Here is a 57061-nt window from a genome sequence, read left to right as displayed (position 1 = left end):
GGGTCGCGGGCCCGCTCGACGCGCTGTCCGCCGCGGCCGGGCACGAGGCCGCGTCCCCGGAGCGGGCGACTCCCGTCCATCTGGCGGGTCCGGCCGAACTCCTCGGCACCCGGGTCCTGCCCGCGCTCGCCCCGCTGACCGCCTCGGGCGTACGGCTGCGGATCGGCCAGGGACTGACCGAGCCGCTCCTCGACGAGCTGCGCGCGGGCCGGCACGACCTGGTCATCGCCACCTTCCGGCCGCGCGGCCGGGCGCTGACCGCCGTACCGCTCGCGGACGAGGAGTTCGTGCTGGTCGCCGCGCCCGTGTGGGCGGAGCGGGTCGGGGACGGGCTCGGCCGCGAGGGGCCCGGGGCGCTCCGCTCCGTCCCCCTGGTCGCGTACGCCGAGGACCTGCCCATCACGCGACGCTACTGGCGGCACGTCTTCGGGGCGCGGCTCTCCCGCCCCGCCGCCCTGACCGTCCCCGACCTGCGCGGCGTCCTCGCCTCGGTCGTCGCGGGGGCGGGGTTCGCGGTCCTGCCGCGCTACCTCTGCGCCGCCGAACTGGCCTCGGGCCAACTCGTGCTCCTGCACGATCCGGAGGATCCGCCGATCAACACCGCCTACCTGGTCCAGCGTCCGGGCCGCCCGGACCACCCCGACGTGGTCCGTGTCCGGGATCTGCTGATCGAGGCGGGACGCTCCTGGTGAGCCCGGGGAGGCGTGAGGGGCTCCTGCTATAACCGGACCATGATCTACCACGTCGTGACGCCCGCCGATTGGTCCGCCCGGCCGGAGGAGCCGTACGTCCCCGCGTCCCTCGCGGAGGACGGTTTCGTCCACTGCTCACCCGACGAGGCGACCACGCTCGCCGTCGTCAACGCCTTCTTCCCCGAGGCCGCCGGGCCGCTCCTGGTGCTCCTCCTCGACGAGGGCCGGCTCACGGCGAGGACGGAGTGGGAGGCGGCCGATCCCACCCCGCCTCCCGGCGTCTCCGGGGAGACCCTCTTCCCGCACGTGTTCGGTCCGCTCGACCGCGCCGCCGTCGAGGCGGTCCTGACGGTCGTCCGGGACGGGGACGGCCGGGCCACCGGCCTGGTGACGGCGGGCTGACTCCCCGCACGGAGTACCTGGTACGGCTCCGGGCCGGAGGGCCGCAGCACCCGGAACCACGGCGCGAGGGGCGACTCCTGACGACGCGCCGGGGCCGCGGGGGCTCCGCCGCCGTGTGCGGTTCCCGCGACTCTCGGTTAGACCTGGATCACGGGGTGTCGGCCGGTCTGCCGGGAGCCCCTCGTCCGGCGTCACTGCCGACCACCTCCCGGGAGGAAGTCGATGATCAGCCGTCGCAGCGTGCTCGGCGGGGCACTCGCCGCCGCAGGCCTGCCGCTCCTCGCCCCCGGCTCTCCGGCCGGGGGCGAGGCACACGCGGTGGAGGGCCTGCCCCCGGCGGGCCCCCGCCGCGCGCCCGACCCGGTGCCGGCCGCGTTCACGACGGCCATGCCCGTCCCGCGCGTCCTGCGCCCCCTCGCCTCCACGGGCGACGTGGACTGCTACGAACTGACGATCCGCAAGACCACCGCCCAGATCCTCCCGGGCCTCTCCACCGACGTCCTGACCTACGACGGGCACTTCCCCGGACCGGTCATCCACGCCCGCTCCGGGCGCCGGGTCCTGGTCCGTCACCACAACGGGCTCCAGATGCCCGTCGCCGTCCACCTGCACGGCGGGATGGTCCCGCCCGCCTCCGACGGCAACCCGATGGACGTCTTCGCCCCCGGGACCTCGCGGACCTACACGTACACCAACCGGCAGCCGCACGCCTCGCTCTGGTTCCACGACCACGCCCACCACATGGAGTCCGAGCACGTCTACCGCGGTCTGTCGGGCACGTATCTGCTCACCGACGACCTCGAGCAGAGCCTTCCGCTGCCGAAGGGCCAGTACGACGTCCCCATCACGCTGCGCGACGCCCGCTTCGACGAGAAGGGGCGGCTGGCGTACACGATGGCCGACCGGAACCGCACCACCCTCCTCGCCAACGGCCGGCCCACCCCGTACTTCCAGGTAGCGGCCCGCAAGTACCGCTTCCGGCTGCTCAACGGCGCCAATCTGCGGATCCTCGCGCTCGCCCTGTCCGACGGCACTCCCCTCACCCAGATCGCGTCCGACGGCGGGCTGCTCGAACGCCCCGTCACCGTGCCCGTCCTCACGCTCTCGCCCGGCGAACGGGCCGACGTGGTAGTCGACTTCTCCCGCTACCCGGTGGGCACCCGGCTGGTCCTCACGAACAGCGGTCCCGGCGGCAAGCCCGAGCAGGTCGGCAAGGTCCTCCGCTTCGACGTGGTGCGGACCGCCGAGGACCCCAGCAGCGTGCCCCGGGTGCTGCGGCACCTGCCGCCCGCGTCCGCGCTGGCCGCCCCGGCGGTCACCCGCCGCATCGAGCTGAGCATGGACGAGGACGGGCGGCCGGACCCGCGGGGGTTCGTGAACGGGCGGCTGTACGACCCCGATCGCGTCGACACGACCGTGGCCTTCGGGTCCTCCGAGATCTGGAACGTCGTCAACACCAACAAGCGCGTCGCCCACAACTTCCACATGCACCTGGTCCAGTTCCGGGTCCTGGAGCGCGGCGGCGTGCCCGCGGGCCCGACCGAGGCGGGCCTGAAGGACACGGTCCGGGTGATGCCGGGCGAGACGGTGAAGCTGCACGTGACGTTCGACGGGTTCCGCGGCGACTACGTGTACCACTGCCACATGCTCGACCACTCCGCCATGGGCATGATGGCCACCTTCCGGGTCAGGTGAGGACTCCCCCACCGGGCCGAGCGCGGCGGATCAGCCGTCCTCGGCGATCCGCTTGATCGCGGCCAGGCGGCGGTCCCAGTCGGAGGCGAGCGCCGCCATCCAGCGGGCCGTCGCGTCCAGGGCGGCCGGGCGGACCGCGTACCGGACCTCCCGGCCGACCCGGGCCGCCGTGACCAGGCCGGCCGTGTCGAGCACGGCGAGGTGCTTGACGACGGCCTGGCGCGAGACGGGCAGCCGGGCCGCGAGGGAGGTCGCGGTGGCCTCGCCCTGCTCGGCGATCAGGTCGAGCAGGGCGCGCCGGGTCGGGTCGGCGAGGGCCCCGAAGACGCGGTCGGCGGGGTCGCTCACGGGTTCCTCCGTCACGCGGCGGTCTCTTCGGAGCGCTTCTTGAGGGCGTCGAACACCTGCGGCCAGCCCCCCGAGTTGTCGCGCACCGCCCCCGCCCGCAGCTCCTCAGAGCCGGCCAGCGAGGCGAAGCCGCTCTCGACGACCTTGAGGAGGGTGCCGGGCCCCTCCTGCGAGAGGGTGAACTCGACGAGCGTGCTGTTGCCGTCGGTCAGCTCCTCGCCGGGGAAGGCGCTGGCCCAGCGGTAGGCGAGATACGTGGGCGGCGCGACCTTCTCGACCCGTACGGGAAAGTCTCCGTACCGCGGGTTCCGCGCGACCATGGTCTCGCCCTCCCGTGCCACGGTCCCGGGCAGGCTCGCTTCCTCGGCCACCCAGAACCCGGGCTGGGCGACCAGGGTCCACACCCGCTCCAGGGGCGCGTCGATGTGGATCTCGCGTTCGATCCGGTCCTCACTCATGGGACGTCCTCTCCGCGTGGGATGCGCTTGGCGGCGAGCGGCCGGCGCATTTTTTCGTGCAACTCCAGAGTTGCACATCGCCCCTACGGGGTGCAACCGGAAGGTTGCACGTCATCGCTCGCGGGCGAGGTGCGGCGGGGAGAGACTGAAGGAGTAGCGCGGCCGGCCGACAGGGGTGCCCGGAGGAGTGGTCATGGGCGGCACGGCGGTGGAGAGCCTGCGCGAAGCGCTGCGCGGCGAGGTGATCGGCCCGGAGGACCTCGGGTACGACGAGGCCCGCGCGATCTACAACGCGATGATCGACCGCCGGCCGGCCGCCGTCGCGCGGTGCGCCGACACCACGGACGTCCGGACCGCGGTCCGCTGCGCCCGCGAGAGCGGCATGGACTTCACGGTGCGCGGCGGCGGGCACAGCGGCGGCGGCCTGTGCGTGACCGACGGCTCGCTGATGATCGACCTGTCCGGCGTCCGCTGGGTGCGGGTGGACCCCGAGGCGCGGACGGCCCTCGTCGGCGGCGGCAGCCTGCTCGGGGACCTGGACCACGAGGCGCACGGCTTCGGACTCGCGACACCCGCCGGGATCATGTCGACGACCGGCGTCGGCGGGCTGACGCTCGGCGGCGGGCACGGACATCTCACCCGCGCGTACGGACTCACCGTCGACAACCTCCTCGCGGCGGACGTGGTGCTCGCCGACGGCTCGGTCGTCACCGCCTCCGCGGAGGAACACCCCGATCTCTTCTGGGCGTTGCGGGGCGGCGGCGGCAACTTCGGCGTGGTGACCTCCTTCACGTACGCCCTGCACCCGGTGGACACCGTCGGCCTGGCCGTCACCCTGTGGGAGCCGGAGCACATCGGGGCGGTGCTGCGCTGGTACCGCGAGTTCCTGCCGGCGGCGCCGGAGGACCTCAACGGCTTCTTCGCCGTCCTGACCGTCCCGCCGGGGCCACCCTTCCCGGAGGAGATCCACGGCCGGAAGATGTGCGGCGTGGTGTGGTGCTCCACGGGCGCGACGGACGAGGAGTCCCTCGCGAGGACCTTCACCCCCGTCTCCGACCCGGCCCCGCCCGCCTTCCACTTCGCGACGCCGGTCCCGTACCCGGCCCTCCAGTCGCTCTTCGACGAGCTGATCCCGAAGGGCCTCCAGTGGTACTGGCGCGGGGACTTCTTCGACCGGATCACGGACGAGGCGATCGACGTGCACCGCACGTTCCTGGAGAACCTCCCGACGGACCTGTCGACGATGCACCTCTATCCCGTCGACGCGGCAGCCCACCGCCCGGACCCGGCGGACACGGCCTGGGCCTACCGGGACGCGGTCTGGTCCGGCGTGATCGGCGGCATCAGCCCCGAGGCGTCCGAGGCGGGCACGGTCCGGACCTGGGCGGTGGACTACTGGGAGGCGCTGCACCCGCAGTCGATGGGCGGCGCCTACGTCAACTTCCTCGGCGCGGACGAGTCCCGGGACCGGGTCCGGGCCACGTACCGCGGCCACTACGACCGGCTGGCCGACGTGAAGCGGACGTACGACCCGGACAACGTCTTCCACCACAACCAGAACATCGCCCCGGCGGGGAGCTAGGGGGCGGAGCCAGGGGTGCCTTCAGGTTCGGTCTCCGGGTCGGAGCCTCAACAGGTGTCCAGAGCGCGGCCGAGGAGGCGGAGCAGGTGGTCCCAGTGGAGCTTCGACGCGGCGGGGTCGAAAGCGTCGGTGTCGGCCATGGTGAAGCCGTGGACGGTGCCGGGGTAGATCTCGGAGGTGTAGTCGATACCCCCGGTGTCGAGGACCTGGTCGAGTTCGGCGAGGGCCGCGGGCGTCAGGTCGGTTTCGGCGTGGCCGAAGTGGACCCGAGCGGTGAGGCGCCGCAGGCTGTCGGGCCCGGCGGCGCCCACGGGGGCGTGGAATCCGGCGACGGCGGCCACCTGGTCGGGGTGGGCCACGGCGGTGCGCACCGCCAGGAGGCCGCCGATGCAGTAGCCGGTCACCGCGACGGGGCCCGAGCCGACCTCGCGCCGGGTGGTGAGGAACCTGAGGTAGGCGTCGGCGTCGCGGAGCGTTCGTTCGACGGTGTGCGCCTCGATCAGGGGCATCAGCCGGCCCATGACCGCGGTCCGGGCCTCTTCCCCGATGTGCGCGGGAAGTTCGACCACAGGTGCCGGGCCGTGGCGGTAGAAGACGTGGGGGACGAGCACGTGGTAACCGTGGCCGGCCAGTTCGCGGGCCATCTCCCGCAGCACGGGCCGGATGCCGAAGCCGTCCGCGTACATCAGCACCCCGGGGTGCCGCTCGCCGTCGTCGGGGAAGGCGGCGAAGGCGTCGGCATGGCCGTCGGCGGTGGGAATCCGCAGCGTCTCGGTGGGCATGAACTCTCCTGTCGTGGTTGATGTGTTCTGTGATCAACACGACAGAGGTGGAGCCCGCGCGGCGGCGTGGATTCCTCGATCGAACAGCGGGCTCGTACCGGCCCGCACGGCGCTCAGAAGGGCACCGGGTCACCGATCCGTGTGTGGCGCAAGGCCGTCCCGGTAGTGATCCCGGCAATCTGGTCCATCGAACAGAGCCGACGCCGGCACCCCGGTCCACAGCGCATTTCCGACACGCGCCCTAGTCCGACCCCATCACCTCGATGGCCCGCCTCTCCATCTCCTCGGGGGTCATGTCCTCGACGTGCGTGGAGAGGTTCCAGCGGTGGCCGAACGGGTCCTCGAACTGGCCGGTGCGGTCGCCGTAGAACTCGTTCTTCACCGGGGACAGTTCCTTGGCCCCCCGGGCCAGGGCGTCCGCGAAGACCGCGTCGACGTCCTCGACGTACACGTGCAGGGTGACGGGTGTGCCGCCCACGGCCTTCGGGGAACGGAAGTTCATGCCCGGGAACTCGTCCGCGAGCATGATCAGCGAGTTCCCGAGCTCCAGTTCGGCGTGGCCGATGGTGCCGTCGGGCGCCGGCATCCTCATGCGCTCGGTCGCGCCGAACACGGCGACGTAGAAGTCGATCGCGGCCGCGGCTCCGTCGACGCAGAGGTACGGCGTGACGCGCGGATATCCCTCGGGAATGGGTGCGACGGTCACCGGTCTTCCGCCTTTCCGGACTGGGGCGGTCGCCACCGACCGCCGTGTGCGACCACTGATATCCCGGACCCCGGGGTGACGGTCCGGCGCCGCGCGGCGGCCCGGGGCCGAATCAGCCTGACGGCCGGGTCCCGTTCCTCGGGCTCGGGATCGTCGTCGTACCGGAACAGACACATCGGATGCTCCTCGGCAGGGGAAGTCGGATCCCCCGAAGGCGGGGAGGCGATCGGGGGCGGCACCGAGTCCATCCCCGGTCCGGGGCCGGCGCCACCGCCCCTGACGCCCTCCTGACGAGGTGCGGCCCGCTCCGTACGCGCCCTTGACGCACAGCCCCACCCGGGCGCGGTCCGGGCGGCCGGAGGCCGCGTACAGTGGGGGCGGCGCGACGTGATCACCAGGAGTAGCAGTGACCGCGGTCAGCCTTGAGCACACCACCGTCCCCGCCGACACCGGCGAGGTGACGCTGCTGATAGCCCGCCGGGTGGAGCCCGGCCACGAAGCCGCCTTCGAGCGGTGGGCGCGGGGCATCCTCGACACCGCGGCCAGCTTCCCCGGCCACCTCGGATACGGCCTCTTCCGGTCCTCCGGCGGCGACGCCCCCTGGTTCCTGGTGCACCGCTTCCGGGACGCGGCGGCCTGCCGCGCCTGGCAGGACTCCCCCGAGCGGGCCTCCTGGTTCGCCGACTGCCGGGGACACCACCACACGGAGATCGCGCGGCGCACGCTCACCGGGATGGAGACCTGGTTCGCCAAGCCGGGCTCGACGCGTCCCGCGCCGCCCCGCTGGAAGATGGCGATCAGCGCGACGCTCGCGATCTACCCGATCTCGGTGCTCGGCGCCCTCTTCCTCACGCCCCGCCTCACCGACCTCCCCGTGCTGCTCAGCAGTGCCGTGGTGGCCTGTGTCTTCAACGTCCTGATGACGTACGTGGCCATGCCCTCCGTCAGCAGGCTCCTGCGCGGCTGGCTCACGCCGTAGGGCCCGGAGGTGCCCCCGCCGCCAGGGCCGCCGGGAGGCCGTTCAGCCGCAGGCGGGTGGCGCCGCGCAGATGCGGGAGGTCGTGGGCCGGTTCCGCGGAAGGGGTCAGGAAGACCGCCTGCTCGGTCCAGCGCAGGCGGGTGCCGTCGCCCTCCGGACGCAGCTCGACGGTGACGAGCGACGACCACCGCGGCACGTCGTTCACCGTGGAGGTGTACGCGAAGACGATCCTGGCGTCCGGTGTGATGGCGAGGTACGTGGAGGCGTAGGCGAGCCGCTCCGGCTCCGCGTCCGGCACGGGGAACTCGCTGGAGGCGACCTCGCCGCCGCCCACACGGAAGTCGTGCCGGTACTCAGCACGGCGGCCCGGCATCCGGAACCACCGGCGCCGGACCTCGTCGTCGGCGAACGCCCCGAACACCGCGCCCGGGGAGGCGGCCTGCCGGGACTGGACCGTGAACGTGTCGTGCCGCGCCTCCGGCGGGAGACCACCGGCGCGAACGACGGCCGACGGGGCCGACACGGGGGATTCGGGGACGGACATGCTCACCTCGTGCGATGGGGAGTATCGGGGCGGGCCCCGTGGTTGCCCTCCGTATGTAACGGGGGTGCGCCGGTGTCCATCAAGGCCCCTCCGATACGCACTTCGAAGTCAGCGACACAGAGGAAGGGCCTCCCTTGGACTCCCCGCCGCGCCCCGGTCCGCCGCCCGCCGGGCCCTCCCCGGAGTGCGCGGCGACCATCACGCTCGTGCGCGACGTGCTCTCCCGCGTCGGGGACCGGTGGACCGTCCTGGTCGTCACGGCGCTCGCCGACGGGCCGCGGCGCTTCAAGGCCCTCCACGACCGGATCGACGGGATCTCCCAGCGGATGCTGAGCCAGACGCTGCGCGCGCTCACGCGGGACGGGCTGGTCACCCGGACCGCGTACGCCGAGAAGCCGCCTCGCGTCGAGTACGCGCTCACCCCGCTGGGTCGCTCGCTCACCGGCGCCGTCGGCCACGTCGTGGGGTGGGTGCGGGATCACCAGGGGGAGATCGTCCGGAACCGCGAGGTGTTCGACGGGCCGGGCGAGGAGGCAACCCGCGGGGCGGCCGGCGCGTCCTTCTGCACAGGACTGCCGGCGGGAGCCTCGCCCGGCCCATCTGACGGGACACGCGATGAGTGACAAGGCCCGCATCCTCTTCGATGCGCTCGACCTCGACCAGGACGGCACGCTGACCCGTACCGAGGTCATCCGTGCCCTGCGGGAGAAGGGCCCCACCCTGGCGGCCCGGGGAATGATCCCCTTCTGGGGCGTCGGGGACGTCGACGACTCCGCCGCGCTCTTCGACGCGGCCGACCAGAACGGCGACCGCGTCCTGAGCCCGGAGGAGTTCGCCGCGGTGGTGGACCGGCGCTTCGGCTGGTGACCTCCGGCGCCCGGTCCCGTCCGCCCCGAGGGGCCCCGCGCCCCGGGGTCAGGACCAGGGCGCGGGGGCCGGGGGTGCGACGACCGGCGGCCGGTCGTCGCACGTGAGGGTGTTCGGCAGCAGCCAGGGGGCGAGCCAGCCGCCGTCGTTGCCGCCGAGGTCGGCGAGGGTGAACTCCGAGCCGGTGGCGGGGAAGTGGAACGATCCGCAGTTGTTGACGCCGACGGCGCCGACGTTGCGCGCGTCGACGTTCTCGAAGGTGGCGGAGCCCTGGGTGCGGGCGCTGAGCACGGAGTTGCCCGTGCCGTCGACGCGGATGTCCTTGAAGTGGACGGACGGGATGCCGTAGAGGTCCTTCACCCCGTACTCGCTGACCAGCATGATCGCGTTGTGGGTGGAGTCCAGGTAGTGGTCCCCGGTGACGCGGACGTCGGCGTCGATCGAGCCGTCCAGGGCGTAGAGCCAGAGGGCGCCGAGGCCGATCTTCCAGTTGAGGTCGAGCGTGCCGGCGCGGACCGTGGTGTTGTCGGTGAAGCGCAGGGCGCCGGTGAACGGCTCGGCGCCGAAGCGGGCGCCCGCGTGGAGCGCGCTTCCCTCGCGCACCGGATCGGCGACGAGGTTGCCCGCGACGGTGGTGTCCGCTCCCCCGTAGACGGCGATGCCGTTCGCGAGGACGGGTGACTGGACGGTGTTGCGGGAGACGGTGTTGCGGGCGTCCGCCGTCTTCTCCGACCAGAGGGCGATGCCGTCGTCGCCGGTGTTGCGGACGAAGTTGTTCCGGACGAGCGAGTCGGTGACCCCGGTGTGGAGGTTGAGGGCGTCGGCGATCTGGTCGGTGATCACGTTGTTCGTGACCCGCAGGTTCCGCAGGGGGCCGTCGAACCAGAGGCCGACCTTCGTGTGGTGCAGGTAGAGGCCGTCGACCGTGGAGTCGCCGAGGGCCCCGCCGATCGCGTTGACCTGGTCGGTGTCGATCCGCTCGCGGACGTCCCCCTCGATCGCGAAGCCGGACAGGTGCACGTTCCGGCTGCCGCCCTCGGAGGCGGGTCTGCCGTAGAGGCCGACGCCGGTGTGCCGGGAGCCGTCGGGGGCGGGCTCGGCCAGGGCGACCTCACGGCCCTTGAGGACGGTGTGCCAGTTGCCCGCGCCGACGATCGTGACGTCGTCGACGACGATGTGCCGGTCGACCCGGAAGGTGCCCGGGGGCAGGTAGACGGGGCGGTCGACCTTGCGGGCCAGGGCGATGGCGCGCTCGATGGCGGGGGCCGCGTCCCGGCGCCCGGTGGGGTCGGCGCCGAGGGCGCGGACGTCGATGCCGCCGCGCTCCACGTGCGGCGGGGCGACCAGTTCGGTGTCGAGGAGGTCGATCACGGTCCACGCGGCGGGGCTGCCGGCCGGGACGGTGAGCCGGATCCTGTCGCCGGCCCGGTGGGTGCCGCCCAGCAGGAGCCGCTGCTCGTCGTAGAAGCGGGTGGGCCGGAAGGGCGTGTCGAAGGTGGGCGCGGGCGTGGTGGCGGCGGGCACGCAGGAGCACTCGGTGAGCCACCAGTCCGGGTGCAGCGGACCGGCGCCGGGGTCGTTCGTGAAGGGGTACTGGTTGTAGAGCCAGGAGTACTGGGAGGTCAGCGTCATGGTGCGGCGGTGCCGTCCGTCGACGGCGACGTCCAGGGGGGCGGTGATGCCGCCGCCCCCGGCGGCGTCCGGGATGCTGTAGCGGACGGTCAGGGCGTTGGCGGCGCGAGGCAGGGTGAACTCCACGTACTGCCCCGGGACGAGCCGGACCGCCTTCCGGCCGGAGGCCTCCGAGGGAAGCGTGTACGGGGTGCGGTCCGGGCCGATGACGGTGCCGTTCGTGCGGGCGTTCTCCGCCTCCTGCTCGTCGAAGGCGACGGTGGCGCCGCGCCCGGCGACCAGGGCCGGGTCGAGTCCGGCGCGGGTGACGACGGGTCCGCTGGCGGGGGCTCCGGCGGCGGGCCGGGCGGGGGCCGCCGCCGCCCGCGCGGCGGGGGCGGTGGTGAGGGCGGTGCCGAGGGCGAGGAGGGCGGCGGCGAGCGCCGTCGCCCTCCCGTACGGGTGGGCCATGCGGGGCTCTCGTTTCTCTCGGGGTGGCGGGGGCGGCTCAGGCGCGCAGCCAGGCGGCGGTGTCGGGCGGGAGGGCGCCCGTGGTGCCGAGGGGCCCGCTGGCGAGGAGGAGCTCGTCGTGGGCGGGGAGGTCCACGGGGGCGTCGGAGAGGTTGACGACGCAGGTCAGGCCGCCCGCGCGGGTGAAGGCGAGGACGCCGTCCGGGGCGGGGAGCCAGGTGAGGGGTCCGTCGCCGAAGCCGGGCACGGTGCGGCGCAGTCCCAGCGCGGTGCGGTAGAGGGTGAGCATGGAGCCTGGTTCGGCGGTCTGCCGGTCGACGGCGTAGCGGGCCCAGTCGGCGGGCTGCGGCAGCCACGGCTCCGTACCGGTGCCGAAGCCGTACGAGGGGGACTCGGCCTCCCAGGGGAGCGGCACCCGGCAGCCGTCGCGACCGGGGTCGGTGCCGCCGGAGCGGAAGTGCATGGGGTCCTGGATGCGGTCGCGGGGGACGTCGGCCTCGGGGAGGCCGAGCTCCTCGCCCTGGTAGAGGTAGACGGAGCCGGGGAGGGCGAGGGTGAGGAGGGCGGCGGCGCGGGCGCGCCGGGTGCCGAGCTCCAGGTCGGTGGGGGTGCCGAAGCGCTTCGCCGCGAAGTCGAAGGCGGTGTCGGCGCGGCCGTACCGGGTGGCGGTGCGGGTGACGTCGTGGTTGCAGAGCACCCAGGTGGCGGGGGCGTGGACGGGGGCGTGTTCGGCGAGGGTGTCGTCGATGGTGGCGCGGAGCCGCCCGGGTTCCCAGGGGCAGGCGAGGAAGTTGAAGTTGAAGGCGGTGTGCAGTTCGTCGGGGCGCAGGTAGCGGGCGAAGCGCTCGGCGTCGGGGAGCCAGACCTCGCCGACGAAGACGCCGCCGTAGGTGTCGGCGATGGCCCGCCAGGAGCGGTAGACGTCGTGGATCTCGTCCTGGTCGATGTACGGGTGGGGGTCGACGCCCTCGACGAAGTCGCGGAGGCCGGGGTCCTTGGTGAGGAGGGCGGCGGAGTCGATGCGGACGCCGGCGACGCCCCGTTCGAACCAGAAGCGGAGGACGTCCTCGTGCTCGCGGCGGACGTCGGGGTGCGACCAGTTGAGGTCGGGCTGCTCGGGGGTGAAGAGGTGGAGGTACCACTCGCCGTCGGGGACGCGGGTCCAGGTGTCGCCGGAGAACTGGGAGGGCCAGTCGTTGGGCGGGAGTTCGCCGTGTGCGCCGCGGCCGGGGCGGAAGTGGAAGCGGGCCCGTTCGGGGCTGCCGGGGCCGGCGGCGAGGGCGGCCCTGAACCAGGCGTGCTGGTCGGAGACGTGGTTGGGGACGATGTCGACGATGACGCGGAGGCCGAGCTCGGCCGCCTCGGCGATGAGCTTCTCGGCCTCGTCGAGGGTGCCGAAGGCGGGGTCGATGGCGCGGTAGTCGGCGACGTCGTAGCCGCCGTCGACCATCGGGGAGGCGTACCAGGGGGTGAACCAGACCGCGTCGACGCCGAGTTCGGCGAGGTGGGGCAGTCTCGCCCGGACGCCCGCGAGGTCCCCGGTGCCGTCGCCGTCGCCGTCGGCGAAGCTGCGCGGGTAGACCTGGTAGATGACGGCGTCGCGCCACCAGTCGGCGGTGCGGGACGGGTTGGGGGCTGCCACGTGAGGGTCCTTTCGGGCAGGGGTGTGTGCGATGGAGGTGCGGGGGGGCGGGCGGGTCAGCCCTTGAGGCCGCCGGCGGTGAGGCCGCTCATGATGTTCCGCTGGAAGATCAGGAAGACGACGAGCGTCGGCAGCGCGGCGATGGTGAGGGCGGCGATGAGGATGTTGACGGGGACCCCGTTGGAGAGGGAGTAGATGCCCACGTTGAGGGTCTGCTTGCTCGGGTCGGGGAGCGTCAGCATCGGCCAGAGGAAGTCCTTCCAGACGCCGACGACGGCGAAGATCGACACGACGCCGAGGATCGGCCGGGAGATCGGCAGGACGATCGACCGGAGGACGCGGAGGGGTCCGGCGCCGTCGATGGAGGCGGCGTCGAGGAGTTCCTTGGGGATCGAGTCGAAGAACCGCTTCAGCAGGAAGATGTTGAAGGCGTTGGTGACGGACGGCAGCCAGATCGCCCAGGGGCTGTTCAGCAGGTTGCGTTCCACGATCGGCACGTCGAGCACGGTGAGGTACTGCGGCACGACGAGGACGGTCGCCGGGATCATCAGGGTCGCGAGCATCATGCCGAGGACGGCCTTGCCGAGGACGGGGCGCAGCTTGGACAGCGAGTAGGCGGCGGCGACGTCCAGGACGAGCTGGAAGGCGAGGGCGCCGAAGGCGTAGTAGAGGGTGTTGAACAGGAGGGTGGCGAGGTCCATGACCTCCCAGGCCCGGGTGTAGTTCTCCGGGGTGAAGGTGCCGGGGACCAGGGTGGGCGGGGTCTGGATGACTTCCTGGGCGTCCTTGAAGCCGCTGGAGACCAGCCAGTAGAGGGGGCCGAGGAAGACCAGGGTGAAGAGGAGCAGGACGAGGCCGAGGACGATCCGGTAGGCGGCCCTGCCGCCGGGCCGGGCGAGCGTGGCGGGTGCGATGAGCGTGCGTGTGGACATGTGTGTCTCCCCGGGTCCTACTCGTCCTCGGTGCGGCTGAGCTTGACGTACGCGGCCGAGAACCCGGCCAGGAGCACGAGCAGCATCAGGCCGAGCGCGGCCGCGGCGCCGTAGTTGTTGAAGCTGAAGGCGTACTGGTAGATGAGGTAGACGACGGTGGTGGTGGATCCCTCGGGTCCGGCGCCGCCGGTGAGCAGGAACGGCTCGACGAAGACCTGCATGGTGGCGATGACCTGCATGAGCAGCATCAGCGAGAGGACCAGCCGGGTCTGCGGGACGGTGACGTGCCAGATCTTGCGGAGGAGGCCGGCGCCGTCGAGTTCGGCGGCCTCGTACAGCTCGCCGGGGATCGACTGGAGCGCGGCGAGGTAGATGAGGGTCGCGCCGCCCATGTTCATCCAGGTGGAGGCGATGACGACGGCGAGCAGGGAGATGTCGGGGTCCTGGAGCCACTGCTGCGCGGGGAGGCCGAGGAGGTCGAAGAGCTCGTTGAGGAGGCCGTAGCCGGGGTCGTACAGGTACTTGAAGAGGAGCACCGAGGCGACCGGGGGCAGCATGACGGGCAGGTAGACGAGGAGCCGGAGGTAGCCCTGGGCGTGGCGGAACTCGTTGATGACGAGGGCCGTGACGAAGGGGACGGCGAAGCCGAGGACGAGCGCGAAGGCGGTGTAGAGGACGGTGTTGCCCCAGGCCTGCCAGAAGGCGGGGTCGTTCGCGACGGTCCGGAAGTTGTCGAAGCCGACCCAGGTGCTGCGGCCGCTCTCGGTCTTCTGGAAGGCGAGCAGGAACTCGCGGATCATCGGGTACCAGGAGAAGACCGCGAAGCAGAGGACGGCGCCGATGAGGAAGCCGTGGGCGGTCAGGTTCCGCCGGACGGCCTTGGCGAGGTGCCCGGTGGCCGGGCGGGGCTCCACCTCGCGGGGTGGGGAGGGGAGGGGGTCCGCTCCCGCCTTGCTCGGGATCGTACGGAGGGCCGGCATCGTCGCTCCTTGGTGCTGGGGGTGCCGCGGCTGAGGGTGCTGGCGGGCGGGGCGGACCGGGCCGGTCCGCCGCCGCCCGGGCGGGTCACTGCTGGGACAGGACCTGGTTGACCTGGGTCTCCGCGGTGGCGAGGAGCTTGTCGACGTCGGCGTCCTTGTTGGTGAGGAGTCCGGACATCACGTTGTCCAGGACCTTGTAGACCTCCTGGGCCTTCGGCGGCTCGGCCTTGCCGGCGACCGGGTTGTCCATGAAGGACTTGAAGTTGGCCACGGGCATGGTCGCGTTCTGGACGCGGCTCGCGTCGTCCGTGCTCTTGGAGGCGTTCAGCCAGAAGTTGGGCTGGGGGACGCCGACGGGGAGGCCGTCGGCCTTCGTGCGGGCCCAGTCGAACTGGCCCTTGCCGACGGTGAGGTTCTTGTAGGTGAGCCAGGCGACGGCGGCCTTGATCTTGTCGGGCGAGATGCCCTTCTTGACCATGTAGTTGTTGCCACCGGCGAGGGTGTTGCGGCCGCCGGGTATCGGGCCCATGCCGAAGTTCTCGTACTTCGCGCCGAGCTGCTGGACCATGTAGGCGATGTCGTCGGGGGCGGCGAGGAACATGCCGAGCTTGTCGGTGGCGATCTGCTTCTGGAGGTCGCCCCACTTCAGCAGCTGGGTCTTGCCCATGCTGTCGTCCTCCCAGCGCATGGCGTGGAGGTTCTTCGCGACCTGCTTGCCGGTCTCGTTGTTGAAGGCGGCCTTGGTGCCGCTGGGGTCGACGACGTCGCCGCCGAGGCTGTACATCTGGGCGGTGAAGTGCCAGCCGCCGGTGTTTCCGGCGCTGTACTCGCCGAAGCCGGCGATGCCCTTGCCGAGGGCCGCGATCTTCTTGGCGGCGGCCCGGACCTCCTCCCAGGTGCGCGGCGGGTTGTCGGGGTCGAGGCCGGCGTCCTTGAAGAGCTTGCGGTTGATCAGCAGGCCCATCGTGTAGTTGCTGGTGGGCAGGCCGTAGAGCTTGCCGTCCTGCTTGAGGGAGCCGAGGACGTTCGGGTCGATGTCCTTGAGGAGCGGGACGCTCTTGTCGGTGACGTAGGCGCTGATGTCGGCGGCGCCGTCCTCGGAGAGGACCTGCGGCAGGTCGGTGAAGTAGGTGTAGAAGACGTCCGGCTGCGACTTGGCCTTGAGCATCGCGGTGAAGCGCGGCGGCTCCAGGCACTGGCCGGGGGTGGAGCGGCCCTCGATGGTGACGTTGGGGTAGGTCTTGTTGAAGGCGGCGACGTCCTCCTTCCACTCCTTGAGCTCGGCCGCCTTGGCCGCGGGCGGCATGCAGTCGATGGTGAGCGTGACCTTGGTCTTGGGGTCGAGCGGCGCGGAGGGGTCGGAGGACCCGCTCGTCCCGTCGCCGCCGTTGCCGTTGTCGCCGCTGCTGCTCGTGCCGCAGGCGGCGAGGGCGGTGAGCGTGAGGGCGGAGACGAGGGCGACGGCGGCGGGTCGGCGGGTACGGCGGAGCCGGGCACTTCTCATGAGTGGTCCCCTTCGGGCCTGGACGTGGAGGTCACCCCGACTGGGGTGCGTGGTGGGTGGGGTGCGCCACACTCAACCACCGACGACAAGTGAACGCAAGATATCGCGCTGATTTCGTAAATGCTCGACAGTGAAGCGCAACCCCGCATGTGGGAGGCGTGCCGGAACGGCATGCGGGTGAGGCCGGCGCGGACCGCCCGAAGCGGTGCGCGCCGGCCTCACCGGGAGCCGTGGGGCTACGGATTGACGTTGATCCTGAAGGTGGACGTGGTGTTGCGGACGTCGACGGCGTTGCCGCTCATCCGCAGCCCGTTGAAGGTCACCTCGCCCACCGCCGGGCCCTGGCCCGACTCGGGCAGCTCGTTGGCCCACAGGCCGAAGCCGGACTTCGCGTCGAAGGCGTCACCGCTCTTGCGCGCCCCGGTGACGGAGACGTCACTGAAGACGGTGTCCTTGATCGGGAACTGCGGCTGGCCGCCCACGTAGTTCGTCTGGAACATCACCCCGCTGTAGGTGGGGTCGACGATGTCGACGTGGTTGACCCGGATCCCCTGGAAGACCTTCGAGGCGGAGAAGACCCAGATGCCCGGGAAGGTCTGCGCGCCCCAGAAGTGCCCGCCCGCGCGGACGATCGAGATGTTCTCGAAGGTCGTCGGACCGGTTCCGAATCCGTTCATCGGATAGCCGAAGTCCAGGGAGGAGATGGTGATCCCGGAGTAGACCAGGGTGTCGGCGATGTGGATGTTGCGGAAGGTGTTGTCGTAGCCGCCGTAGACGGCCACGCCCGCCGCGCGCCAGGTGAGTGTGCTGGTCAGGTTCTCGTAGACGTTGTTCTTCATGTCCGCGCCGCCCGCGTCGATCGCCGAGAACAGCGCGAAGCTGTCGTCGCCGGTCGCCCGTGCGTCGTTGTTGGTCACCAGGTTGTCCGTCGACCCGTTGGTCATGTTGACGCCGTCGGCGAACAGGTTCCGGATCCGCGAGTTCTTGATCGTGATCCGGTCGGTGTTGGCGCCCCAGTAGAGGCAGACGAAGTGCTCGTTCCAGATGTCGTCGATGACGATGTCCGACACGTTCGCGAAGTCGAAGACCTTGCCCGGACCGTCGATGCGCGAGGTGTAGTTGCCGAAGTACGCGAAGCCCTTGAAGAGCGAGCCCTTCGCCGAGGCCTCGGCCCGGAAGCCGACGTCCGTGTTGTCCTGCGTCGAGGGCGCGCGGAAGGTCGTGTACCAGGGCCCCGCGCCGACCACCTTGACGGCCTTGCCGTACACCTGGAACTTGCTGGACGTCTGGTAGTCGCCCGGCGGCAGGTAGACGCCCACCAGGGCGCCCGTGGTGTCCATACGGACCCGGTCGAGGGCGTTCTGCACGTCCTGGTGGGTGAAGCCCGCCGGGACCGCGTACGCGGCCGGGTCGGGGTTCGCCACCGGCGCGACCTGCTCCAGGTTCACGAAGTCGATCGCGTACGTGGAGGTGTTCGCGGCGTCCTTCTGCAACCGGATCCGGCTGCCGGCCGGCACGGTCTCGCCGAGCATCAGGCGCGCCTCGTCATAGATGTGCCGGGGCCCGCCCGCGCCCGGCGCGTTGCCGGGGGCTGTCTCGGAGCCGTACAGCCAGGCGTACTTCGAGGTCAGCGGGAGCGCCTTCTTGAACACCCCGTCGACGTAGACGTCGATCGTCGAGTCGATCCCGCCGCCGCCCGGGGCGTCCGGGATCGAGAAGCGCGTGACCAGGGTGTTCGTCGAGGCCCGGGTGGTGAACTCGACGTACTCCCCCGTCGCGTCCAGGTTCACCGCCTTGCGGCCGGACGCCTCGCCGGCGATGTCGCCGACCGTCCGGTTCGGGCCGACGACGGTCGCGCCGCCGCCGGGGGTGCCGTCCTCCGCCTCGTACATGTCGTACGGCATGTTCGCGCCGCGCCCGACGAAGAGCGGCTGGGAGGCGGTGTTGTTGCTCCGCTTGACCGGCAGCTCGTTGGCGTCGTCGGCGAGGACCGTGCGGACCGTGTACGAGCCGTTCGCCGCCGTCCACGGGCCGAGGTTCACCTCCGTCTGCGCCCCGGCGGCCAGCGCGCCGCTGTAGGAGCCGCTGAGGGTCTTCACGGTGCCGCCCTGCTGGTTCAGCAGGGTGAGCGTGACCGCGTGGCTGCCGCCCGCGGTGGCGACCGTGCCCTGGTTGCGGACCGCGACCTTGAAGGTCACGGCGTCACCCGCCGCCGGGCTGGAGGGCGAGGTGCCCACCGAGGCGACGACCGGGTCCGAGCTGTCCACCGGCCGCACCACGAGCGCGCTGGGGCTGGTGTACGTGTTGTCGGTCTCGTTCTGCTCGACGACCTGGTCCGCCTCGTCGGCGACGGCGCTCAGCTCGTACGAGCCCGCGTCGCGGGCGCCGATCGCGGCCGTGACGGTGGTCTGGGCCCCGGCGGCGAGCGCGCCGACCGCGGCGGTGGCCACCTTGGTGCCGCCGAGCCGCACGGCGAGGCTGCTGGCCGGAGCGGCGGCGCTGCCGTCGTTGCGGACGGTGGCGCTCACCGTGATCGGGTCCGACTCGACGGGCGAGGCGGGCGAGACGGTCAGCCCGGTGACCCGCAGGTCCGGGTTGGGCGCGGGCACGCCGATCACCTGGAACTCGGCGATCTGACCGGCGGGAGCGCCGGTGTTGGCGGTGATCCGGAGCTGTACGTCGGCGGTCCGGGCGGTGAGCGGGATCGTCACCTGGTTGCCGCCGCCGGGGTCGAAGGCGTAGCTCTTCGCGGCGACGAGGCTCGTGAACGCGGTGGCGTCCTGCGCGCGGCCGAGGACCTCGATCGTCTGGGAGCGGGCGCCCCAGGAGGTGTCGGGGTTCAGCTTCAGGACGAGCCGGTCGAGGTCGGCGTTGGCGCCCAGCTTGACGGTGAGGGTGTTCGGGTAGCTGCCGCCCGCGCCCTCCCAGTAGGTCGCCGTGCTGTTGTCGTTGGCGTTGGCCGCGACGAAGGTGTGCACGGTGGAGGAGGCGCTGATCGCCTTGGAGACGGCCAGGTTGGAGCCGGCGCCGCCGCTGCCGTTGCGGGTGACGGCGTTGCTCGCGCCTGAGGCGTTGCCCGCCGCGTCCTTGGCGCGGACGGTGTAGGTGACGGTCGCGGAGGCGGGCTGGGTGTCGGTGTAGGTGGTGACGTTCCCGGCGACCGTGCCGCGCAGGACGTTGTTGGCGTAGACGTCGTAGCCGGTGACGCCCGTGTTGTCGGTGGAGGCCGTCCAGGTCAGGCGGACCTGGCCGGAGGCCGGCTCGGTGTAGGCCAGGTTCGCGGGGGCCGTCGGCGCCTGGGTGTCGCCGGCGTCGCCGGTCCGGGTGACGGTGTTGGAGTCGCCGGACTGGTTGCCGGCCGCGTCGCGCGCCCTGATCCGGTAGGACACCGTCTGGTTCGCCGGGCGGTTGTCGGTGAAGGTGGTGACGTTCCCGGCGACGCTGGTCAGCAGGGTGCCGTTGGCGTAGACGTCGTAGCCGGTGACGCCGGTGTTGTCGGTGGAGGCGCTCCAGGTGAGGCGGATCTGCCCGGAGGCCGGCTCGGTGTAGGCCAGGTTCGCGGGGGCCGTCGGCGCCTGGGTGTCGCCGCTGGTGGGCCCGTACACCTCGAACTCGGAGAACTGGGCCGCGCTCTGCACCGTGTTGGCGGTGACGAGGACCCGGACGTACCGGGTGGTGGTGGCGCCGAAGGTGACCGTCGCGCTGCGTCCGCCCGCCGCGTCGAAGGCGTAGGCCTGGGCGGCGGTCAGGTCGGTGAAGGACGTGCCGTCGGTGCTGCCCTGGATCTTCAGGGTCTGGCTGCGGCTCTCCCAGCCGTCCGGCAGCCTCAGCACCACCCGGTCGACGCGGAGGGCGGCGCCCAGGTCGGCCTGGAGCCACTGCGGGAAGGCGCCGCCGGCGCTCTCCCAGTACGTGGCGCGGTTGCCGTCGTTCGCGTTGGCCGCCGCGTAGGTCTGGGTGGTGCTGCTCGCGGTGAGCGTCTTGCCGGCGGCGAGGTTCGGGGAGGTGCCGTCGGCGCCGTGCACCTCCAGTTCGGAGAGCTGGGCGGCGGTCCAGCCGCTGTTGGCGGTGATGTCGACCCGTACGAAGCGGGCCTGGGCGGCCGGGAAGGCGATGGTGACGGTGTTCCCGGCGCCCGGGGTGAAGGCGTACGTCGCCGAGGACTTCAGGGTGGTGAACGCGGTGCCGTCGGCGCTGCCCTGCACGGAGAGCGTCTGGTTGCGGCTCTCCCACCCGGCCGGGAGCCTGAGCACCACCTCGTCGACGCGGGTGGCGGTGCCGAGGTCGGCCTGCACCCACTGCGGGAGGGCGGAGCCGGAGCTCTGCCAGTACGTGCCCTGGTTGCCGTCGGTGATGTTCGCGGCGCCGTACTCGGCGAGCGCGCTGCTCGCGGCGGCCGTGTCGCCCAGGGCCAGGTTGGGACCGCCGGCCGCGTGGGCGGCCATCAGCGGACCGCCCAGCGCCAGGAGGCTCGTCGCGATCGCGGCGCCCAGGCACCGTGATCTCCAGTTGCGGATCCTCATCGCTCCTCGTTCTCTGCATGGAGGGGGTGACGTCCAGAAATCGCGCCCGAATGTCAATTCTTTGCGCGGGACGCTCAGAGAGTTCCAGAGGATCGTGAGACCGTCTACCGGTTGCGCGGGACGAGTTGAGAAGCCGTCAGGAGCGGTGCGCGGGCATGCCGGAGCGGCGGCCCGCGGGGTGCGGACCGCCGTTCCGGGCGGTTGTCGTCGCAGGTCAGCCGCGGTTCACGACGAACTGCGAGCCGGGTTCGACGAGGACGTCGCCCTCGGCCGTGTTCGCGAAGGTGACCCCGGTCAGGGTGGCACTGCCGCGCGCCCCGCTCATGGCGAGGAGCCCGGAGCCGTTGACCGTGCCGTCGACGCGGACGTTGCTGATCCGGACGTTCGGCATGGACCCGCCGCCCGTCTTGAACTGGATGCCGTCATAGGTCGAGTCGAGGATCTCGGTGTCCCGGATGGTGACGCCGGGGATGTCCTGCCCCTGCGCGAAGAGCGTGATGGCGCCGAACTCCTGGTCCTCGTTCCAGAAGGCGCCGCCCGTGCGGTACAGGGCGTTGCCGGCGATGAGCGTCTGCCCGGTGAAGGGCAGCGGGTCGTGGTCGGTGGCGAGCATGATGCCCGGGTAGTTCATGGTGTCGGCGACCACGTTGTTCTCGATGGTGTTGCCGTAGCCGCCGTAGACGGCGATGCCGTTGGCCCGCCAGGGCAGCTGCACGGTGTTGTTGCGGAAGTGGTTGTCGTGGCCGACGTCCACCGAGGTGTCCTTGACGTACTTGCTGGCCCAGACGGCGAGGGCGTCGTCGCCGGTGTTGCGGAAGGAGGAGTTGTAGACGGTGGAGTTGCGGGTGCCGTTGGCGAAGTTGATGCCGTCGGCGTAGGTGTCGCGGATCCGCATGCCGCTGAACTCCAGGCCGTCGCCCGGCCCCCACAGCTCGGGGATGTTGGAGTAGTCGCGGCCGACCCAGACGCCGACGTTGGCGTGCTCGATCCAGACGTTGCTGATCTTCGTGTTCCGGCCGAAGCGTCCGTTGAGCCCGACGCCGCCCTCGGCGTTGCCGTCGCCGCCCCGGATGGTGCCGGAGCCGAAGATCGCGATGTCGGAGATCTGCGTGTTGTCGTCGATGTCGAAGCCGAAGTTGCCCTCGTGCGGGTGGTTGATGCCGCCCGCGTTCTGCGGCGGGGTCAGCGTGTAGAGCTGCGAGTGCCACATGCCGGCGCCCCGGATGGTGACGTCACGGATGCCGACCTGGTTGTACTGGCCCCGGTTCAGCGGGTCGTCGGTCAGGATCTTCTGCTCCTGCCGCCACTGTCCGGCCGGGATCCAGACGCAGCCGATCTCGCCCTTCTGGTCGGCGGTGACGGCCCGCTGGAGGGCGTCGGTGTCGTCGATGCCGTCGTTGGGCACGGCACCGTACTCGGTGATCGAGACGCAGCCGGACGGCTGCGGCGTGGGCGGCGCCACCTGCTCCAGGTCGATCAGGTCGACCACGTAGAAGGACGCCCGGTCGTCGCTGTCCCGCTGGAGCCGGAAGCGGGTGCCCGGCGGGTAGGACCGGGTGAGCAGGGCGTGCGACTCGTCGAAGAGCCGGCGGGCGTCACCGCCGGGGCGGTTGGTCAGGCCCTCCGGGTCGTCGGTGGTGCCGTACAGCCAGCTGTGCTTGGAGGAGAGGGTCAGCTTCTGCACGAAGACGCCGTCGGCGTAGAGGCTGAGCGTCGCCTCCGCTCCCCCGCCGGCGGCGGCGTCGGGGATCGAGTTGCGGACGGTGAGGGCGTTGGCCTGGTTGACCGAGGTGAACTCGACGTACTGCCCGTTCGCGTCGAGCCGGACGGACCGGCGGCCCGAGGACTCGGTGGCGAAGTTGGTGTGCCCGAAGGTCCGCAGCCGGTCGGCGGTGAGCAGGGTGCCCTGGTAGCGGGCGTCCTCCGCCTCGTACTCGGTGTACGGGACGGCGGCGCCCCGGCCGACGACGAGGGACTTGCTGAAGACGTTGTTGGTCTCGTCGGTCTCGGCGAGGGTGCCGGTGGCGTCGGCGGTGGCGGTCAGGGTGACGCCGCCGGTGGTGGCGGTCCAGGTGCCGGAGATCGCGACGGTCGCGGTCTGGCCGGCGGCGACGGCGCCGGTGGAGCCGTTCAGGGTGGTGGTGCCGGCGGTGAGGCGGGTGACCGTGCCGGCCGGGACGGCGGTGGTCCCCCGGTTGAGGACGGAGACGGTGAAGGAGACGGGCGCGCCGACGGCCGGGGCCGAGGGGTTGGCGGTGATGCCGGTGACCATGAGGTCGGGACCGGGGCTCTGGCCGACGGTCAGCTTCGAGGCGGCGGTGCGGCTGTTGTTGGTGTCGTCGAGCTCCGCGACGGCGTTGGCCGGGTCGGCGGCGGCGGAGACGGTGTACGAGCCGACGGACCGGCGGCCGACGGGGACGGCGACGGTGGCGGAGGACCCGGCCGGGAGGGAGGCGACCTGGGCGGTGCCCGCGACGGCGCCCTCGACGCTGACGTTCAGCGCGGAGGCGGGGGCGGTGGCGGTGCCGGCGTTGCGGACGGTGGCCCGGACGGTGACGTCGTCGGTCTCGCTGGGGGCCGCCGGGGTCCAGGTGAGGTCGGTGACGACGAGGTCGGGAGCGGGGGCCGCGGTGCCGAGGACCTGGAACTCGGCGACCTGGGCGCCGGGGGCGCCGGTGTTGGACTGGAAGGTGAGCCGGACGTCGGCGAAGCGGCCGGAGACGGGGACGGTCACGGTGTTCTGGCCGGACGAGGGGCTGAAGGCGTAGTCGGCGCGCGCCTTGAGGGTGGTGAAGGAGCTGGCGCCGGCGGGGCGGCCCTGGATCTCGAAGGCCTGGGTGCGCGGCCCCCATGCCTGGTCGGGGTTGAGCTTGACGACGACGCCCGCGAGGTCGGCGTCCGCGCCGAGCTTGACGGTGAGGCTCGCGGGAAGACCGGCCGATTCCCAGTAGGTGGCCGTGGAGTCGTCGTTGGCGTTCGCGGCCTGGTAGTTCTGGGTGACCGAGGTCGCCTCGACCGGCTTGCCCCGGGCCAGGTTGGTGCCGCCGACGGGCGGCTCGACGGTGCCGGGCGCGCCGTAGACCTCGACGGCGGAGAGCTGGGCGGCGCTCCAGCCGGTGTTGGCGGTGATCTGGACGCGCAGGTACCGGACCTGGCTGCCGTTCAGGGTGAGGGAGACGGCGTTGGCGGCGGCCGGGTCGAAGCGGCGGGCCTGGGCGGCGGCGAGCGTGCTGAAGGCGCTGCCGTCGGTGGAGCCGAGGACGGAGAGGTTCTCGTCGCGGGCCTCCCAGCCGGTGGGCAGCTTGAGGACGACGCGGTCGACGCGGACGGCCGCGCCGAGGTCGACCTGCGCCCACTGCGGGAAGGCGCCGGCCGGTCCCTCCCAGTAGCTGGCCTGGCTGCCGTCGGTGAGGTGGGCCGCCGGGTAGGCGCCGAGGGCGCCGGAGGCGGTGGCGGGTCTGCCCAGGGCGAGGTCGGGGTCGGCCGCCGCGGCGGCCTGCGCGGGTACGGGCATCAGCCCGAGGGCGACGAGGGCCGCCATCAGCAGCCCCATCGCCAGTCGTCGTCCGTACACAGTGACTCGCAATCTTTTTGAGTGAAACAGTCAATGTTTTGCGATTACTGGGGGCACAGATTTCTCCTGGATGACGAGTCTGTCAACGGAACGGACAAGGAAATGGCAAAGGCACCGCTCCCGGAGCCGTCGGGACGACGGCAGGAAACGGTGCCTTTGCGGAGGAAGCGGGACGGTGCCCTCTAGCGGAGTGTCTTGTCGATCAGGCCGGGCTCGCGGCGTGATCGACAGGACACCCCCTAACGAGCCTGCGGCGGTGCGGTGGAGCCGCGGACCACGAGCTCGGGCTCGAAGAGCAGCTCGCCGGGGTGGGAGTGGACGCCCTGGATCTGGGAGCAGAGCAGGTCCACGGCCGCGCGGCCCATCGCCTCGATGGGCTGGCGGACGGTCGACAGCGGCGGCTCGGTGCAGTTCATGAAGGCGGAGTCGTCGAAGCCGACGACGGAGACGTCCTGGGGGACGCGCAGTCCGCGCCGGCGCGCGGCCCGGATCGCCCCGAGCGCGAGCGGGTCGCTGGCGCAGACGATGCCGGTGACGCCCTGCTCGAGGAGGCCGTTGGCGGCGGCCTGTCCGCCTTCGAGGGAGAAGATCGAGCGCACGATCTGCTCGTCGGGCAGCGGGGTGCCGGCCGCCTCGGCCGCGCCGCGCGCGGCCTGGAGCTTGCGCCCGGAGGGCACGTGGTCGGCGGGGCCCAGGAGCAGCCCGATCTTCTCGTGCCCGAGCGAGGCCAGGTGGCGCCAGGCCTGCTCGACGGCGACGGCGTCGTCGCAGGCCACACAGGGGAAGTCGAGCCCCTCGATCGAGGCGTTGATGAGCACGACGGGGATGTTGCGCTCGGCGAGCTGGTGGTAGTGGTCGTGCGGGGCGTCGGCCTGGGCGAAGAGCCCTCCCGCGAACACCACGCCGGAGACCTGCTGCTGAAGGAGCAGGTCCACGTAGTCGGCCTCGGAGACGCCGCCCTTGGTCTGGGTGCAGAGGACGGGCGTGAGCCCCTGCTGGGCGAGGGCGCCGCCGATGACCTCGGCGAAGGCCGGGAAGATGGGGTTCTGAAGCTCGGGCAGGACGAGTCCGACGAGCCGGGCGCGCTCGCCCCTGAGCTGGGTGGGCCGCTCGTAGCCGAGCACGTCGAGCGCGGTGAGCACCGACTGCCGGGTCGCCTCGGAGACCCCCGGCTTGCCGTTGAGGACACGGCTGACCGTCGCCTCGCTGACCCCCACCTTTTTCGCCACCTGAGCAAGTCGTCGCGTCATACACGCAAGACTAGCGCAAGCATCGCAAGTTACTGACAGCCAGTTGCAGTTCTCGCGCAAACCGGGGCCGGAGGCTGATGTGGGACGGCGGGCCCGCCGTGAGCCGATGGTCACCTCTCCCTCTGGGCGGCATGCGGGAGGCGCCGCTCAGCGCGCGGCGACCGGGCCGTAGTCACGCAGCGTGATGTTCTCCGCCGCCCTGCGGGCGATCCTGGCGGCCATGTTCCTGCCCGGCAGGTAGGGCATGACCTTGTAGTAGCGGTCGAGGAGCGCGGCGGCGGTCCGGCTCCCGGGGATCATGAGCCTGGCGACGCCGTCGCCCATCTTCTGGCAGCCCTCCGCGTACGGCCGCATCTCCCGCTCGTAGCGGGCGAACGCGACCCGGTGGTCACCGCGCGCGGCGGCCAGCTCTCCGGCGAGGACGTACGCGCCGACGAGGGCGAGCCCCGATCCCATGCCGGACAGGGACGAGGGGCAGGAGGCGGCGTCGCCGAGCAGGGCGACGCGGCCGCGCGTCCAGCGGTCCATGCGGACCTGGCCGACCGAGTCGAAGTAGAAGTCGGTGGCGTGGCGCATGTCGTCGAGCAGCCGGTCGCTCTCCCAGCCGCTTCCGGCGAAGTGCTCGGCGAGGACGGCCTGCTGACGGGTGACGTCGCGCCGGTCGAGGTCGAGGAGCGGCGAGCCGAAGTAGAACACGGCCTTGGCCTCGGTGTTGTCGCGCGCGCTGTACATCGCCGCCAGCCTGCCCGCGGTGCGGTGGGCGTGGCCCGTGCGGTCGAGCCCGAGGTGGTTGCCGGTGGTGAAGATCGCGCAGTAGACCCCGAGGTGCTTCACGAAGCGCTCTTCCGGCCCGAAGGCCAGCCGCCGGGTGGTGGAGTGCAGCCCGTCGGCGCCGATCACCAGGTCGAACCGGCGCGGCGCGGCGCGCTCGAAGGTGACGGTCACGCCGTCGGCGTCCTCCTGGAGGGAGGTGACGGAATCCCCGAAGACGTACTCGGTGTGGCGCTCGGTCGCGTCGTACAGGATCCGGGACAGGTCGCCCCGGAGGACCTCCAGGTCACCCGCGAAGAGGTCGGCGGGGAGTTCGGCGACGGGCTTGCCCGCGTGGTTCACGTACGCCATGGAGCCCATGCCGGTGCGGACGCGTTCCAGGTCGGCCAGGATCCCCATGCGGCGGAGGACCGACAGGTGCGCCTCGCCACGGAAGTCGACGGCGTGGCCGCCGTCGCGCAGGGCGGGCGCGCGCTCCACGATCGTCGGGGCGAAACCGTGGCGGTGGAGCCAGTGGGCGAGTGCGGGGCCGGCGACGGAGGCGCCGGAGATGAGGACGCGGGTGTTCTTCATGGGCGACAGCGTCGAGGAGACCGCTCACCGCGGGCTCACCGCGCGCTCACCGCGTCGACGACGGCCGCGGGCAGGCCCAGCATCCGCAGGGACCCCCGGTCGGCGTCACCCAGGACGGCGGTCGCCGCGTCGGCCGCCTCGCGGTAGCGGGCCTCGGCGGTGGCGCGGTCGCCGCGCGCCTCGGCGACGCGGCCGAGTCCGGCGAGGGTGCGCACCCGGTTCCCGGCGCTCCTCACCCAGTGCGGATCGGTCCGTTCCAGTGCCTCGGTGTACAGGCGTTCCGCCTCGGCGGGGTCTCCGGCGAGGCGGGCCATGTCGCCGAGGCCGCGCAGGGCGGCCGCCAGGTACGTGGAGCTGCCGGCGCGCCGGGCGAGGGCCGCGGCCCGGGCGTAGGCGGCGCCGGCGGCCCGCGCGTCGTCGCCGGCGACGTGGTCGCCCCGGTTGACCAGGAGGTCGGCGCTGTCCTCCAGGGCGCCGAGCTGTTCGGTGAGCGCGAGGGCCTCGTCGGTGAGGGCGACGGCCGCCGCACGGTCGCCGGTCGCCCCCGCCAGAGCGGCCAGCGCGTCCAGGGCCAGCGCGCGGCCCCAGCGGTCACCGACCGAGCGGAACCCGTCGACCGCCGCGACGAAGGCCCGTCCGGCCCCCGCGGTGTCGCCCTCGCCGAGAGCCGCGAACCCGGAGACGTACCGGGCGAGGGCCCGCACCCACGGGTCGGGGCAGTCGGCCTGCGAGGACACCAGGACGAACGCGCGCCGCGGGTCGTCCTCGGTGGCGCTCCGCATCATCCACGGCAGCAGCAGCGCCGGGTGGCGGCCCGCCCGGTCACCGGGCCACGCGGCGGCCAGCGCCCGCTCGGCCCGCGCCCGGTGCCGCCGCCACACGGTGGGCCCGTCGGGCCCGGCGGCGGCGAGGAGCACGCAGGCCGCGTACTCCTCGCCGAGACCGGCGGAAGGCAGGTCCCCGAGGGCGTCGAGCAGCGCGGCCGCCTGGGGTGCGACCGAGGCCGGCAGGCCGCGGATCCACAGCCAGGTGGCGGCCGAGGCGAGCAGTTCGAGGAGCGTCTCCCACGCGGCCGAACGCGCCGCCCAGCGCGCGGCCGCCAGGAGGTTGCCGTGCTCGGCGGCCAGCCCGTCCAGCCACTCCAGTTGCTCGTCCCGGCGCAGGTGCGGATCGGCGGTCCTGGCGAGGTCGATCACGAGCCGCGCGTGGGCGTCCCGGACGGCGTCGGCCTCGCCGGCCGCCTCCAGCCGCTCGGCACCGTAGGCGCGGACCGTCTCCAGCATGCGGAGGCGTCCGCCCGCGAACTCCAGGAGCGACTTGTCGACGAGCGATTCGAGCGTCTCGCCGTCGCAGCCGCACACCTGCCGTGCCGCGGCGGCCGTGGCTCCGGCGGCGAAGACGGTGAACCGCTCCGCGGCCCGCCGCTCGGACGCGGAGAGCAGCTCCCAGCTCCAGGCGACCACGGAGCGCAGGGTGCGGTGCCGTTCGTCGGCCGTGCGGTGGCTCCGGGCGGTCGCCATCCCCAGCCGGTCGTCGAGCCGGCCCGCCAGCTCGCGCAGGTCCAGGGTGCGCAGCCGCGCCGCCACGAGCTCGATGGCCAGCGGCAGGTGGTCCAGGGCCGCGCAGACCCTTCGTACGCTGTCGGGATCGGCGGCCGCTCCGCGCCGCACGGCCTCGGCCCGGTCGCTGAACAGCCGTGCGGCGGCGGCGTCGTCGAGGGGCCGGACCTGCCAGAGGCTCTCCCCGATGACGGCCAGCGGCTCCCGGCTGGTCGCCAGGACCCGCAGGCGCGGGCAGGCCGCCAGGAGCCGGACCGCCAGGGCCGCGGCCTCGTCGACGACCTGCTCGCAGTTGTCCAGGACGAGCAGCAGCACCCGGTCGGACAGGGCCGTGACCAGGCGTGCGGTGGGCGTCTGTCCGCCGCCGCCCGGCTGGAGGCCGCTCTCGCGCAGGCCCAGGGCTCCGAGCACCACCCCCGGCAGGTCCGCGCCGTCACGGACGGGGGCGAGCTCCACGAAGCACACCTCGGCGGCAGCGGCGGCGACGGCCGCGACCTCGACCGACAGCCGGGTCTTGCCGACGCCGCCGGGGCCGGTCAGGGTGACGAGTCGCGCCACGCGCAGCAGCCCGGCGATCTCGTCCACCTCCCCTTCCCTTCCGACGAAGGACGTCAGCGGAGCGGGCGGCGCCACGGGCGAGGGGGTCGGATCGACGCTCAGCATCTCCCGGTGGAGCGCGGCCAGTTCGGCCGAGGGATCGGCTCCCAGCTCCTCGGCCAGGTGCCGCCGGGTCCCTTCGAACACCACGAGTGCCTCGGCCTGCCCGCCCTCCGCGCACAGGGCCCGCATCAGCAGTCCGGCCAGCCGTTCCCGCAGCGGATGACGGCCGACCAGTTCGCGCAGCCCGGGGAGGGCCGCCCGGCTCCTGCCGAGCCGCAGCTCCCCCTCGATCCGGTCCTCGATCGCGCCGAGCCGGCCCTCCCTGAGACGGGCCGCGGCGGCCTGGGCCGAAGGGCTTCCGGCGGCGTCGGCCAGGGGCTCGCCCCGCCACAGCCCCAGGGCCTCGTGCAGCAGCGCGACCGCCCGTGCCGCGTCGCCCTCGCCCAGGGCGGTCCGGCCCTCGCCCGCCAGCCGCTCGAAGCGGCAGGCGTCCACGTCGTCCGGCTCCACCGCGGCGCGGTAGCCCGCACCGGCCCGCTCGATGGCCGCCGGGCCCAGGGTCGCCCGCAGCCGCGACACCTGGGCCTGCAACGCGTGCGCGGACACGGCACCGCCGGGGGCGATCTCCTCCGCGAGGCGGTCGGCCGACACCACCTCTCCGGGGCTCGCCAGCAGCAGGGCCAGGAGCGCGCGTCGCGCCGGACCGCCCAGGGGAACCACGGTTCCGTCGTCGTGCCGTGCCAGGGTCTCGCCCAGGATGGAGAACCGCATGCCGCCGATTGTCCCCGAGCGGCGTGCGCGGGAGGCGGGCGAGGTGGGTCCCGCCCGAGGCGTCGCGGGTCCCGCCGACCGGGTCACAGCCAGCCGTTGCGGCGGAAGCCCCGGTGGATGACGAAGCAGGCGACGGCCATGACGCCGAGGACCATGGGGTAGCCGTAGGTCCAGCGCAGCTCGGGCATGTGCTCGAAGTTCATGCCGTAGACCCCGCAGACCATCGTCGGGACGGCGACGATCGCGGCCCACGCCGTGATCTTCCGCATGTCCTCGTTCTGCGCGACCGTCACCTGCGCGAGGTGGGCCTGGAGGATCGAGTCGAGGAGCGTGTCGTACGAGGCGACCTGCTCGGTGACCCGCGCCAGGTGGTCGGCGACGTCACGGAAGTACGCGCGTATCTCGGCCGCGACCATCGGCACCGGTTCGACCGCGAGCCGCTGGAGGGGACGGCCCAGCGGTGCCACGGCCCGCTTGAGTTCGAGGAGTTCGCGCTTGAGCTGGTAGATGCGGCCGACGTCGTCGCGGTGGCCCTGCTCGGAGAAGACGGCGGTCTCGATCGCGTCGAGGTCGTCCTGCACGGCGTCGGCGACGGCGAGGTAGTCGTCGACGACGTGGTCCGCGATCGCGTGCAGGACGGCGGACGGCCCCTTCGCCAGCTGCTCGGGCTCCGATTCCAGGGCCTCGCGCAGCGGGCCGAGCGAACCGTGCCCGCCGTGGCGGATGGTGATCACGAAGTCGGGCCCGGTGAAGGCCATCAGCTCACCGGTGTCCACCACCTCGCTGGACGCGGTGAGCACCTCGTGCTCCACGTAACGCACCGTCTTGAAGACGGAGAACAGCACGTCGTCGTACTGCTCCAGCTTGGGGCGCTGATGAGCGTGGACGGCGTCCTCGACCGCGAGCGGGTGCAGTCCGAAGAGTTCGGCCAGGCCCGCGAACTCCTTCTCCTCCGGCTCGTGCAGACCGATCCACACGAATCCGTCACCGGACCTGCGGACGCGCCGCACGGCCTCCTCGACGGACCGGACGCCGTCCTGGAGCACGCCGTCGCGGTAGACCACGCAGTTCACCACCGAGCTGCCGAGCGGCGACCGTGCCGGGTGACTGAGGTCGACGGTGCGCCGGTAGGTCCGGCGGACGGCGCTGCGCAGGCGGTGGATCATCGACACGGGCGTACTCCTCGCACTCCTTCGGCGGACGGCCGGTCAGTCTGCCAGCACTGCGCGGAGGACCGCATGGCGGTCCGGCACCGGCCCCGGTCTACGGGGGCGGCGGCGCGCACTCGTCGCCGCTGCTCCTTCGGGGTGAGAGGCGTCCGGCATGGCGGGCGGCGCGGGACCGGTACGCGTCGAGGGCCGTACCCCGGGTGGGGGTACGGCCCTCGACGTGTGCCGGGCGTGATCAGGCGGAGGCGAGGGAGATCTCGGTCGACTTGATCAGGGCGACGACGGAGGAACCGGCGTTCAGACCGAGGTCCTCCACCGCGTCCTTGGTGATCGCGGCGGTCAGCTCGCCGCCCGCGACGGAGACCTTCACCGAGCCCATGGCGCCGCCGGTCGACACGTCGGTGACGGAGCCGGTGAGCTGGTTGCGGATCGAGATGCCCTCCACGGGGCCGGTCGCGAGGGCGACCTCGGTGGACTTCACCAGGGCCTTCACCGCGGAACCCTCCGCCAGGCCGAGGTCCTTGACGGCGTCGAGGGTGATCGCGGCGGTGATGTCCTGACCGCCGTCCAGGCGCACCTTCACGGACGCCATGGCCTCGCCCGCGGTGACGGCGGTGACGGTGCCGGGGAGCTGGTTACGAATGGACAGGGTCATGGACAACGCCTCACATAGCCGGAAACCAGCAGTCGTCACTTATGTGACCTGCCTGTGGCCGACGCTACCGGAAAGGGAATTCCGCTTCGTTGCGCACATCGCATCCACCAGCCGAATGGCCCCCTTCTCCTCGCGCATTCCTCCCGGACGTTCCGTAGCGGTTTCCCGTCGGCCGGCATTTCCGGCCGGCCGGCGCCCGAGCGGCCGGGGTTTCGGCCCCCGCACCGCTTCCGCGCCTTCGTTCCGCTTGCCGCAGGCGGGGCGTCACCTTCGTTCCTCCGTTTCTCCGAAACCCCGCAGAAGCTTCCGTCCGACCACGGAAAGCGCCGCAATCGCGGGCCTCTTCCGGTCTTTTCTTCTCGGGTGCGAGTTTCGTGTCAGCCCTCCAGGAGGTGCTGGGCGAGGTATTCCCCCGGACGAATGCCACCGGGTACGGCGAAGACCGCCGACGCCTCGTGCACCAGATATCGGGAGAGCGCGTCCCCGCGGGCCAGGCGCCGCTGGACCGGGACGAACGCGGTGCGGAGGTCCCGCTGGGTCGACGGAGTGGCCGCGGGGGCGGTCGACGGGGTGGTCGGTCCCGTACGGGAGGAGGTACGCCCCCGGCGCCCGGCTCCTCGCCGGACGTGTCGCCGCATCCACATCCGCCCCGGTCCGCGCACACGGCAGAGCCTCCTTGGACGATCCACCGGACCCGCGCGGGCCGCGGGAGTCCGAATTCCGTGGACGCATCCAGTCGATCCGCCGGTGAGGGCCCTGTTGACTGAAACGCATCGGCCCGGCGCGGCGGAGTGGCTCTCACCGCGTCGCACGGCCGTCCAGGAGGACCCCTGCGCACCGCTCGCGGTGTTCGGCGCGCAGGGGGCCCCTGCCCTCGCCCCCGCCCCCTCCGGTGGACCCGGCGCACCCTGTCTCATGACGAGAGACGGCCTGGCATATGCGCACTCAACAGCGCATCCTTACAGCGAATGCCATCGTAAAGGCCCGAGGTGGCTCGAATGCGAGGAGTTCGTCATGGCGGTGGTCGTGGTGCGGGATCCAGCGGTGGACGCTCCCGTCGGCGTGAGCGCCGCCCTCCTCGCAGCGGGACTGGAGGTCCGGCCCGAACCACCCGTGGACCGGGCGCCTCCCACCACCGGTCTGGCGGGCGTCGAGGCCCTCGTCGTCCTGTCCGCACCGCGCTCCGGCGTCGCCCCGGTGCTCGCCCTGCTCCGGGACGCCGTCGCCGCCGAGGTGCCGGTCCTGGCCCTCGGCGCGGGCGCGGGACTGCTCGCCGAGGCGGAGATCCCCACCGCCGACCCGGACGGCACCGGGCCCGGCACACGCCTCGGGCTCACCCTGACCCCGGTGGCCGGAAACGATCCGCTCCTCGCCGGCGTCGGGCCCCTGCCGGAGGTTCCGCTCCCGGGGCGCGCACACCTCCTGGTCGCCGAGCGGGACGGGCGAGATCCCGCCGCGCTCGCCGGCACCGTCGCCCCGGCCGCTCACACGGTGCTCGCGCGGCAGCGGCAGGCGTTCCGCCTCGGGAGCGCCGCGTGGGGCGTGCCCTTCGTGGACGGCGACCGGCCCGGCCCCTGGGGCGAGCTGCTCCTCGGCCGCTTCGCGGCCCTCGCGGCCGCCCGCGCGGCACACACCACGACCCGGGCGCACTTCACCCGGCAGGCCGGTGACTGGGAGGAGCGCTTCGCGTATCAGGCCCCCGCCTATGCCGCCGCCGTCGCGCGGATGCGGCTGGAGGCGGGCGGCAGGGCGCTGGACGTCGGCTGTGGCACCGGCAGGGCGATGCCGGCGCTGCGCGCGCAGGTCGGGCCGTCGGGGCGGGTCGTGGGGGTCGACGTGACTCCGGCGATGCTGGCGTCCGCCGCCCGCCACGCCCGGCACCGGCAGGGTCACCTCCTGGCCGCCGACTGCGACCGGCTCCCGCTGCCCGCCGGGTCCGTGCACGGTGTCTTCTCCGCGGGGCTGATCGACCAGCTGCCCGACCCTCGGGCGACCCTCCTCGAATGGCGCCGCGTCGCCGCCCCGGGCGCCGTCCTGCTGCTGTTCCACCCCTCCGGCCGGGCCGAACGCGCGGCCCGCAACAACCGCCCGCTCGACCCGAACGACCTCCTCGCCGAGGACAACCTCCGCCCCGCCCTGGAGACGACGGGCTGGCGGGTGGACGAGTACGAGGACGCTCCCCACCACGTCCTGGCCCGGGCCGTACTCCGGGGCTGAGGGGGGCGCGGCCGGGCAGGGGCGCGCGGGCGTCGGAGTGACCCAGGCGCCGGGTCGGGCGCCGAGGCGGACCCGGGTCCGGGGGCGGAGGCGCCAGGTCACCCGGCCGCGCTGCCGCTCGGCCCCCGCCCCGCCCCCGCCCTCAGGCGCTCGCCCTCCTCACCCGATCGACGTGTCGCCGAGCGTCTCCAGCACGTGGCGCAGGCCTTCGGCCGCCTTGTCTACCTGGTCGCGGTCCACGTCGGCGAGCAGGTGCGCGTAGTTCGCGAGATGGTCGGCGAAGGCGGCCCGGGTCACCTCGTGCCCGTGCTCGGTGAGGCGGATCTTGATCGTGCGCCGGTCGTCGCCGTCGCGTACGCGCTCGACGAGGCCCTTGGCCTCCATCCTGTCGATGCGGTTGGTGATGGCCCCGGAGGTCACCATCGACGCCTTGATGAAGGCTCCGGCGGTGAGCATGTAGGGAGGGCCGGAGCGCTGGAGCGTGGTGAGCACGTCGAACTCGCCGTGCTCGACGCCGTGCGCGGCGGCCGCCGCCTTGGCGGACCTGTCGACGACCCGGGCCAGCCGCTGGATCCGCCCGAAGAGCTCGACCGGCCAGAGGTCCTCCACCACCTCGGGGCGCTCCTTGGCCCACTGGCCGATGATCGCGTCCACGGCATCGCTCATCGCCGCATTCCTCTCAAGAGACATCTTCTCAACGTTAAGACACTTGACGTTGAGAGAATCGGGCTGCTTTTATCTCAACGTTGAGATTATCAAGGCTGAACGACAGGAGCACGCCGATGTCCGCGCTCGCCCGCCACCTCCCCCGCCCCGCTTCCGGGACACCGGCCCCCGCCGTCCCGGCCCCGCGCCAAGTCCCCGCCGTGTGGCTGGCGTTGCTGGCCACGCCGGTGGCCGCGAGCGCCAACAGCCCCGTCCTGATCCTTCCCGACATGGCCGGCTCGCTCGGCATCCGTACGTCCACGGCCACCTGGCTCGTCACCGTCTTCGCCTGGGCGATGGCCGTCGGCACCCCGCTGATGGCGGGACTGCTGCGGCGCCGCGGCCTGGGCGTCACGCTCCGGCTCGGCGCCGCCCTGCTCGTGGCCGGCACCGCGGTGATCGCCGTGACGCCCTGGCTGCCGCTCGCCATGGCGGGCCGGGCGGCCCAGGCGGCGGGCAGCGCGGGCCTGATCACCGCGGCGATGAGCCTGGCCGGATCCGTCCGCCGCATGGGCGTCATCACCGCGGGCTTCGGGACGCTGGGCGCCGTCGGACCGCTGCTCGGTTCGGCCCTCGCGGACGCGCTCTCCTGGCGTGCCTCCCTCGCCGTCGGAGCCGTCGCCCTCCTGGCCCTGCCCGCGGTCGCGCGCCGCGCCGACCTCTCGGCGCCCCGGGAGAGCACGCCCTTCGACGGCCGGGGCGCCGCCCTGCTCGTCCTGACGGCGACGGCCCTGGTGCTCATCCCCCGCCACCCGCTCCCCGCGGTGGCCGCCTCGCTGGTCACGGCGGCGCTCCTGGCGCTGCACGTGCGGTCCCACCCGACGGGCTTCGTCCCGCTCGCCCTGCTGCGTACCCGGACCTTCGTCCTCTCCGCCCTGCTCGCCTGCACCTTCGCGACCTCGTACTTCACGCTGCTCTTCACCGTCCCGCAGCTGCTGCGCGACCGTACCGACTGGTCGACCTCCACGATCGGCACCGGTCAGCTCGTCGCCCTCCTCGTGGGCTCCGCGCTCTCCATGGCACTGGCGGCCGCCTCGGCCCGGCTGGGCCGGCCGCGCGTCCTGGCCCTGCTGCTCACCGTCGGAGCGCTGGCTCCCCTGACCGCCGCACTGACCCCCTGGGCGCCGCCGCTGCTGCTCGTCGCGGCCCTCGCCGTCTTCACCACGAGCGCGGGCCAGGCCACGCTCGCGGTGTACGCGACCCAGGCGGCGCCGACGGACCAGCGCCCCACGGCGATCGGTCTGTTCAACCTCTGCTACCAGCTGGGCGGCGCCTTCGGCCCGGCGATCGCGGCCCTGATCACGCTGGGCGCCTGACCGGCGGGGCGGCCATCCCTGCCGGACGGGGACCCGGGACCGCCTCTCCCGACGGGGCTCCGGGACCGCCCCGCCGGGGTGAGCCCGGTTCCTCGATCGTCATCTAACATTCATGGCGGTCACGGGGCTACATCCTGTCGCCGCGCGCCGCCGGAACGCGGCCACCGGTCGAGGAGAGCGGACTGGTCCACGGCAGGGTCCCCGTCACCGGGACCCATGACGTCGATCACGACCTCCCTGGGGAATCGCGCGACCACCGACGGGCGTCTCAGTGGTGCGGGAGGCCCGGCCCCCGTCCACGAACAGAAGACCCCCAGGGAGAAGTGAGGTATGCCGGTGATCTGCGTCGGTGGCATGATCGGGATCGGCAAGACGAGCGTGGCCGAGCTGCTCGCCAAGGAGCTGGGCAGCGACGTCTTCTACGAGAGCGTGGACGACAACCCGATCCTTCCGCTCTTCTACTCGGCGAGCCCCGAGGAGATCCAGGCCAAGCGCTATCCCTTCCTGCTCCAGCTCTACTTCCTCCAGACGCGGTTCGCCGCGATCAAGGAGGCGTACAAGCAGGGCGACAACGTGCTCGACCGGTCCATCTACGAGGACTGGTACTTCGCCAAGGTCAACCACGACCTGGGCCGGATCAGCTCCCTCGAGATGCGGGTGTACGAGGGACTGCTGGACGAGATGATGCGCGAGATCGACGGCCTGCCGTACCGCAAGGCGCCCGACCTCATGGTCTACCTCAAGGCGGACTTCGAGACGGTGCTGCACCGCATCGGGCTGCGGGGGCGTGACTTCGAGCAGGACGCGGGCCTCGTCGAGTACTACCGGACCCTGTGGTCGGGCTACGACGACTGGGTCCACCAGCACTACTCGGCCAGCGAGGTGCTCATCGTGGACATGAACCACACCGACATCGTGAACAACCCCGAGGACGCGGCCCGCGTGGCCCAGGAGGTCAAGAACGCCCTGGCGGCGACCCGGCGCGGCGCCTGAGCCGATGGACACGACGGAGCGGACGGAAGCCCGCATCGAGGACGCCGGCAACACCCTGGTCGCGCCGTCGACGCCGGGGGGCGACGATCCGGTCCGGGACTTCTTCGGATCCACGATCGCCCCGGAGGACCTTGCCTCCGGCGCCCACGACCTCACGGGCGGCACGGTCTACCTGTCCGGCGACATCGGCGCGATCGACGGACGCCGACTGGCGACGGCCGCGCGGGTGTTCGTCGTACGGGAGCTCTCCCACGGGTACCGCGAGGACGAGGGCGCGCCGTGGCCCGTCGTCGGGCTCGGCCGGGTCCCCCGCCGTGTGCACGGCGTCGGCGTCCACCACCCCCGGTTCTTCGACCCCGCGGCCGACCACTTCGGGCGGATCCGGGCGGAGCACGCGTTCCAGTCCCTGACCGAGTCCACCAAGCCCGGCACGGCGCATCGGACCGGCATCTACCTGACGCCGGTCGTACGGGACGGTGACGCCCTGCACTTCCGGCTGCTCCGGTGCTCCACCAACCTCTCCGGCCCGACCGAGAACTTCGGCCCGACCGACACGCAGATCGTCGAGGCGCTGAACCGCGAGGCCGCCGCCGTCTTCCGGAACCACGCCCCGCTCAATCACGTGCTCGCGCAGATCTACCACAACACCGTCGCCACGGCGGAGCGCAAGCAGTCCAAGGCGAGGATCGCCTCCCACGCCGACAAGACCAAGGACATGCCCGTCGACGGCGTCATGGCCTTCTGCACCTTCTACGACCGTCTCGACGGCCTCGAACCGCAGGCCGAGGACGTCTTCGACCGGGGCCTGAGGGGGGTCAGCGCGCTGGCCCGGCTCCGCTTCCGCCTCAAGGACGCGACCGCGGAGCTCGACGGGACCGCGCTCCCCGCGCGGTTCACCGTGACGCTCCACCCCGGCTCGGTCTTCTTCATGCCGCTGTCCACCAACCGCCTCTACACGCACGAGATCCGGCCGTCGGCGCTCGACGCGACGGCGCTCCCGACCCGCCTGGGATACGTGGTGCGCTGTTCGAGCGCCGAGGCCGTGCACCGGGACGGGCGGACGTTCCTCAGGACGGCCGGGGGTCCGGTACCGCTGGAGCCGCCCACGGAGGCCGGTCTTGACGAGCTGCGCGGGCTGTACGCGGAGGAGAACAGGACCTCGTCGTCCGTCGACTACGGGGACCGGTTCCGGTTCAGCATGAACACGGGAGACTACGGTGCCCCACGGCTCTGAGAACTGGGACCGGGTCCTCTCCTACGCACTGCCGGCGGAGGAGAACCTCTTCGCGGAGCTGTCCGGGTCGGTGCGCTGGGAGGACGTGGGCAAGGGCCGGCGGGGCACGACGCTCACCAGGGTCGACGAGACCGGCGGGGTGCCCCTCGTCCGCACGACGACGCGGTACGGCGGCCCGGCGCACCGCTTCCGTCCGGTGCACGCACGGCTGGCGGCGCGGATCGAGGAGGCGGCGGGGCTGACGTCCGGCTTCAACCACGCCCTCGTCGAGCGCTACACGAACGCCTGCACCACCATGGGCATGCATTCCGACCAGGCCCTCGATCTGTCCGAGGAGTCGTTCATCGCCGTCTTCTCCTGCTACGAACACCCCGAGGAGAGCCCGCCGAGGAAGCTCGTGCTCGCGTCGAAGGAACCCGGCGCCGAGACGTTCGAGGTCCCGCTCGCGCACCACGGCGTCGTCGTGTTCTCCGTCGCCTCGAACCGGATGCTCCGGCACAAGATCGTCCTGGACGCGCCCGCCACGAGGGCGGACAACACCTGGCTGGGCGTGACCTTCCGTACGTCGAAGACCCTCGTCCGCCACCGCGACGGCCACACGTACCTCCCGGGGGGCGAGCGCCTGGTGGTGGCCGACGAGGAGCAGAGCCACGCGTTCTACCGGCTGAGGCGCCGCGAGAACCACGAGACGGACTTCCACTACCCCCCGCTGACCTGCACCGTCAGCGAGAGCGACCTGCTGCCGCCGGTCTGACCCGCAGCACCCTGGGGCGTCAGTCGCGCGGGGCGTCGCGCGGTCGCACGGAGAAGGCGCGACGCCCAGGGCGGGTCCCGGCGGCCGCCCCTTTGACAGCTGTGCGGACGAGAACAGAGCTGCTCAGCTGAACGCGGCGGACCGCATCCGCCGGAAGTCCACCGCCGACCGGCTGCGGGAGTGCGCCGGACCGGTGACCGGGGTCCCGGCCTCCGGGTCGGCTCCGGCGGACAACGCGCGGAGATCTCGGTGGCTCCGCGTCGCGGAGCCACCGAGACCGGTCAGACGGCCGTGCAGTCGATCCGCGGGAGAAGGCCGGGTACGGGCCCTCGAACCGTGAATCCGGGGCCGTTGTCCCGGGCCGAGGTGCCGACCCCCGGAGCCAGCGCTCCGTTGTGGTCGGCGTTGGTCATGGTCACTTCGGAGCCTTGCTGCGTGAGCGATCCGTTCCAGAACTCGCTCACGGTGGCCGGAGCCGGCCAGGTCCAGCGCAGCCGCCATCCTCGTATGGCGGCGGCGCCGGTGTTGACCACCTCGACCTTGGCGTTGAACCCGTCTCCCCAGGAGCCGGTGAGCGACATCCGGGCGGTGCAGTCCCTCGGACCGCCCGGCGTCACGGGTCCCGTCGTGGTGGTCGCTTCGACCGCCGCCGACGGGCCGGAGGTGTTCCCCGCGGCGTCGCGGGCCGTCACCTGGTAGCGGTGCCGACTGCCGGGGGCGAGGCCGGTGTCGGTGAAGGACGTCCCGTGGGGCGAGCCCACCCGGGTGCCGTCGCGCAGCACGTCGTAGCCGGTGACGCCGACGTTGTCGGTGGACGGCTGCCAGTTCAGGGTGACGTCGCCCGTGCCGACCGCCGCCACGGCGAGGCCGGACGGTGTGGTGGGCGCGGTCCGGTCCCCCGTCGTGGAGGTGCCGCCCGCGGTGGTGTAGGGCGCGGGGGTGTAGAGCGAGGTGCAGGGGTCGCAGCCGGCGGGGCGGGCGAAGCTGTATTCGCGTCCGCCCTGGACCAGTTGGCCGTCGGCGTCGATCACGCGGATCCGGTAGCCGCGGTGGTCGGCGGTGGCCGGGCGGATCTCGTAGCGCTGGCCGTCGTCGGAGGTGGCGGAGGCGGTCCGCCAGCCGCCGTCCGCGAAGTACTCGACGCCGTGGATGCCGTTGGGCAGGTTGGTGATGATCACCGGGGCGTACCACTCGGCGGCGTCGAGGGCGAAGCCGATGGAGATGTCGCCCCGGTAGTCCGGTGCGGGAATGAACGACCAGCTGAGCTTGCGGTTGTTCCAGCGGCCGGCTGACTCCAGGTCGGGCAGTCGGGTCCCGTTCAGCGTGAACCGAGACAGGGTCGGCTTGGACAGGTCGAGGTGGTCGCGGTCGGAGCGGCACCATTCGTTTCCGTCACCGCAGCTGTCGGTCACGACGGCGTCCACGGTGGCACCGCTGTAGGCGTCGGCCGCCCAGGTGCCCCGGGCGCAGATGCCGTCGCCGGCCTGGCCGCGGTTGTCGCCGGTGCAGTAGTCGCCGAGCGTGATGCGCACCCATCGGCCGCAGTTGAGGCCGTTGTCGAAGGCACCGGTGATCGCGGCGCGGTCGGCGGGCACGGGCCGGGGCAGTCCGTCGCCGTAGAACCCCGGGGTGTCCCAGACGTTCAGGGCCACGAACCGGTCGCTCTCGATCTGGGCGGGCGGTACGCCGCAGCCGCCGCCCTTCTCGCCGGTGCCGTCGAACCGGGTCCCGACGCCTTGGTGGACCTGGACGCCGCCGGCCGAGGCCGGGCCGGCGCCGAGGGTGGGCAAGAGCGCGAAGGAGAGGAGCAGGGCGAGCAGGAACGCCGTCGGCGATCCAGGTCGTCGTAGTCGGAGCGGGGCGGTCAGCACGAACGTCCTCCAGTTGAGGAAGTGAGCCTGGGAATGGCCGGACACGGGCCGCGGCACCCCGCCGGTCGACCCGCCTGGGAACCAGTATGGCGCGCCCTACCCAACAAGGGTATGCCAATCTCATTTTGTGCATTGGTAATTCATCATGCAGATACTCTCAGGGAGTCATCACGGCGTCGACACCGCTGACGGTCGCCCGAAGGTCGGCGCCCCGGGTGCTGGTGACGATCTGTACGGCGATCAGGCGGCTGTCCCGGGTGGGACCCTGTCCACCCAGGCGCTCTCGCAGGCGCTGGGCGAGATCGGTGAAGTCGACGGCGATCCGCGCCTCCTCACCGGCGATGAGCGGCTGCCCGGCGAGGACCATGACGCGACAGCCGCCCCCCGTGCAGTGGTTGTCCCAGGTCACCCGGTCGGGCCCGGTGGGGTTCGCGGAAGCCCCCGGGTCGTACGCGATGACGGAGATGACGTTCTTGCGGCCGTCCGGCTGCAGGTACACCAGGTCGGTGGTCAGGAGGGCCCGGTGCTCGGCGCAGCGGAAGTCCGAGCGCGGCTCCACCCGCGCGGTGTAGCTGACCCTGAGGTGCCCGTCACCGAGACCGTAGGCGCCGCCGTCGGGCCGGCGCCGCAGCGAGTCGGACGGGTACTGGTAGGAGAGCGAGGTCTCGCGCAGGGCGCAGTCACGGGAGCCCGCGCTGTTGTTGTCCAGCGTCAGGGCGAGCCCCCCGGACGGCAGGCCCGTCACGGCGGTGGTGTACCCGGGGCGGCGCCCGAAGTCGTCTCCGTTCCAGTTCACCGTGACGAAGTCCCAGGCGGGGCACTGTGGCCCGGTGGCCCCTTGGTACGGAAAGGCCGGCGCGGCGCAGTGACCGTCGACCCGGTCGGGGAGGTCGACCTGACCGCACGACTCCTTGCTGTGGTGGTTGTTGCGGTCGGTGGTGGGGGCGACGCCGTCGAATTCGCGCAGTGTGGAGAAGCAGCGGGCGCGCGGCCCGGGATCGAAGAGGATCGAGCTCCCGGCGGCGCCGTCCGCCGGGACGGCGGGCAGCGTCGCGGCGAGGAGCGTGACGGCGGCGGTGACCGCCCTCAGGGCGGTGCGGCGCGGGGTGCGCGGACGCATGGTCGAGTGCCTCCTGGTCGAGTGGGATCCGCCCCGGCGCGGGGATGTGGCGGCGCCCGTGGGGAGAGGGGGCGTGGCGCCGTTCCCGTGCCCGGCCGGTCGGCGGTCAGCGCAGCGCGGTGCCGTCGCCGCGGGCGAGCAACGCGAGGTCGGAGCGGGTCGGCAGGGACTCCCAGTCGCCGCGGCCGGCGACGCAGAACGCCCCCGCCGTGACACCCCGGGCGAGGCGGTCCTCGATGGGCAGGCCGTCGAGCGCGGCGGAGAGGTAGCCGGCGACGAAGGCGTCGCCCGCGCCGATGCTGTCCGCCACCGTGGTCGGCACCGCCGCCTGGAAGCGGCTGCTGCCGGGAGTGTGCGCGTGCGCGCCGGCCGCCCCGGCGGTGACCACGACCTCGGCAGTACCGCCGGCCAGGAGTGCGGGGACGGCGTCGTCGGCGGCGGTCAGGAGGTCGAGTTCGTCCTCGGAGGCGAAGACGGTGTCGACCCAGGGCAGCAGTTCGCGCAGCGCGGCGGCGGCTTCGGCCCTGCTCCAGAGGCGGGCCCGGTGGTTGACGTCGAGGCTGACGCGGGCGCCGACGGCTCGGGCGGTGCGGGCGGCGGCCAGGGTGGCGGCCCGGGCGGTGTCGGACAGCGCCGGGGTGATGCCGGTGAGGTGCACGAGGTCCGGGGTGCCGGCGGTGACGGCGGCCGTGGTCTCGGCGGCGGTGAGGGTGGATCCGGCCGATCCCCTGCGGTGGTAGCTCACCCGGGTGATGTCGTGGGCGGCCCGGTCGAAAGCGATGAAGCCGGTGGGTGCGTCGGGCGCGGTCCGCGCGAATCGGAGGCCGACGCCCTCGGCGCGCAGGGTGCGCAGGACGAGCTCGCCCGGCTGGTCGTCCCCGACCGCTCCGAGCCAGTGCGCCTCGTGGCCCAGCCGGGACAGGCCGATGGCGACGTTGCTCTCCGAGCCCGCGACGGAGAGGTGGGCGGGGCCGCCGAGCCGCAGCGGCAGGGGGGTGCGCAGGGCGGCCATGGTCTCGCCGACGGTCAGGACGCCGCTCACCGGGAGGTCTCCGCGCCTGCCGCCGTGCGCCCCACGGCGCGGAGCAGATCGGCCGCGCGGTCGGCGAGGTCTTCGAGGCTGCCGCCCTTCCCGGCGTCGCCGAGCAGGGGCGAGCCGACGCCGACGGCGAGTGCGCCGGCGGCCAGGTAGGCCGGTGCGGTGCGGATGCCGATGCCACCGATGGCCACGAGCGGGGCGTGCGGCAGCGGAGCGAGGAGGTCGCGCAGGTAGCCGGGGCCGTGCGCGGAGGCGGGGAAGACCTTCACCGCGGTGGCACCGGCGTCGAGGGCGGCGACGACCTCGGTCGGGGTGAGCGCGCCGCACAGCAGCGGCAGCCCGAGGGCGGTGCTGTGGGCGGCGCCCGGGGTGAGGCCGGGGGTGACGGCGAAGGACGCTCCCGCTGCGGCGGCCAATTCGGCCTGCTCGGCGGTCAGCACGGTGCCGGCTCCGATCATGACGTCCGCGGGGCTGTCGGCCCTGGCTCGGGCGAGGGCGCCGAAGGCCCCGGGTGTGGTCAGGGAGATCTCCAGGGCGCTGATTCCCGCCTCAGTCAGGGCGTGGACGCAGGCGACGGCCAGGCGGGGGGTGTCCGCCCGGACGACGGCCAGGACCTTGCGGTCGGTGAGCTCCTTCAGCAGATCCACGGGTTCCTCCGGTGGTCAGGGGGTTTTTCGGACCTTGGCAATCGTGGATACTACTTTCAACATACGCAGCTACCAAGCCATAATGCGGATGATCCAACTTTTGGGAGCTCCCGTGCGCATCACCGAAGTGACGACCTTCGTCGTCAAGCAACCCACCGGACCTTCCGGCCCCGGCTACGGAGCCGCCGGAGCCGAGGAGCCCGACCCCGGCTACTTCACCCGGCCGCCGTGGCGCAGCCTCTACTCGGCCCGCATGGAGACCCTGCTGGTCCGCCTCACCACCGACGACGGCCACCAGGGCTGGGGCGAGGCGCTCGCCCCGGTCGCCCCCGAGGTGGTCGGGGCGATCGTGGACCGCATGCTCGGGCCCTGGCTGACCGGCCGCGACCCGCGCGCCGTCCGCCCGCTGTGGGACGCCATGCGTGACCTGATGCGCGAGCGCGGTCACCTGACCGGCCACCAGGCCGATGCGATGGCCGCCCTGGACATCGCCCTGTGGGACCTGCTGGGCCGGATCACCGGCCTGCCCGTGGCCCAGCTCCTCGGCGGCGCCTACCGCACCGAGATTCCGGCGTACGTCTCCGGGCTGGCTGAGCCGACCGACGAGCGCCGGGCCACCCTCGCGGCCAGGCTGACCGACGAGGGCGCGACCGTCATCAAACTGGCGGCCGGTCAGGGCGTCGAGGCGGACCTGGCCACCTACGACGCGGTCGCCGCCGCGGCGCCCGGTGTCCGGATCGCCCTGGACGCCCACTGGGTGTACTCGCTGGCCGACGCGCTGCGGCTGGGCCGTGAACTCGACCGGCGCGGAGCGCTGTTCTTCGAGGCCCCGCTCGCCCCCGAGGACCTGGAGGGTCACCGCGAGCTGGCCGGACGGATCGCCACCCCGGTCGCCGTCGGTGAATGCCTGCGCAACCGCTACGAGTTCCGCGACTGGATCACCCGCCGGGCCCTGCGCGTCGCCCAGCCGGACGTGGCCCGCACCGGTCTCACCGAGGCCACCGCGATCGCCGCTCTCGCCGACGCCCACCACGTCCCGGTCGCCTACCACCACTCGGTGGGCCTCGGGATCGCCCTGGCCGCCGGGCTGCACGCCTCCGCGGCCACCGCCGACTGCCCCTTCTTCGAGTACCAGCCGACACCGCTGCCCTACGCGCAGCGCATCCTGCGCACCCCGATCACCGCCGGCCCCGCCGGGTTCACCCTGCCCGAGGGCCCCGGCCTGGGCATCGAGATCGACACCGAGACCGTCGAACACCTCGCCAAGGAGAGCTGACCCTTGTCCCCCTCCCACACCCCCACCGGCCTCGTGCCCATCCTGGCCACGCCCTTCGACGACCGCGGCGCGCTCGACCTGTTCTCGCTGCGCTCGCTGGTCGAGTTCCAGCTGGCGGCCGGCGCCGACGGACTGGCCGTCTTCGGGATGGCCAGCGAGGGCTTCGCCCTCACCGCCGAGGAACGCCGGGTGATCCTGCGCGAGGTCCGCACCGTGGCGGGCCCCGGGGTCCCGCTGATCGCGGGCGTCAACGGCACCGGGACGGCGGTGGCGGTCGAACAGGCGCGACTCGCCGCGGACGAGGGAGCGGACCAGCTGATGGTGCTCCCGCCGTTCCTCGCCAAGCCGAACCGCCAGCAGGTGATCGACTTCTACGGAGCGCTCGCCGCCGCGACCGAGGCCTCGGTGATGGTGCAGGACGCCCCGGGCGTCACCGGCGTCACCATCGACGCCGCCTCGATCGGCGTGCTGGCGGGTGTCCCCGGCATCACCTCGGTGAAGGTGGAGGCTCCGCCCACACCGGTGAAGATGGCCGCCGTGACGGCCGCGGCGGGGCCCGGACTCGCAGTGCTGGGCGGCCTCAACGCGGCCGCGCTGTGCGAGGAGTACGACAACGGCAGCGTGGGCACGATGCCCGCCTGCGAGTTCACCGACCTGCTGCGGCCCGTCCTCGACGACCTGGCGGCCGGGCGGCGGGCCGCCGCCCGCGCCTCCTTCACCCGGCTGCTGCCGCTGATCCACCTCGGCATGCGCCCCGGGCAGGCCTGGGCGGTGCACAAGGAGGTGCTCCGCCGGCGCGGGGTGATCGCCTCCGCCGCGGTCCGTCTGCCCGCACAGGAGCTGGACCCGCTGACCTCCAGAGCCCTGGACGAGGTCCTGGCCGATCTCGAACTGGCGCCCGCGGAAGCGGCGGCGGTGCCCGCCGGGCGCCGGGGGGTCTCCGACCGGGAGACCGTCGGATGAGCCGCGCCGTACTGCTGATCGGCAGCACCTCCCCGATCGGGCGGGCGATCTCCGAAGCCTTCACCCGGGGCGGCGACCGGGTGGTCGGCGTCGGCGTCGAGCCGGACCCGAACCCCGGACTGGCCGACGCCCTGGTCCTGGACGCCGGCACGCCCGAGGGCGCGGAGCGGGCGGTGGCCCACACCGTCGACCTGCTCGGCGGCGTGGACGTGCTGATCCTGGCGGCGGCCGTGATGGCACCCGGCCGGGCTCACGAGATCGGGCCCGAGCAGTGGCGCGCCGCCCTCGACAACACCCTGGACACCGCGTTCTTCCCGGCCGCCGCCGCCCTGCGGGTGCTGCCCGCCGGAGGGGCGATCGTCGCGGTCGGCTCCGTCAACGCCGCCCTTGCCGCGCCCTGGCTGCCCGGGTACGCGGCCGCCAAGGCGGGCGTCGAGGGGCTGGTGCGCCAACTGGCCCTCGACTACGGGCCGCGCGGCGTCCGGGTCAGCGCCGTGGCGCCCGGCATGATCGGCAACGAGCAGCTGCCGCACGTCGCGGACGGCTATCCGCTCGGCCGGGTGGGCCGCCCCGAAGAGGTGGCCGAGGCGGTGCACTACCTGGCCGGGGCGACGTTCGTCACGGGTGTGGTGCTCCCCGTCGACGGCGGCCTGTCCATCGCCTCCCCGGCCGCGTTCCTGCGGCCCGATCTGCGGGCCCGCCTCTACGACGGGTCCTGAAGGTTCACGGTGCCCTGCCCGCTCGTCCGTCACGAGCCGGCGGGGCACCGGCGTGTCAGCCGGAGGCGGGAAGCAGCGCCCGGTGCGCGGCGGGGCCGCCGACGCCGACGTCCAGGGTGTACGTCCAGCCCGAGGCGTCCTCGCCCTCGACGGTCGCCGTCGTGACCACCAGGTGCGGGCCGACGAAGGCGCAGGCGGTGGGCCGGGAGCAGGGCATCTCCACCCGGTGCAGCTCGGTGCCGTCGGGGGCGAGGCGGACGACCTCGGCGGCGTCCCACAGCGCCACCCACAGGCACCCCTCGTCGTCGACGGCGAGGCCGTCGGGGGCGCCGCGGCGGACGGGCAGGGGCGCGCCGTCCGGCTGCGCGAGGCCGTCGCGGTCCAGGCGCAGGCGGTGGATCCGGCGGTGTCCCGTGTCGACGACGTAGGCGCGGGTGCCGTCGGGGCTCCACCCGATGCCGTTCGCGGCGAGCATGCCGTCGAGCAGCACCGCGGCCGGCCGGCCGGGGGTGATCAGGTGGAGGCGCGCGACCGGTTCCAGGGGCCTGCGGTGGCCGATCGAGCCGACCCACAGGCGGCCGAGCGGGTCGACCGCGCCGTCGTTGAGCCGGGCCCGGCCCGGGTCGGGTTCCGGCACGGCGGTCACGGTGGCGTGCTCCGGCGCGGTGCCGGGGCTCCAGCGCAGGACGACGCCGTCCAGGGCCAGGAGCCAGTCGCCGCGCTCACCGGCGCGGACCGCGCAGCCGAGCTCGCCCGGGAACTCCGCGAGCAGGGTCGGCGCGGTCAGCGGCTCGTCGGCGTCGGGGCGGGCATCGGCCTGCCAGAGGCGTCCGGCCACCAGGTCGACCCAGCTGAGGGTGCCGGTCGCGGCGTCCAGCCGGGGGGACTCGCCGAGGCGGGCGCGGGGCAGCGCGCTGCGGACGGGGCGGCCGCTCAACTGCCGGGCTCCACCACCGGCGACTGGCGCGGCTGGGGTGCCCGGGTCGGGGAGTATCCGAGGCCCACGGAGAGCTCGTCGGCGGCCTCGATCACGGTGAGCGCCCAGTGCTGCTGCCGGTTGGGCAGGTCCAGTTCGGAGAGCGGGCCGCTGAGCGACAGCGCGGCGACCACGTTGCCGCCGCGACCGCGGATGGGGGCGGCGACGCACGCCCGGCCGAAGGCCAGCTCCTCGATCTCGGTGGCGCAGCCGCGGCTGCGGATCTCGGCGATCGCGGCCTCCATCGCGGCCAGGTCGGTGAGGGTGTGCGGGGTGTAGGCGTCGGCGTGGCCCCGGGCGAAGTAGTCCCGGACGTAGGCCGGGTCGAGGTCCGCGAGGACGGCCTTGCCCATGCCGGTGGCGTGCAGCGGAGCGGTGCGGCCGGCCATGGTGAAGTTCTTGGGGGCCCGCGCGCCTTCGGAGTTGCACAGGTAGAAGAGCTGGTCGTCGCGGAACTCGGCGAGGTTGACGCCCAGACCGGTGCTCTGCGCGAGGTTCTGGACGGCCTGACGGGCGGCCCGGAACAGCGGGGAGCTGTTGAGCGCCACCGAGCCGAGCGTCACCGAGGTCGGCCCGAGGCGGTAGAGCCCGGTGCGCGGGTCCTGCAGGACGAAGCCCAGGCGGTCGAGCGAGGCGACCATCCGGGAGACGGTGGACTGGCCCAGGCCGGTGCGCGCGCAGAGTTCGGAGATCCGCAGCTCGCTGTCCTCGTCCGAGAAGCAGAGCAGCAGCGACATGGCTCGTTCGACGGCCTGGGTGCCGGCTCCGGATTCGGCGGTCATGGTCCTCCCTCGGTCAGGCACGGCGACCAGGTCCCGCACCGCCATTGACTATCCACACGTTGCAAACTGCTTGCATATCATGGGTGCCGCTGGGGCGCCACCGTGGGTGGTGTCCAGTGGCGGCTGCCCCGCCCGCCCGGTGGGGCGGCGGGGCAGCGCGGCGGGGCGGGGGTCAGGCGTTCTGGGCGAGGATGTCCTCGACCTTCTTCCTCAGGGTGTTCAGGCCGCTCTGCACGGGCGTCTGTCCGGCCAGGACGGACGCGATGCCGTCGCCGATCGCGGTGTCGATCTGGGCGTAGGCCGCCAGTCGGTCCCAGGCCGCGGCCCGGGCGTGATCGGCGATCTCGGTGCGGAAACCGGTCTGGAAGGCGTCCTGGGCCAGGCCCGGCACCTGGGCGGCGATCTTGGCGTCCGCGGGGGCCAGCGCCGACTGCTGGTAGAGAGCCGTGGCCGCCGCGACGTCTCCGGCGACGTAGGCGATGAAGTCCTTGCTGGTCTTCTCGCCCTTGCCCGAGCTGCAGAACAGGCCGCTGCCCCAGTACCGGTTCCAGGACGGTGCCCCCTGGACCTGGGGTCGCCTGAGCGGGCGGACGGCGGCGGCGAGCTCGGCGCTGCCGCCGTTGGTGGTGACGAACTTCCGGGCCAGCGGGGCGTCGTCGTACACCGCGGCCTGGCCCCGGCCGAACAGGATCCGCGCGTCGCCGCGGGCCACCCCGGACTTGGTCAGACCGGCGTCCTGGAGCTGCTTGTACCAGGTGATGGCGGCGACCGACTCGGCGTCGCCGATGGTGACCTTGTGGTCGTCGGTGACCACCGGACTGCCCCAGCCCCACATCCAGTGGACGGCGTCCTTGAGGTCGGGGTTCTTGGTGACGGCGGCGTAGGGGACGATCTTGGCGTCCTGCTTCTTGATCCGCTCCAGGGCGGCGGCGAAGTCCTCCACGCTCAGGCCGGCCCGCAGGCCGACCTCGTCGGCGATCCGGCCGTCGCAGACCATGCCGATGCCGGAGGCGTTGACCGGCAGGTAGTACAGCTTGCCGTCGACCCGCAGCGAGTCGACGGTCCGGGCCGGCAGGCTCATCGCGGCGGCCAGGTCGGAGACGTCGGCGAGTATGCCGGTCGGCACCAGCACCTGCCAGGGGCCGGCCTGGCCGACGCCGGTGAAGTCGCCGGATCTCGCGGCCAGCGCCAGCTGGGTGGAGGCCTGGTCGTAGGGGTAGATCACCGGCTTGACGTTCCGCCCGCTCTTCTTCTGCCAGCCGTTCACCGCGGCCTGCCAGGCGGCCTTCTGCGACTCCTCGCCGAGGACGTTGTTGTAGAACTTGATGGTGTTGATCTCGGTCGGGCCACCGGCCGCGGCCTTGGACGGCGCGGGGGTCGAGCAGCCGGTGAGGCCGGCGCCGCCGAGGAGGCCGAGCGCGCCGAGGCCGGCGAGCAGGGTGCGGCGGGACAGGGGCCGGTGGGTGTCGGGGGTACGGGACATCGCTGCTCCTGGGAACGGGAATGCGGTGGGTGCGGAGAGGTGGTGCGGGCGGACGGTCAGCCCTTGACGGCTCCGGCGGCCAGGCCGGAGACGAAGTGGCGCTGCAGGACGACGAAGGCGGCTGCCAGCGGGAGGGAGGTCACGACCGAGGAGGCCATCAGCGCGGGCCAGTCCGCGGCGCCCTCGTGGATGAAGGCGGTGGTCAGGCCGACCGGGAGGGTCTGCTTGTCGGGCCCGGCGAGGGTGAGGGCGAACAGCAGGTCGCTCCAGGCCCGCATGAAGGCGAACATCCCCGCGGTGACCAGACCGGGAGTGATCAGCGGGAGGATGATGCGGAACAGGATCGCGAGGTTGGACAGGCCGTCGACCCGGCCGGCCTCGATCAGTTCGTCCGGCAGGCCGTCGATGACGCCCTTGAGCAGGAACGCGGACAACGGCAGCGTGAAGGTGGTGAAGGCCAGCACCACCGCCGTGTAGGTGTGCAGCAGTCCGGCCGAGCTGAACATCAGGTAGAGGGTGACGAGCAGCAGGGCGCCGGGAAGGAGCTGGCCCAGCAGGAACATCACCATGATGGCGTTGCGGCCGCGGTAGCGGAACTTGGAGAGCGAGTACGCCATCAGACCGGAGACCAGCACGGACAGCACGGCGGTGGCCGCGGAGACCACGGCGGAGTTGCCGAGGGCGTGCAGCAGTGCCGGGTCCTCGAAGAACGCGCCGAAGTTCTCCAGGGTCGGGCGGAGCGGGAACAGCGGGCGATCGGCGGCGAACACGTCGGAGCGGTGCATGAACGCCGTGGCGAACAGCCAGTAGACGGGCAGCAGCCCGAACAGGGCGAGCGCGGCGAGGGCGATCCGGCCCCACGGGCCGAGGGTGGGAGAGGTGATGCCCTCGCCGACGTGGCGCGAGGACCGGCTGCGACCGGTGGCGGACAGGGCCATCAGCGGGACTCCAGTTTCTTGTCCAGCAGGAAGTAGCCGGCGCAGACCGCGGACAGGGCGACCAGCCACAGCACTCCCATGGCGGCGGCCCGGCCGAGGGAGAACTCGGTGAAGGCGTAGCGGTAGAGGCTGACGGCCAGGGTCATGGTCGAGTCTCCGGGTCCGCCGCCGGTCATCACGAAGATCATGTCGAAGGAACCGAAGTTGTAGATGAACTCGAGCATCGCCACCAGGGCGAGCGGCCCCGCCAGGTGCGGCAGCGAGACGTGCCGGAAGCGCTGGGCACGCGTGGCGCCGTCCAGCGCCGCGGCCTCCAGTTGCTCGCGGGGCAGGGATTGCAGGGCGGCCAGCGCGACGACCATCACCCAGGGAAAGGAGTTCCAGGTCTTGGCGATCACCACGGCTGCCATGGCGGTGGCCGGGCGGCCGAGGAAGTCGGCTTCGGGCAGGCCCGCGACGGACAGCAGGTGGTTGATGACGCCGTAGCTGTCGTTGAAGATCCAGGCCCAGAGGAAGGAGACCACCACCCCGGGCAGCAGCCAGGGCAGCATCAGCGCGCCGCGCAGCAGGCCGCGACCGCGCAGGCGCGCGTTGAGCAGGACGGCCAGGGCGAGGCCGACGAGCATCGGGAAGACCGTGGCCAGGCCGGAGAAGACCAGCGTGGTGCCGAGCCGGTCCACGAAGTCGGGCCAGACGGCCGCGTAGTTGCCAAGACCGACGAACCGGCGGTCGGGGCGGATGAGGGACTGGTCGTAGAAGCTCGTCGCCACGCCGGCGGCCAGCGGGTAGACCGCCACCACCAGGAACAGCGCGAGCGCCGGCGCGGCCAGCATGAATCCGAAGGTCCGGTCCCGGGCACCGGCCGAGCGCGACTGATCGGTGGCGCGGACGGGCGGATCCACCGCCGTCCGGGTCGGCGGGGGATCGGTCGTAATCGCCATGCTTACTCCTCAGACTGTGACGATACGTGACCGTATCCCACAAGACACATCCAGTAAATAGATGTGTCATTTACTATGTGGATAGCGTGCGGGGATGCGCGAGACAGGAGGTCGCGCATCCCCGCACACCGGGAGAGGCTCCCGGACTCAGCCGAGGGCGGTGACGGTCAGATCGGAGACGTCGAACGCCTGCTGGTAGCCCTTCACGCCGATCCGGCCGGCGCCGAAGACGAAGTCGTCCTTGGCCAGCTTGCGCACGCCGTCGACATAGCCCGTCAGGGTGTTGTCCTCGACCGTCAGCCGCAGCCGGTGGGCGGTGCCCGCCCCGACCGACACCGGCGCGGTGGCCAGCACGGTCGAGACGCCAGCCACCTTGCGGACCAGTGCCACCTGCTGCTTGGCCGGCTGCAACTGCAGGTAGTAGTAGTTCTGGTCGTCCTTGGCCCGGGCCATCAGGCCGGCGCCCTGGCCGTCGCCGTCGAGCGTGACGGTCGCCTCGACGGCGACGTTGGTCCAGTCCGGCGCGAACGGAAGGGTGTTGGGCAGCGGCGGATCGGTGACGGGCTGCCCGAGCAGGGCTATGGCGTCACCCTGGGCCGAGGGATGGCGCAGGCCGCCGGCCGCCGGGAGGGTCGACCAGGTCGAGCCGGGCTTCTTCCACCACCGGGCCCCACCGTCCGAGAAGTCCTCGCCGACGGTGGTGGACGCGGCCGGCAGCGGCGTCGGGTCGTCGACCGGCGGGACCTGTCCGTCCGGCGCGTAGTAGGCGACCCGGTCCACCTGGTACTTCCCGAAGCTGGTGCCGACCGGGACGTCGGCCGCGATGTAGGCGGGGGTGGTCAGCACCGCCGAGATCCAGAGGGACATCGGGGAGTTGTAGGCGGCCGCGGGATGGCCGGCCGTGCCGGGCATCGGGTCCTGGATCGGATTGGGGACGGTGCCGATCGGCCTGCCGTCGAGGACGTAGGTCAGCGCGGTGGGGGTGTAGTACATCCCGTAGCGGTGCTGCTCGTTCCACAGCGGCGTGCCGTCCGCCTTCTTCCAGGAGAAGCGGGGCTTGAACTCGGTGTTCTTGACGTCACTGCCGGAGGTGTTGTTGTTCCAGGTGATGACCCCGCCGTCGAGCTTGGTGGTGGCCGGGACGGTGCCGTGCGGGGCCACCGACTGCACCTCGAACACGTCGAGTTCGGTGAAGGGCCGGTCGTACACCGGGCGCGCCTCGGCGCCGTCCCATATCTGCGTCCAGAACGCGGGGTGCCATCCCGGCGTCAGCGAGGGGAGGGTCGCGGTGATCTCGTAGTAGCCGTAGCCGAAGCGCTGCTTGGAGGAGATGCCGCCGCCGCGGAACCCGTCCTTGCCGGTGGAGGCGCTGACCCGCTTCATGTCGATGCTCAGCTTTCCGCCGCCCACCGACACGTTGGAGTCGTTCGACCAGGAGGTCTGACGGACGTTCCACTTCGCGGGGTCGAGCGAGGTGCCGTCGAAGTCGTCCGCGAACACCTGCCGCAGACACGGCAGGGGGTAGGTCACACCCGTCGGGTCGGCCGGGTTGGCACACGGCACGGTGGCCGCCGCACGCGCCGGCCCACCGGCGGTGAGCACGCTGAGCGCGGCGGCGAGGCAGAGGGATCCGGCGAGGGAGCGGCGACGCAGGCTTCCGATCTGGCCAACAGTCACGGGGGACCGCCTTTCGAGGTGGTGAGTGATGGCTCATATCGTGGTTATTCAAGCCACCTTTCGCAAGAGACATACACGATATGATTTTTATACCCGCGCGAGTCGGGCTCGGGCGTGGAGGTGGCCGAAAGAACGATCCAAGGCGGTGCGGACCCCGCCGACCACCCCGCACTTGTGATCGGCGGAAAAGATCGGGGGGTCGGGTAGGGGGGCGGTCCGGTCAGCCGCGCAGGGCCGCCGCGAGTTGGGTACGGGCCGTGATCCCGAGCTTGCGGTATATCCGCGACAGGTGGACCTCGACCGTCTTCGGCGTGACGAACAGCTGCTGCGCGACGACCCGGTTGGTCGCTCCCGCCGCCGCCAGCTCGGCCACGCGCAGCTCGCTCGGGGTGAGAGCCGCCGGACCGGACAGGGCCGCCCTCCGGGGGCGCGCACCCGCCGCCCGCAGTGCGGCACGCACCCGCTCCGCGAGCGGCCGGGCGTCGCACTGCTCGGCCGTGTCCAGGGCGATCCGCAGCACCGACCGGGCATCGGCGGTGAATCCGGCCGCGTGCAGCGCGGTCCCGAGGTCGGCCCGGGCCGCCGCCCGGTCCAGGCGGGCCATGGAACCGTCCAGCACGGTGACCGCCTCCCGCAGGAGTTCCACGGCGTCCGCCCGCTGCGGCGCCAGGGCGGCCAGCAGCCGCAGCGCCCGGCCGACCGGCGCGGGGGCGCCCCACGCCCGGGCCGCCGCCCACTCCTCCCCCGCCAGCTCCCGGGCCTGCTCCGTACGGCCGTCGGCGTGCAGCGCCAGCGCCGCCGGGACGCGCCACTGCACCATCGCCGGGTTGAGCACGCCCAGCTCCCGTGCGGCCCGGCCGACCTCCAGGGCCTCCCGCGCCACCAGCGCCGGCGCATCGCCACGGGCCAGCCGCAGCCGGGCCCTCGGGCCTCCCAGCAGGTGCACCGGCCCCTCGGCCGCCAGCACCCGCCCGGCCTCGTCGAGCTCCCCGCGCAGGATCAGCGTGTCGCCCAGCGCGGCCCGCACCACCGGCCCGAGGACGGTGGTGCGCAGACCGGCCCGCTCGTAGATCCGGGCCGCGTCCAGACCGTCCCGGGCGTCGCTCTCCGCCTCCGCCAGCTGCCCGGCGAGCAGCCAGCCGCGGGCCCGTACGGTGGACACCGACGCCAGGATCCGCAGCGAGCCGCGACGACGGGCGTCGGCCATCAGGGCGTCCAGGCGGGGCATCGCCCCGGGGTCCTCGGCCAGCAGCAGCACCGCGAGGGCCAGCGCCAGCGCGGTCACGGTGTGCTCGGACGTCTCCAGCGGCTCGCCGGACAGCGCCCGCCGGGCCCGGTCCGCCGCGTCCGGCCGCCCCGTCATCGCGTCCTGGTAGGCGACCGCGCAGTCCAGCATCCGGGCGCCGGGTCCCTCGTGCTCGGCCAGCTCGCGCAGGTGCGGCATGCGCGCGGGCAGGTCCCCCCGTCCGGAGCGGGAGGCGAACGCGGTGAACAGCATGGTGGCGGCCAGCCGACGGCGCAGGTCCTCCGCGCGGACGCCCCCCTCCTCCCGCTCCAGGGCCGTCACCGCCTGCTCCAGGTCGGCCATGGCCTGATCGGTCGGCTGTACGTAGGTCGCCGCCTCGCCGAGCAGCGCGGCGATCCTGGCCCGCTCCACCGGTCCGGTCGCCAGCCGCAGCGCGGTGCGCAGGTGACCGGCCGCCGCGGCGATGTCCTGGGTGATGGCCGCCTCCGCCAGGGCCAGCAGCAACGGGACCCGGTCCGACTCGGGCGGCGGCTCTTCCAGGGCGCGGCCCAGGAACACCGCCGCCTCGGCCGGTGCACCGACCGCCGCGGACCGTTCGGCCGCGCGGCGCAACAGCTCCACCGCGTGCGGGTCGCCGGCGGGCGCGGCGTGCAGCAGGTGCGCGGCGATGCGGGTCGGGTCACCGGTGCGGGCCTCCACCAGGCGGGCGGCCGCCCGGTGCAGCCCGGCCCGGTCGGCTGCGGGGACCGCCCCGTACACGGCGGCCCTGATCAGCGGATGGACGTAGCGCACGCGCCGCGGGCCGTACCCGTCCCCGGCATCCTCCGCGTCGCGGACGGTGCCGGGGTGGCCGATCTCGTCGAGGCACCGCAGCGCGACGCCCTGCTCGATGCCGGCGAGGGCGGCCGCGTCGGCCAGCGGAGCGTCGTCGCCGAGGACCGCGAGGGCTGCGGCGAGCCGGCGCGCCCGGGGTCCGAGACGGTCCAGCAGGCGTTCGACCAGGCGCGCCACCGCGTGGGGCCCCAGGTCCACCACGTACCCGGCGTGCGCCGCGTCCGTCGGCAGCTCCTGCTCGCGCACCGCACGGGCCACCTCGCGGAGCAGCAGCGGATTGCCGGCCGTGGCGTCGTGGCAGGCACGGGCGAAAGCGGGCTCGATGTCGTCCCGGGCCAGCGCCCGCGCCATGAACTCCTCGGCGGCGCCCGGTCCGAGCGGGCGCGGGCGCAGCACGGTGAAGGCGGGGTCGGTGGCCACCTGGTTGAGGAGCGCCCGGCTGCCGCCGCTCTCACCGCTGCGCACGGTGGCGACCAGGCCGACACGCAGTTCCGCGAGCCGGGGCAGCAGGAATGCCAGCCAGCGCAGGGACGGCGGATCGCACCAGTGCAGGTCGTCGACGGCGAGCAGCAACGGCCCTTCCTCGGCCGCGTCGGCGACGAGCCACAGCAGCCCGTTCAGCGCGGCGAAGTCACCGACCACGGGCCGGGCCGGCGTGTCGCCCGGCTCCCTGTCCGCGCTGTCCGGCGCACCGCTGGGCTCGGACGTCAGGACCGCGGCGGCGGCCGGCACCGGTCCCGCGGGCAGTTCGGACCGCTGCCCGGCGGCCGCCGTGGCCAGCAGTGGTTCCAGGAGCTGACGCACCACGCCGAACGCGAAGCTGGTCTCCAGCTCGGTGGCCCGCGCGGAGAGCACCCGCAGGCCGGCCGCCCGGCCGCGCTCCCGGGCGTACGCCAGGAGCGTGCTCTTGCCGATGCCCGCCACTCCCTCCAGCAGGACGGCCGTCCCCTCACCGTGGGCCGGGGCGGTGACCCGTGCGTCGAGGACGGCGGCCTCGTGGTCACGCTCGAGCAGGACCGCGTCCTCCGCGGAGGACGGGAACGGCCCGGGTTCGGCACTCACATGCCCATCTTGGCCGTTCGGTACGGGTCGGGCATCCCGCGGGCCTTCGGGCCGATCAGTCCGCGGCGACACAGGCCCAGCGGACGACTCTCTCACCGTGGTGCGGGCGGGACCCGTGGGCGAGGGCGACCGCCGCCACGAGCAGCAGACCCCGGCCGTGCTCGTCGGGTGCCAGGTCCCCGGCGCCGATCGCGGGCCCGCCGTCGGTCACCTCGACCCACAGGCGCCGGTCCGCCGGATCGTGACGCAGCTGGAGGCCGACCGGCGGGAGCGCGTGACGGACGGCGTTCGTCACGAGTTCGGACACCACCAGCACCACGGAATCCGAGGCGGCCGGCCCCACGCCCCAGGAGGCCAGCGACGCCCGCGCCTCCCGCCGGACCGGCCCCAGCGCATCGGGACGGTGCTCGATCATCCACTGTTCCCCCTCCGGCCCCCGGGCGCGGGCGGCGGGCGGCTCGGCGGTCGAGGTGTCGGGTCCAGGCACGGCGATCACATCCAGAAAGTGCGGTTTCATCCTCTACCTCCCGTTGTGCCACTCCGCACCGCCCGCGGCGTCAGGGGGTGCCCCCCAACAAAAAGGCGTGTTCGGATGCGCGGCCGGGGGCATCGCCCCACCGACGGGATC

General features: G+C 73.0%; 46 protein-coding genes and 1 pseudogene (2 of these 47 cut by a window edge). 15 read left to right on the top strand and 32 right to left on the bottom strand.

The features are described 5' to 3' along the window. The 3 genes from ACFYXU_RS15075 to ACFYXU_RS15065 form a co-directional block, all read left to right on the top strand. Nucleotides 1-692, top strand: partial view of a LysR family transcriptional regulator gene (locus ACFYXU_RS15075; RefSeq protein ID WP_389406615.1) — the 3' portion only. 250 nt of this gene lie to the left of the window's left edge; only the last 692 of its 942 coding nucleotides appear in the window; its start codon lies off the left edge, out of view; it ends in the stop codon at nt 690-692. A 39-nt stretch (nt 693-731) separates the two neighbouring features. Next, complete coding sequence (locus ACFYXU_RS15070; RefSeq protein WP_384565551.1) at nt 732-1094, top strand: DUF952 domain-containing protein; 363 nt, start codon at nt 732-734, stop codon at nt 1092-1094. A gap of 222 nt (nt 1095-1316) precedes the next feature. Then, nucleotides 1317-2789: a multicopper oxidase family protein gene (locus ACFYXU_RS15065; protein ID WP_389406614.1), complete on the top strand. Its 1473-nt coding sequence runs from the start codon at nt 1317-1319 to the stop codon at nt 2787-2789. A 30-nt stretch (nt 2790-2819) separates the two neighbouring features. Here ACFYXU_RS15065 and ACFYXU_RS15060 read toward each other — a convergent pair whose 3' ends face one another. Both ACFYXU_RS15060 and ACFYXU_RS15055 read right to left on the bottom strand, forming a co-directional pair. Next, the gene (locus ACFYXU_RS15060; RefSeq protein WP_376514675.1) at nt 2820-3152 is read right to left on the bottom strand and encodes an ArsR/SmtB family transcription factor; all 333 of its coding nucleotides are present in this window, start codon (nt 3150-3152) and stop codon (nt 2820-2822) included. Next, nucleotides 3149-3595, bottom strand: coding sequence for an SRPBCC domain-containing protein (locus ACFYXU_RS15055; protein WP_389406613.1), 447 nt, complete (start codon nt 3593-3595; stop codon nt 3149-3151). Before ACFYXU_RS15055 ends, ACFYXU_RS15060 begins: the two co-directional genes overlap by 4 nt. A gap of 193 nt (nt 3596-3788) precedes the next feature. On the opposite strand from ACFYXU_RS15055, the gene ACFYXU_RS15050 reads away from it, so the two are divergent. Then, the gene (locus tag ACFYXU_RS15050; protein WP_389406612.1) at nt 3789-5177 is read left to right on the top strand and encodes an FAD-binding oxidoreductase; all 1389 of its coding nucleotides are present in this window, start codon (nt 3789-3791) and stop codon (nt 5175-5177) included. 47 nt (nt 5178-5224) lie between these two features. On the opposite strand, the gene ACFYXU_RS15045 is transcribed toward ACFYXU_RS15050, so the two are convergent. Beyond that, on the bottom strand, nt 5225-5959 hold the full coding sequence (locus ACFYXU_RS15045; protein ID WP_389406611.1) for a dienelactone hydrolase family protein: 735 nt from the start codon (nt 5957-5959) through the stop codon (nt 5225-5227). Between the two features lie 241 nt (nt 5960-6200). Further along, the gene (locus tag ACFYXU_RS15040; protein WP_389406610.1) at nt 6201-6665 is read right to left on the bottom strand and encodes a VOC family protein; all 465 of its coding nucleotides are present in this window, start codon (nt 6663-6665) and stop codon (nt 6201-6203) included. A gap of 406 nt (nt 6666-7071) precedes the next feature. Between ACFYXU_RS15040 and ACFYXU_RS15035 the strand changes: the two genes are divergently transcribed. Further along, nucleotides 7072-7644 (top strand): antibiotic biosynthesis monooxygenase, encoded by a 573-nt coding sequence (locus ACFYXU_RS15035; RefSeq protein WP_389406609.1) that lies wholly within the window; start codon nt 7072-7074, stop codon nt 7642-7644. On the opposite strand, the gene ACFYXU_RS15030 is transcribed toward ACFYXU_RS15035, so the two are convergent. Continuing rightward, nucleotides 7634-8188: an SRPBCC domain-containing protein gene (locus ACFYXU_RS15030; protein WP_389406608.1), complete on the bottom strand. Its 555-nt coding sequence runs from the start codon at nt 8186-8188 to the stop codon at nt 7634-7636. The genes ACFYXU_RS15035 and ACFYXU_RS15030 overlap by 11 nt on opposite strands. Before the next feature lie 134 nt (nt 8189-8322). Here ACFYXU_RS15030 and ACFYXU_RS15025 point away from each other — a divergent pair, with 134 nt between their 5' ends. Together ACFYXU_RS15025 and ACFYXU_RS15020 are read left to right on the top strand one after the other, a co-directional pair. Then, complete coding sequence (locus ACFYXU_RS15025) at nt 8323-8811, top strand: winged helix-turn-helix transcriptional regulator (RefSeq protein ID WP_389457942.1); 489 nt, start codon at nt 8323-8325, stop codon at nt 8809-8811. After that, nucleotides 8804-9055: an EF-hand domain-containing protein gene (locus tag ACFYXU_RS15020; protein ID WP_389406606.1), complete on the top strand. Its 252-nt coding sequence runs from the start codon at nt 8804-8806 to the stop codon at nt 9053-9055. Before ACFYXU_RS15025 ends, ACFYXU_RS15020 begins: the two co-directional genes overlap by 8 nt. 48 nt (nt 9056-9103) lie before the next feature. Here ACFYXU_RS15020 and ACFYXU_RS15015 read toward each other — a convergent pair whose 3' ends face one another. The 13 genes and pseudogenes from ACFYXU_RS15015 to ACFYXU_RS14955 all read right to left on the bottom strand — a co-directional run. Then, nucleotides 9104-11137: a glycosyl hydrolase family 28-related protein gene (locus ACFYXU_RS15015; RefSeq protein WP_389406605.1), complete on the bottom strand. Its 2034-nt coding sequence runs from the start codon at nt 11135-11137 to the stop codon at nt 9104-9106. A gap of 37 nt (nt 11138-11174) precedes the next feature. Beyond that, nucleotides 11175-12779 (bottom strand): glycoside hydrolase family 13 protein, encoded by a 1605-nt coding sequence (locus tag ACFYXU_RS15010; protein ID WP_389406604.1) that lies wholly within the window; start codon nt 12777-12779, stop codon nt 11175-11177. Between the two features lie 56 nt (nt 12780-12835). Next, entirely contained in the window at nt 12836-13711 is an 876-nt protein-coding gene (locus ACFYXU_RS15005; protein WP_329852808.1) for a carbohydrate ABC transporter permease, read from the bottom strand. A gap of 17 nt (nt 13712-13728) precedes the next feature. After that, nucleotides 13729-14691 (bottom strand): carbohydrate ABC transporter permease, encoded by a 963-nt coding sequence (locus tag ACFYXU_RS15000; protein WP_376514699.1) that lies wholly within the window; start codon nt 14689-14691, stop codon nt 13729-13731. 85 nt (nt 14692-14776) lie between these two features. Continuing rightward, a complete protein-coding gene (locus tag ACFYXU_RS14995) occupies nt 14777-16195 on the bottom strand; it encodes an extracellular solute-binding protein (protein WP_376514701.1) in 1419 nt (472 codons plus the stop codon). 236 nt (nt 16196-16431) lie between these two features. Further along, on the bottom strand, nt 16432-20718 hold the full coding sequence (locus tag ACFYXU_RS14990) for a discoidin domain-containing protein (protein WP_389457940.1): 4287 nt from the start codon (nt 20716-20718) through the stop codon (nt 16432-16434). Between the two features lie 214 nt (nt 20719-20932). After that, nucleotides 20933-24271 (bottom strand): CARDB domain-containing protein, encoded by a 3339-nt coding sequence (locus ACFYXU_RS14985; protein WP_389407032.1) that lies wholly within the window; start codon nt 24269-24271, stop codon nt 20933-20935. A gap of 260 nt (nt 24272-24531) precedes the next feature. Then, on the bottom strand, nt 24532-25542 hold the full coding sequence (locus ACFYXU_RS14980) for a LacI family DNA-binding transcriptional regulator (protein WP_329852804.1): 1011 nt from the start codon (nt 25540-25542) through the stop codon (nt 24532-24534). A gap of 147 nt (nt 25543-25689) precedes the next feature. After that, the gene (locus tag ACFYXU_RS14975; protein WP_389406602.1) at nt 25690-26886 is read right to left on the bottom strand and encodes an FAD-dependent monooxygenase; all 1197 of its coding nucleotides are present in this window, start codon (nt 26884-26886) and stop codon (nt 25690-25692) included. Between the two features lie 35 nt (nt 26887-26921). Beyond that, nucleotides 26922-29816 carry a BTAD domain-containing putative transcriptional regulator gene (locus ACFYXU_RS14970; RefSeq protein WP_389406601.1) on the bottom strand — a complete coding sequence of 965 codons (2895 nt, stop codon included), beginning with the start codon at nt 29814-29816 and terminating at the stop codon, nt 26922-26924. Between the two features lie 83 nt (nt 29817-29899). Continuing rightward, entirely contained in the window at nt 29900-30982 is a 1083-nt protein-coding gene (gene corA, locus ACFYXU_RS14965; protein WP_376514405.1) for a magnesium/cobalt transporter CorA, read from the bottom strand. 238 nt (nt 30983-31220) lie between these two features. Beyond that, entirely contained in the window at nt 31221-31640 is a 420-nt protein-coding gene (locus ACFYXU_RS14960; protein ID WP_361405835.1) for a TOBE domain-containing protein, read from the bottom strand. 377 nt (nt 31641-32017) lie between these two features. Next, nucleotides 32018-32161 (bottom strand): annotated as a pseudogene (locus ACFYXU_RS14955) (deferrochelatase/peroxidase EfeB); the annotation flags it as partial. A gap of 493 nt (nt 32162-32654) precedes the next feature. Here ACFYXU_RS14955 and ACFYXU_RS14950 point away from each other — a divergent pair. Then, a complete protein-coding gene (locus tag ACFYXU_RS14950; RefSeq protein ID WP_389406600.1) occupies nt 32655-33857 on the top strand; it encodes a methyltransferase domain-containing protein in 1203 nt (400 codons plus the stop codon). A 159-nt stretch (nt 33858-34016) separates the two neighbouring features. Here the strand turns inward: ACFYXU_RS14950 and ACFYXU_RS14945 are convergent, their stop codons facing one another. Continuing rightward, a complete protein-coding gene (locus ACFYXU_RS14945; protein WP_376514374.1) occupies nt 34017-34523 on the bottom strand; it encodes a MarR family winged helix-turn-helix transcriptional regulator in 507 nt (168 codons plus the stop codon). 116 nt (nt 34524-34639) lie between these two features. Here ACFYXU_RS14945 and ACFYXU_RS14940 point away from each other — a divergent pair, with 116 nt between their 5' ends. The 4 genes from ACFYXU_RS14940 (at nt 34640) to ACFYXU_RS14925 (ending at nt 38859) form a co-directional block, all read left to right on the top strand. Then, nucleotides 34640-35878 carry an MFS transporter gene (locus ACFYXU_RS14940; RefSeq protein ID WP_389406599.1) on the top strand — a complete coding sequence of 413 codons (1239 nt, stop codon included), beginning with the start codon at nt 34640-34642 and terminating at the stop codon, nt 35876-35878. A 330-nt stretch (nt 35879-36208) separates the two neighbouring features. Continuing rightward, nucleotides 36209-36871, top strand: coding sequence for a deoxynucleoside kinase (locus ACFYXU_RS14935; RefSeq protein ID WP_361405823.1), 663 nt, complete (start codon nt 36209-36211; stop codon nt 36869-36871). 4 nt (nt 36872-36875) lie between these two features. Continuing rightward, nucleotides 36876-38105 carry a hypothetical protein gene (locus ACFYXU_RS14930; RefSeq protein WP_389406598.1) on the top strand — a complete coding sequence of 410 codons (1230 nt, stop codon included), beginning with the start codon at nt 36876-36878 and terminating at the stop codon, nt 38103-38105. After that, a complete protein-coding gene (locus ACFYXU_RS14925; protein WP_389457937.1) occupies nt 38089-38859 on the top strand; it encodes a hypothetical protein in 771 nt (256 codons plus the stop codon). Before ACFYXU_RS14930 ends, ACFYXU_RS14925 begins: the two co-directional genes overlap by 17 nt. A 281-nt stretch (nt 38860-39140) precedes the next feature. On the opposite strand, the gene ACFYXU_RS14920 is transcribed toward ACFYXU_RS14925, so the two are convergent. The 4 genes from ACFYXU_RS14920 to ACFYXU_RS14905 all read right to left on the bottom strand — a co-directional run bounded on the left by ACFYXU_RS14920 (nt 39141) and on the right by ACFYXU_RS14905 (nt 43536). Then, on the bottom strand, nt 39141-40775 hold the full coding sequence (locus ACFYXU_RS14920) for a cellulose binding domain-containing protein (RefSeq protein WP_389457935.1): 1635 nt from the start codon (nt 40773-40775) through the stop codon (nt 39141-39143). Between the two features lie 112 nt (nt 40776-40887). After that, nucleotides 40888-41850 carry a hypothetical protein gene (locus ACFYXU_RS14915; RefSeq protein ID WP_389457933.1) on the bottom strand — a complete coding sequence of 321 codons (963 nt, stop codon included), beginning with the start codon at nt 41848-41850 and terminating at the stop codon, nt 40888-40890. 106 nt (nt 41851-41956) lie between these two features. After that, nucleotides 41957-42892, bottom strand: a complete 936-nt coding sequence (locus ACFYXU_RS14910; RefSeq protein ID WP_361405809.1) for a sugar kinase — start codon at nt 42890-42892, stop codon at nt 41957-41959. After that, nucleotides 42889-43536: a bifunctional 4-hydroxy-2-oxoglutarate aldolase/2-dehydro-3-deoxy-phosphogluconate aldolase gene (locus ACFYXU_RS14905; RefSeq protein ID WP_389457931.1), complete on the bottom strand. Its 648-nt coding sequence runs from the start codon at nt 43534-43536 to the stop codon at nt 42889-42891. Before ACFYXU_RS14905 ends, ACFYXU_RS14910 begins: the two co-directional genes overlap by 4 nt. Before the next feature lie 112 nt (nt 43537-43648). Between ACFYXU_RS14905 and ACFYXU_RS14900 the strand changes: the two genes are divergently transcribed. From ACFYXU_RS14900 to ACFYXU_RS14890, 3 genes are read left to right on the top strand one after another with little or no spacing between them, the layout of a single operon-like run. Next, nucleotides 43649-44812: a mandelate racemase/muconate lactonizing enzyme family protein gene (locus tag ACFYXU_RS14900; RefSeq protein WP_389457929.1), complete on the top strand. Its 1164-nt coding sequence runs from the start codon at nt 43649-43651 to the stop codon at nt 44810-44812. A gap of 3 nt (nt 44813-44815) precedes the next feature. Beyond that, nucleotides 44816-45775 carry a dihydrodipicolinate synthase family protein gene (locus ACFYXU_RS14895; protein WP_384567148.1) on the top strand — a complete coding sequence of 320 codons (960 nt, stop codon included), beginning with the start codon at nt 44816-44818 and terminating at the stop codon, nt 45773-45775. Further along, the gene (locus ACFYXU_RS14890; protein ID WP_389457926.1) at nt 45772-46494 is read left to right on the top strand and encodes an SDR family NAD(P)-dependent oxidoreductase; all 723 of its coding nucleotides are present in this window, start codon (nt 45772-45774) and stop codon (nt 46492-46494) included. Before ACFYXU_RS14895 ends, ACFYXU_RS14890 begins: the two co-directional genes overlap by 4 nt. A gap of 55 nt (nt 46495-46549) precedes the next feature. Here the strand turns inward: ACFYXU_RS14890 and ACFYXU_RS14885 are convergent, their stop codons facing one another. The 9 genes from ACFYXU_RS14885 to ACFYXU_RS14845 all read right to left on the bottom strand — a co-directional run. Then, a complete protein-coding gene (locus ACFYXU_RS14885; RefSeq protein WP_389457924.1) occupies nt 46550-47431 on the bottom strand; it encodes an SMP-30/gluconolactonase/LRE family protein in 882 nt (293 codons plus the stop codon). After that, nucleotides 47428-48252: an IclR family transcriptional regulator gene (locus ACFYXU_RS14880; protein WP_361405793.1), complete on the bottom strand. Its 825-nt coding sequence runs from the start codon at nt 48250-48252 to the stop codon at nt 47428-47430. Before ACFYXU_RS14880 ends, ACFYXU_RS14885 begins: the two co-directional genes overlap by 4 nt. Nucleotides 48253-48424: 172 nt before the next feature. Beyond that, a complete protein-coding gene (locus tag ACFYXU_RS14875) occupies nt 48425-49735 on the bottom strand; it encodes an ABC transporter substrate-binding protein (protein ID WP_384567138.1) in 1311 nt (436 codons plus the stop codon). Nucleotides 49736-49791: 56 nt separating this feature from the next. Continuing rightward, nucleotides 49792-50673: a carbohydrate ABC transporter permease gene (locus ACFYXU_RS14870; protein ID WP_361405787.1), complete on the bottom strand. Its 882-nt coding sequence runs from the start codon at nt 50671-50673 to the stop codon at nt 49792-49794. Continuing rightward, nucleotides 50673-51614: a carbohydrate ABC transporter permease gene (locus tag ACFYXU_RS14865; RefSeq protein WP_384567132.1), complete on the bottom strand. Its 942-nt coding sequence runs from the start codon at nt 51612-51614 to the stop codon at nt 50673-50675. Before ACFYXU_RS14865 ends, ACFYXU_RS14870 begins: the two co-directional genes overlap by 1 nt. 147 nt (nt 51615-51761) lie before the next feature. Next, on the bottom strand, nt 51762-53291 hold the full coding sequence (locus ACFYXU_RS14860; RefSeq protein WP_389457920.1) for a family 16 glycosylhydrolase: 1530 nt from the start codon (nt 53289-53291) through the stop codon (nt 51762-51764). A gap of 220 nt (nt 53292-53511) precedes the next feature. After that, on the bottom strand, nt 53512-56433 hold the full coding sequence (locus ACFYXU_RS14855) for an AAA family ATPase (protein ID WP_389457918.1): 2922 nt from the start codon (nt 56431-56433) through the stop codon (nt 53512-53514). Between the two features lie 55 nt (nt 56434-56488). After that, on the bottom strand, nt 56489-56920 hold the full coding sequence (locus ACFYXU_RS14850; RefSeq protein ID WP_389457916.1) for an ATP-binding protein: 432 nt from the start codon (nt 56918-56920) through the stop codon (nt 56489-56491). 139 nt (nt 56921-57059) lie between these two features. Further along, nucleotides 57060-57061: a 2-nt sliver of a response regulator gene (locus tag ACFYXU_RS14845; protein WP_389457914.1), read on the bottom strand. 700 nt of this gene lie beyond the right edge of the window; a 2-nt sliver of its 702-nt coding sequence is all that appears in the window; its start codon lies off the right edge, out of view — the gene reads right to left on this strand; its stop codon straddles the right edge of the window (only 2 of its three bases are visible, at nt 57060-57061).

The organism is Streptomyces sp. NPDC002232, from assembly GCF_042890295.1.
GTDB lineage: Bacteria > Actinomycetota > Actinomycetes > Streptomycetales > Streptomycetaceae > Streptomyces.
Note: the sequence above shows the minus strand (reverse complement) of the source record. Positions and strands in the feature narration are given on the sequence as shown.

Bases quoted from the DNA above. Each gene is read 5' to 3' on its own strand.
- ACFYXU_RS14970 (WP_389406601.1), bottom strand. From the start codon at position 29,816: ATGCGGTTCTCCATCCTGGGCGAGACCCTGGCACGGCACGACGACGGA.
- ACFYXU_RS14945 (WP_376514374.1), bottom strand. From the start codon at position 34,523: ATGAGCGATGCCGTGGACGCGATCATCGGCCAGTGGGCCAAGGAGCGC.
- ACFYXU_RS15005 (WP_329852808.1), bottom strand. From the start codon at position 13,711: ATGTCCACACGCACGCTCATCGCACCCGCCACGCTCGCCCGGCCCGGC.
- ACFYXU_RS15000 (WP_376514699.1), bottom strand. From the start codon at position 14,691: ATGCCGGCCCTCCGTACGATCCCGAGCAAGGCGGGAGCGGACCCCCTC.
- ACFYXU_RS15030 (WP_389406608.1), bottom strand. From the start codon at position 8,188: ATGTCCGTCCCCGAATCCCCCGTGTCGGCCCCGTCGGCCGTCGTTCGC.
- ACFYXU_RS14880 (WP_361405793.1), bottom strand. From the start codon at position 48,252: ATGACCGCCGAATCCGGAGCCGGCACCCAGGCCGTCGAACGAGCCATG.
- ACFYXU_RS14985 (WP_389407032.1), bottom strand. From the start codon at position 24,271: ATGGGGCTGCTGATGGCGGCCCTCGTCGCCCTCGGGCTGATGCCCGTA.
- ACFYXU_RS14995 (WP_376514701.1), bottom strand. From the start codon at position 16,195: ATGAGAAGTGCCCGGCTCCGCCGTACCCGCCGACCCGCCGCCGTCGCC.
- ACFYXU_RS15065 (WP_389406614.1), top strand. From the start codon at position 1,317: ATGATCAGCCGTCGCAGCGTGCTCGGCGGGGCACTCGCCGCCGCAGGC.
- ACFYXU_RS14950 (WP_389406600.1), top strand. From the start codon at position 32,655: ATGGCGGTGGTCGTGGTGCGGGATCCAGCGGTGGACGCTCCCGTCGGC.
- ACFYXU_RS15050 (WP_389406612.1), top strand. From the start codon at position 3,789: ATGGGCGGCACGGCGGTGGAGAGCCTGCGCGAAGCGCTGCGCGGCGAG.
- ACFYXU_RS14890 (WP_389457926.1), top strand. From the start codon at position 45,772: ATGAGCCGCGCCGTACTGCTGATCGGCAGCACCTCCCCGATCGGGCGG.
- ACFYXU_RS14930 (WP_389406598.1), top strand. From the start codon at position 36,876: ATGGACACGACGGAGCGGACGGAAGCCCGCATCGAGGACGCCGGCAAC.
- ACFYXU_RS14915 (WP_389457933.1), bottom strand. From the start codon at position 41,850: ATGCGTCCGCGCACCCCGCGCCGCACCGCCCTGAGGGCGGTCACCGCC.
- ACFYXU_RS14980 (WP_329852804.1), bottom strand. From the start codon at position 25,542: ATGACGCGACGACTTGCTCAGGTGGCGAAAAAGGTGGGGGTCAGCGAG.
- ACFYXU_RS15020 (WP_389406606.1), top strand. From the start codon at position 8,804: ATGAGTGACAAGGCCCGCATCCTCTTCGATGCGCTCGACCTCGACCAG.
- ACFYXU_RS15015 (WP_389406605.1), bottom strand. From the start codon at position 11,137: ATGGCCCACCCGTACGGGAGGGCGACGGCGCTCGCCGCCGCCCTCCTC.
- ACFYXU_RS14940 (WP_389406599.1), top strand. From the start codon at position 34,640: ATGTCCGCGCTCGCCCGCCACCTCCCCCGCCCCGCTTCCGGGACACCG.
- ACFYXU_RS15045 (WP_389406611.1), bottom strand. From the start codon at position 5,959: ATGCCCACCGAGACGCTGCGGATTCCCACCGCCGACGGCCATGCCGAC.
- ACFYXU_RS14990 (WP_389457940.1), bottom strand. From the start codon at position 20,718: ATGAGGATCCGCAACTGGAGATCACGGTGCCTGGGCGCCGCGATCGCG.
- ACFYXU_RS15070 (WP_384565551.1), top strand. From the start codon at position 732: ATGATCTACCACGTCGTGACGCCCGCCGATTGGTCCGCCCGGCCGGAG.
- corA (WP_376514405.1), bottom strand. From the start codon at position 30,982: ATGATCCACCGCCTGCGCAGCGCCGTCCGCCGGACCTACCGGCGCACC.
- ACFYXU_RS14865 (WP_384567132.1), bottom strand. From the start codon at position 51,614: ATGGCGATTACGACCGATCCCCCGCCGACCCGGACGGCGGTGGATCCG.
- ACFYXU_RS14935 (WP_361405823.1), top strand. From the start codon at position 36,209: ATGCCGGTGATCTGCGTCGGTGGCATGATCGGGATCGGCAAGACGAGC.
- ACFYXU_RS14960 (WP_361405835.1), bottom strand. From the start codon at position 31,640: ATGACCCTGTCCATTCGTAACCAGCTCCCCGGCACCGTCACCGCCGTC.
- ACFYXU_RS14975 (WP_389406602.1), bottom strand. From the start codon at position 26,886: ATGAAGAACACCCGCGTCCTCATCTCCGGCGCCTCCGTCGCCGGCCCC.
- ACFYXU_RS14870 (WP_361405787.1), bottom strand. From the start codon at position 50,673: ATGGCCCTGTCCGCCACCGGTCGCAGCCGGTCCTCGCGCCACGTCGGC.
- ACFYXU_RS15055 (WP_389406613.1), bottom strand. From the start codon at position 3,595: ATGAGTGAGGACCGGATCGAACGCGAGATCCACATCGACGCGCCCCTG.
- ACFYXU_RS14875 (WP_384567138.1), bottom strand. From the start codon at position 49,735: ATGTCCCGTACCCCCGACACCCACCGGCCCCTGTCCCGCCGCACCCTG.